The sequence below is a fragment of the Streptomyces sp. NPDC051582 genome, from assembly GCF_040681715.1.
In the GTDB taxonomy this organism is placed as follows: domain Bacteria; phylum Actinomycetota; class Actinomycetes; order Streptomycetales; family Streptomycetaceae; genus Streptomyces.
In genome coordinates this window covers 167,968-224,504 of the sequence record NZ_JBFAZJ010000008.1, presented here as the reverse complement: position 1 = coordinate 224,504, position 56,537 = coordinate 167,968, and the positions used below count along the sequence as shown (strand labels likewise).

Below are 56,537 nucleotides of genomic sequence, written 5' to 3'. Positions count from 1 at the left end.
GACCGAGGTGACCGGCCTGGTCGGGCAGCTGCGCTCGTACGCCCTGGACCAGCGCACCCGCTACCACGAGCGCTGGCTGGGCGACCTGTGGATGCGCACGGCGTCGGACGCGAGCCCGGAGTCCTTCATGGCCCGGGGCTGGGACGAGTGCCTGGCCGCCCTGGACCGCCTGACGGCGGCCCTGCGGACCCCCTCCCCGGAAACGGACCCGTGCCTGACGACGGGCGACGGCTGGATCGCGGAGGAGGCGCTCGCCACGGCCCTCCAGTGCTTCCTGCTCTTCCCGGAGGAACCCCTGACGGCCCTGCGCCGCGCGGCCTGCACCAAGGGCGACTCGGACTCGATCGCCTGCCTGGCCGGCGCCTTCGCCGGCGCCCACCTCGGCGCCGGCGTCTGGCCCCGGGACTGGGAGGGCCGCATCGAGTACCGGGACGAACTCCTGGCCTTCGGCGCCCTCTGGGATGCTTGATCCACGTTGGACGCACCCGCGTATCGACCCGACCCCCGTGGTGGCGGAGCAGCCCGACCCGCTGCGCCACGCGTGCCGGGCGCCGCTCACCGGCATCCACCTGATGCGGTCGTCCGAGGTGCGGGCGCACCTGCCGAGCGCGGGTCGGCGTACGACGCCCCCGACGCGTTCGTCGTCCGGCGCCGGACCCTACGCGGCTGACGTGCGGCGGGCGCGCAGGAGGAAGTCCTCCACGCGGGCCCGGTCCGGTTCCGCGGGCAGGGGAGTGGTGGCCAGGGCCGGCTCCGACTCCTCCTGGAGGCGGGTCATCCAGGCCTCGACCTCCGGCCAGGTCAGTTCGCCGCGCCTGACCGCCAGGAGGCGGTCGCGGTGCTCCGTGGCGTCGATCGTCAGGCGGCCCGTGCGCAGGAGGTCGCGGCAGGACAGGAGCAGCCGCAGCAGGTGCATGGCGTGCTTCCAGCGCGGGGCCCCGTGGACGCGGACGTCCGCGAGGAGTTTCGCGTGCTGGGAGACCGCGTACCGGGTGAAGGTGGTGTGCGCCCGGCGGGACAGGAAGGCCTCCCGCAGGGAGAGGAGTTCCTCGCCCTGCGGGGTCAGCCGTTCCACCAGCGGGGAGTGCAGGCACTCCAGGATGTTCGGGTTGGCGCGCAGGGCGAGTTCGCAGAAGCGCTCCAGCTCCCAGGAGAACTCCTCCTCCCGCGGACCCTCCACGTGCGTCGGCGGCTTCTCGAAGCGCCAGAAGAGCGGAGTCGGGGCGAGGTAGACGCCGCGCCGGTCGGTGTCGCTCGCCCCCGTCGCCAGACCGAACGCCCGGGATCCCATCACGCACGCGTAGATCGTGTGGTCGCGTACGAGGGTGAGGGCTTGCGGGGGCGTCGTCTGCTCGTTCATCCCGGGAGCCTAGGCCGGGACGGGCGGGCTACGCGAGCGAGATCTCGCCGTCCGGGGCCACCGTGATCTGCTTCTCCGCCAGGGGGCGGGTCGCCGGGCCGTGGGCCACCGCGCCGTCGGTGATCTGGAACTTGCTGCCGTGGCAGGGGCAGTCGATGGTGCCGGCCGCCACCTTGTTCACGAGGCAGCCCTGGTGCGTGCACACCGCCGTGAAGCAGCGGAAGGACCCGGCCGTGGGCTGGGTGACCACCAGCTTCTCCTCCTTGAGGACCGTGCCGCCGCCCACCGGCACCGCGGAGGACTTCAGGAGCGCCTTGCCCGTTGCCGGCGAGGGGGAGGACGGGGAGGACGGGGCCGCGGCCTGCGGGGTGGAGGGGCTGCCCGGTTCGCTATTCGGGCCCTTCTCCTCGCCGCCGCACGCGGTGAGCGTGCCGCCGCCCAGCGCGACGGCCGCTCCTGCCGCCAGTACCGTACGGCGGGCCGTCGGCGTGGGGTCGCTCATGGGGTGCTCCTCGATCGGGTCGCTCCGGGATGGCGAGCAGCATCCTGGCGCCTCCCGGGCCCCAGGAGAAGCCCCCGCGCCGCCCGGCTCAGGAGCCCCGCTCCCAAGGGACGAGTTGCGCCGGGGAGTCCGGCGTGCGCACGACCTCCCAGACGCGGACCACGGCCGCCCGGTCCAACGGGCCGTGGACGTGCGGGTAGCGGCCGCCCGATTCACCCTCGCGGCGGACTTCCGAGGTCAGGGCCCGCTCGTCGAGTTCGACGGCCAGCAGCGGACCCGGTGCCCCGCGGTAGTGCGCGTCCGCGATCGCGAGCACGGTCGGGCGGTCCGCCGAACAGTGCACGAAGCCCTCCGAGTCGAGGGAGGCGGGGGCGTACGGGAGCTCGGGAGAGGCGGTCCAGTCGGCGAGCGGCACGATGTGGAAGATCATGCCGATCGTTCTACCCCAGGAGGCGCCGAACGGTTGCACCAAGTGGCGGAAGGGGTCGGAGCAGGTGACATTGCCCGTGTCCCGAACAGATCGCGCGGTCGCTGCCGCAGGCCGTCGACGAGCTGAGCCCGGGCGGCTCGATCCCGGGCGGGTCGATCGAGGACGTCGTCCGGCAGCAGAACCTCTGGTCCACCGGCAAGCCGACAGCGGCGAGGGTCCGGCCTCCGTCCCACATGACGGGCCGCCGGGCCCTCGCGCCGTGTGCGCTGGCTACTCTGGGCCTGACTTGCCGTTACCCCTCACCCACCCGTCGTCACCCGCATCCCTGGAGCGTCCCCGTGAGAACCGCCGTCGTGATCGGAACCGGACTGATCGGCACCTCCGCGGCGCTCGCCCTGACCGCCCGCGGGATCACCGTCCACCTCTGCGACCACGACCCCGCCCAGGCCCGCACGGCCGCCGCCCTCGGCGCCGGCACCGACGAGGCCCCCGAGGGCCAGGTCGACCTCGCGATCGTGGCCGTACCGCCGGCCCACGTCGCCGCGACGCTGGCCGAGGCGATCGGCCGCGGCCTGGCCCGGGCGTACGTGGACGTGGCCAGCGTCAAGGGCGGGCCCCGCCGGGAGCTCACGGCCCTCGGCGTGGACGTCACGGCGTACATCGGGACCCACCCGATGGCCGGCAAGGAGCGCTCGGGCCCGCTCGCGGCGACGGCCGACCTCTTCGAGGGCCGGCCCTGGGTGCTGACCCCGACCCGGGACACCGACCACGAGGTGCTCAACCTGGCGCTCGAACTGGTGGCCCTGTGCAAGGCCGTACCGGTGGTCATGGACGCCGACGCGCACGACCGGGCGGTCGCACTCGTCTCGCACACCCCGCAGCTGGTGTCCAGCATGGTCGCCGCGCGCCTGGAGGAGGCCGACGAGACGGCGGTGCGGCTGTGCGGTCAGGGGATCCGGGACGTGACCCGCATCGCCGCCTCCGATCCGCGGATGTGGGTGGAGATCCTCTCGGCGAACCCGGGCCCGGTGGCCGACGTCCTCGCCGGGATCGCCTCCGACCTGGAGGCCACGGTGGACGCGCTGCGCGGGCTCCAGTCGGCGGACGTCGAGGAGCGGCGCGGCGGCGCGGCCGGCATCGAGGACGTCCTGAAGCGGGGCAACGCGGGCCGGGTCCGGGTACCGGGCAAGCACGGCGCGGCGCCCATGGTGTACGAGACGGTCGCCGTGCTGATCAGCGACCAGCCGGGCGAGCTCGCGCGGATCTTCGCCGACGCCGGGCGGGCCGGGGTCAACATCGAGGACGTACGGATCGAGCACGCCACGGGCCAGCAGGCCGGTCTGGTCCAGCTCATGGTCGACCCGAGGGCCGCCGCCTCCCTCACCGCGGAGCTGCGCGAACGCGGCTGGGCCCTGCGCCAGCAGTAGTCCCGGAAGCGGCCCGGCGCCCCTTCTCGGCGGTACTCCCCGGTACTGGGCGGCGCCCGCGCCCGGGGCCGGTAACCTTGGGGAGGGGCGCTTTGGCGCGCCCGGACACGTACGCGCAACCAGGAAGGTGCCCGCACCGTGGAAACCGCAGCTCCGTCCGCCGTGATCGTCGCCATCGACGGTCCCTCCGGCACGGGCAAGTCCAGCACCTCCAAGGCCGTGGCCGCCAAGCTCGGGCTGCGCTACCTGGACACCGGTGCCCAGTACCGGGCCATCACCTGGTGGATGATCACCAACGGGATCGACACCGACGACCCGCACGCGATCGCCGTGGCGGCCGGCAAGCCCGGCATCGTCTCCGGGACGGACCCGGCCGCGCCGACCATCACGGTCGACGGCCTGGACGCCTCCGGCCCGATCCGCACCCGGGAGGTCACCTCGAAGGTCAGCGCCGTCAGCGCCGTCCCCGAGGTGCGCACCCTGATCACCGAGCTCCAGCGCTCCATCGCCGCCTCGGCGGAGGGCGGGATCGTCGTCGAGGGTCGGGACATCGGCACCACCGTCCTGCCCGACGCCGACCTCAAGATCTTCCTGACCGCGTCCCCCGAGGCCCGCGCCGCGCGCCGCAGCGGGGAGCTGCGCGGCAAGGAGGCCACGGACCTCGCGGCCACCAAGGAAGCCCTGATCAAGCGCGACGCCGCCGACTCCGGCCGCAAGACCTCCCCGCTGGCCAAGGCCGGCGACGCCGTGGAGGTCGACACCACCGAGCTCACGCTCGACCAGGTGATCGAGTGCGTCGTCACGCTCGTGGAAGAGAAGCGGGCGGGGCGCCAGTGAGCGCTACGCCCTCCCTCAAGGGTGCGGCGCTCGGCCGGCGGATCGGCATCGGCCTCATGTACGGGCTGTGGAAGCCGCGCGTACTGGGCGCCTGGCGCGTCCCCGCCTCGGGGCCTGTCATCCTTGCCGTGAACCACGCGCACAACATCGACGGACCGATGGTCATGGGCACCGCCCCGCGGCCGCTGCACTTCCTCATCAAGAAGGAGGCGTACGTCGGCCCGCTCGGCCCGTTCCTGGACGGGATCGGCCAGGTCAAGGTCGACCGTACGGGCGTGGACCGGGGCGCGATCGGCAAGGCGCTCGCGGTGCTCGAAGGCGGCGGCGCCCTGGGGATCTTCCCCGAGGGCACCCGCGGCGAGGGCGACTTCGCCTCGCTGCGCGCCGGGCTCGCGTACTTCGCGGTCCGCAGCGGCGCGCCCGTCGTGCCCGTGGCCGTGCTCGGCAGCACCGAGCGCCGAGGGCGGCTGGTCCGCGGACTGCCGCCGTTCAAGAGCAGGGTCGACGTCGTCTTCGGCTCCGCCTTCGACGCGGGCGACGGCACCGGCCGCCGCACCCGTACGGCCCTGGACGAGGCCACCCTGCGCATCCAGAGCAGGCTGACCGCCCACCTGTCCGACGCCAAGCGCCTCACCGGGCGCTGAGCGAGACTTGACCCAGTAGTGGTCCCGCGCTGCGCGGGCACCACCGACCACCACGAACGACGAGGAACGGACTTCATGAACGACCAGCACGACCACGGAGCGCTCGGCGATGCCGAGTACGCGGAGTTCATGGAGCTCGCCGCGGAGGAAGGCTTCGAGGCAGAGGACGTCGAGGGCGCGATCGCGGAGGCCGGCCACGGGCCGCTGCCCGTGCTCGCCGTCGTCGGCCGCCCGAACGTCGGCAAGTCGACCCTGGTGAACCGCATCATCGGCCGCCGCGAGGCGGTCGTCGAGGACAAGCCCGGTGTCACCCGCGACCGCGTCACGTACGAGGCCGAGTGGGCCGGCCGCCGGTTCAAGGTCGTCGACACCGGCGGCTGGGAGCAGGACGTCCTCGGCATCGACGCCGCCGTCGCCGCCCAGGCCGAGTACGCCATCGAGACGGCCGACGCGGTCGTCTTCGTCGTCGACTCCAAGGTCGGCGCCACCGACAGCGACGAGGCCGTCGTCAAGCTGCTGCGCCGGGCCGGCAAGCCCGTCGTCCTGTGCGCGAACAAGGTCGACGGCCAGAGCGGCGAGTCCGACGCGGCCTCCCTGTGGTCCCTGGGCCTCGGCCAGCCGCACCCGGTCTCCTCGCTGCACGGCCGCGGTACGGGCGACATGCTCGACGCCGTCCTGGAGGCGCTGCCCGAGGCGCCCGAGCAGACCTTCGGCGGCACCCCGGTGGGCGGCCCCCGCCGCATCGCGCTCATCGGCCGTCCGAACGTCGGCAAGTCCTCGCTGCTCAACAAGGTCGCGAAGGAGGACCGCGTCGTCGTCAACGAGCTGGCCGGCACCACCCGCGACCCGGTCGACGAGCTGATCGAGCTCGGCGGCATCACCTGGAAGTTCGTGGACACCGCGGGCATCCGCAAGAAGGTGCACCTCCAGCAGGGCGCCGACTACTACGCCTCCCTGCGGACGGCCGCCGCCGTCGAGAAGGCGGAGGTCGCGGTCATCCTGATCGACACCACCGAGACGATCAGCGTCCAGGACCAGCGCATCATCACGATGGCCGTCGACTCCGGGCGCGCGATCGTGATCGCGTACAACAAGTGGGACGAGCTCGACGAGGAGCGCCGCTACTACCTTGAGCGCGAGATCGAGACCGAGATGCAGCAGGTCTCCTGGGCCCCGCGCGTCAACGTCTCCGCGCTGACCGGCCGCCACATGGAGAAGCTGGTCCCGGCGATCGAGACGGCCCTCGCGGGCTGGGAGACGCGCGTCCCGACCGGCCGGCTGAACGCCTTCCTCGGCGAGGTCGTCGCGGCCCACCCGCACCCGATCCGCGGCGGCAAGCAGCCCCGCATCCTGTTCGGCACCCAGGCGGGGAGCAAGCCGCCGCGGTTCGTCCTCTTCGCCTCGGGCTTCCTGGAGCACGGCTACCGGCGCTTCATCGAGCGCCGTCTGCGCGAGGAGTTCGGCTTCGAGGGGACGCCGATCCACATCTCCGTGCGGGTGCGCGAGAAGCGCGGCGCCCAGCACAAGAAGAAGTAGGGCGGATCAGCGGCGGGGGTTTGCCGGTCCGGGGTCAGTAGCCCCGGCGCGGAGCGGGCGGCAGGGCCGCCGGGATGTGGTGCATCCCGGTGTGGTGCTGCCGCCCGTTGGCGTACGCGGGGCCCGCGCCCGCGTGCTCGCCGCCGCCGGTCGCGGACCCGGCGTACGCGTACGAGGGCTGCGGTGCGGGGGCGTACGAGGCCGGCCACGGGTCCGTCTGCCATGCCGAACCATTCCAGCCGCTCCCGTACGAGCCGCCGCCGTACGGGGCGACGGCGCCCGCGTGCGAGCCCCCGTACGAGAACGCCGTGAACCCGAGGTCCTCCTCGCCCGTACGGTCGCCCGGCAGGGCCCGGAAGGCCCGCAGGTACTCCGAGTACAGCGCGTCGTAGATCGGCGTGTGCGAGACGGCGGGGCGCATCGGGGAGACGGCGCTCGCGTGGGCAGGGGCGCGGGGTGGGTCGTATGAATGCACGTATCAGCCAACGAACCCGTGGCCCTGCGGATGCGGGCGGGAAGCATAAAAACGCAGATCGCCGGGGGTGCGCGGGATGGACCGCGTACCCCCGGCGCAGGCCGCGCCGCCCCTGTTCGAGGCGCGGCGCGGCCGTTCCGGGCTCCCCTGCGGGACGGGGATCAGGCGCCCGTGGTGCCCGCCAGCGGCATCGAGGCCGCCACGAGCTTGCCGCCGGCGGCGGCCTTGTCCAGCGCGTCGCGGAGCAGGTCCTCGCGGGGCTGCTGGCCGATGGAGCCGACCGGGGCGGCGTAGATGAGCACGCGCTGGGTCTTGTTGACGGCGGCGCGCCAGCCGTCGGTGACCGACAGCGCCTGGTGCGCCTGCCACCAGGCGATCTGGCCGCCGCCCTCGGCGCCGGGCTGGAGCACGGCGTGCAGCTGGCCCGCCGCGAGCAGCACGGACCAGCCGCCCAGCGGGGAAGGCAGTTCGGCGGTGTCGGTGACCGGGACGAACCCCTGCTCGATGAGGAGCGGCAGGAAGTCGTCGCCGGGGCCGGTGGTGCCGGGGCGGGCGATCGGCGCGGTCGGCTCGACCACGAGGGCGGGGTGCAGCTCGCCGCCGATCAGGACCAGGCCGCTGGTGATGCCGAGGACGGCCTGGCCGCCGGGCACGTTCTGCGGGGCGTTGCCGCCGGCGGGGCTGTCACCGGTGATGCTGCGGACCGCCCCCTGGAGCTGCTCCTCGGAGACGTTGACCACCTGGGAGGGGATGCAGCCGGCGTGGGCGAAGGCGAGGACGGCGGTCTCCTCGCCGACGAACAGCACCGTGCTGGTGCGGTCGGTCTCGGGGTCCCCGGGGGTGCGGCAGGAGGTGCAGTCGTAGCTGCGCGGTGCGTCGTCGCCGGTGAGCAGCCTCTCGGCTTCTTCGTCACCGATCTCGGCACGTACCTCATCACTGACGTCGAGCATGCGGGGCACGGGCTGGCTCCTCGGATTGGGCGAGCGGGGGCGGCCGGGCGGTTCCCGGCTCGCCGGGCTCAACGGCGCAGCGGCGGCCGGGGTCACGCCGTTGGAGGGAACGGAATCGAACCTGGCCCCCGGAGGGGTGAACGTTCGGACCGGAGCTTTGTTTTCATGCCAACTCTTTTCCGCATGCGTGCAGTTGGTGGTCGGTACTGGCCGTTTGCGGCGGGAGCGGCGGCTGCGCCGACCGGGTGGGCTGCGGGACGGGCCGCGTGGCAAGCGCGGGAGGGGGCCGCGGCGCTGCGTAGCGTGACGCGATGCCCGACCTCCGGATCCGGCGGGCCGCCCCGGCGGCCGCCGCCGCAGCTGCCGCGCTGGCTCTCGTCCTCGTACTCCCGTCGGGGGCCGGCGCGGCCCCGCCGCCCCCCGCGCCCGGGCCCGCGGGTGCGGCCCACCCCGGCTCGCCCGGGATCATCGGGACCGGCCCGGGGGACTGCGGACCGGGCGGGCAGTGGCCCTGGGACTGCGTGGCCGACTGCGAGAGCAGCGGGCGCTGGGCCGTCAACACCGGCAACGGATTCTACGGGGGCCTGCAGTTCTGGCAGCCGACGTGGGAGGAGTACGGGGGGCTGGTGTTCGCGGCGCGGGCCGATCTGGCGAGCCGGGAGCAGCAGATCCGGGTGGCCGAGGAGGTGGTGGGCTTCCAGGGGTGGGACGCGTGGCCGGTGTGCTCGAAGCGGTACGGGCTGGCCGGGCGCATGCACGCGGTGCGGGCCGGGGACACGTTGGAGAAGATCGCCCGGCGGTACCGGGTGAAGGGCGGCGGGCAGGCCCTGTACGAGGCGAACCGGACGGTGATCGGCCCGAAGCCCCAGTCACTGGTGGTCGGCACGCTGCTGGCCCTGCCACCGTCGACGCCGCCGTCGGCTCCCGCGCCGGTCCCGGTGACGACGCCCGCCCCGGTCCCGACGCCCGTCCCGGCCCCGGTGCCGTCGCCGGTACCCGCCCCGAAGCCGGTTCCGTCGCGGGCCCCGGTCCCGGCTGCCCCGGCGGCCCCGAAGCCGGCGGCGAGCCCGCCGGTCCCGGCCCGTACGCCGGCCCCCGCGGCCGTACCCGCTCCCTGACGGGGCGTCGGCCCGCCCGGGCGATTCGGACGCGGGCCGGGGTACCGGCAGACTGCTCGGCATGCTGGAGACCTCCGCACGACTGCTGCGCCTGTTGTCCTTGTTGCAGGCCCACCGCGAATGGACCGGCCCCGATCTCGCGGAGCGCCTCGGTGTGACCCCGAGGACGGTGCGGCGCGATGTGGACCGGCTCCGGGAGCTCGGCTACCCGGTGAACGCCAGCCCCGGTACCGGCGGCGGCTACCAGCTGGGCGCCGGGGCCGAGCTGCCGCCGCTGCTGCTCGACGACGACGAGGCCGTCGCCGTGGCGGTGGGCCTGCGGACGGCCGCCGGCAACGGGGTCGAGGGGATCGGGGAGGCCTCCGTACGGGCGCTCGCCAAGCTCGAACAGGTGCTGCCGGGGCGGCTGCGACGGCGGGTGTCGGCGCTCAACGAGTTCACCGTGCCGATGCTGCGCGGTCCGGGACGGGCCACCGTCGACCCCTCCGTGCTGACCGAGCTCGCCGCCGCGTGCCGGGACGCCGAGCGGCTGCGCTTCGACTACCGGGACCATGCGGGCAGCGTCAGCCGCCGCGCGGTGGAGCCGCACCGGCTGGTGTGCACCGAGCGGCGCTGGTACCTGGTCGCCTGGGATCTGGACCGGGAGGACTGGCGCACCTTCCGCGCCGACCGGATCGAGCCCAGACCGCCGCACGGGCCGCGCTTCACCCCGCGTCCGGGGCCCGCCGAGGACCTCGCCGCGTACGTGTCGCACGGCGTGTCGCAGGGCGTGTACGCGGCCCGGGCGGTGCTGCGGCTGAAGGTGTCGGCGGAGGCGGCGGCCGCGACCGTGGGGCCGAGCCAGGGGGTCCTGGAGCCGCTCGACGCCGAGAGCTGTCTGCTGCGGACGGGCGCCGTGAGCCTCGACGTCCTCGTCATTCACGTGATGCTGCTCGGCTGTGAGTTCGAGGTGGTGGAGCCGCCGGAGCTGGCGGACCGGATCAGAGCCGCCCGGGACCTTCTCGGGCGGGCCGTGGAGAAGATGTAAGGAAACCGAGGGGGGTTGACCCGCCGTGCCGGGAGGGTCACCGCAATCCCCGGATGAATTCCGGGGGTCCCGGAAGGAATGCGAAACGGGATGTGCGCGGGGCTCGTCTCGCACCGGAAAAAGAATGGCGCACGGCTGTTTTCACGGCGGTGCGGATGAAGCCGGGCCCGTCAAAGAACTGTCGACATTCCGTGACCCAAGCGTGACCCGGTACGGACGAACCTCCGGGCGCTGCGCTGACGTTCCGGTCAGGTGCGCGAGGGAGATCACCGAAATGGCCGAGGCGGGCCGGGTGGTGACCCGGCCCGCCTCGGTGGTGCGGGGTGAGGTGGTGCGTACCGCCCCGCGGTGTTCTCGTACGGCCTGCGGCGTCCCCGTCCGGGGAGTCAGCCGCCGGTGGCCGGCCGGGCCGCGGCCCGGCCCGCCGCGGGCCGCTCGGTGTGGGCCGGGCGGCGGCTGCCGGCCGGCGTGACCGGGGTCCGCTCGGACCGGATCAGGTGCGGCCGGCCGGAGACGTGCGCGGCGGGCCGGGGCGCCGGGGCGTGCCCGGCGCTCGCGGCGGAGGCCTGCACGCCCGCCGGTACGGCCACGGCGGCGGGTTCCTGCGCCCCGGCGGCGCTGCCGGCGGCGCCGGTCGGGGAGGCCCCGTCGGTCAGGCGGAGCTGCCACTTGCCGCCCGCGGAGAGCAGCGGGGTGAGCGCGGTGGCGACGGGGACGGGCACGGTTCCGGTCTCCAGGCGACGGCGCAGCCGCTCCCGGAGCGCGAAGACCCGGGCCTCGGCGCCGGCGATCAACGGCTCGAACCAGGGCAGCGCCAGCATGATCAGCAGACCCGCGGACCAGCCGAGCAGCACGTCGCTCACCCAGTGGGTGCCGAGGTACACGGTGGTGGCGCCGACGCTCAGCGAGACGACGGCGGACACCACGGACAGCACCCGCCGGGTGACCGTGGTGGAAGCCAGGTAGGCCAGGATTCCCCAGGTCACGACGGCATTGGCGGTGTGGCCGGAAGGAAATATATCGCCGCCGGCGAAGAGTTCGGCGGAGCCGATCTGCGTGGCGTAGTGCGGGCCGAGCCGGCCGAGGCCGAGCTTGACGGCGCCGACGGTGATGTTGAGCAGGAGCAGCGCCACGCCGAGGGTGATCAGCGGGCGGAGGGTGTGCTGGCGCCAGGAGCGCCAGCCGAGCCATGCGGCGACCATGACCGCGGTGGGCCCGCGCTGTCCCAGGACCACGAGGTAGTCGAGGAAGGCGTGCAGCTGCGGCCACTGCTCGTAGGGGCGGAAGAACATGACCTGCCAGTCCAGGCGGACGAGCCAGGACGTGGTCAGGACGGCCACCACGATCGCGAGGTAGAACGCGAGGGTCGATCCGAGGAGCACGACGCGGTGCCGGCTCATCTGCGGTGTTTGCAGATGAGCCGGTCGCTCTGGTTCCCGGTCCAGCCGGGCGAACACCCGCTCCGGACGGGTCAGGATTTGGTCGGTACGCACTCAATCGACGTTACCGCGCGCCGATGGGCGGCCCGGTCGAATCACGGGCTTTGTGATGACCATGTGATGTGGAGTTGGTCTCACGTGGAGCTTAATTCCTGGCATTCGGGCATTAGTTGGAGGTGGCTTGATCCATTGCCCTGGCCATTGTTTCGCATGCTTAGCAGCGCTTTATCGCCGCAGCTCAATTACTTTGCTGAAAGATGGATCGGAATGATCCATTCCGTTGCGCGGCCCCGGCGAGGCGGCGCAACGGCCCCGGCGAGGTGCCCGGCGCGAGCCCGGCCTGATCGGCAAGGCACCCCCTACGGCGGTCCCGAGCCGTTCAGCCAGAAGGCCCCGTACACCGCCGATGCCAGCGCCAGCGCGCCCAGCGCCGCGGCCGCCCGCCCGGTCCGCCACCGGGCCAGCGCCACCGCTGGCGCCAGCAGCAGCGGGAACGCCGGGAGCAGCAGCCGGGGCTTGGAGCCGAAGTACCCCGACGCGCACAGCGCCAGCGCCACGACGATCCCGCAGTAGACGAGGAGCGCGGCCGGCTGGCGCTGCCGTACGCACAGCGCGTACAGCCACAGCACCAGCGCGACCCCCGCGATCAGAGCGACCCCGGCCAGGGCGCCGGTGGGGGAGGAGGCCAGCCTCGCCCCGATGAAGCGGGCGAACGCCCAGCCGCCGTCGAAGCCGTTGCCCCAGCCGGCCTGCACGTCGAGGTAGCCGAGCAGCCCGCCGCCGGTGCGCGTCCCGACCCACAGCACGTACGCGGCCGCGCCCAGCGGGGCCAGCGCCACCCCCGCCGCCATCCGCCAGGACCGCTCCCCGCGCCGCCACGCCAGGACGGCCGCCACCCAGACCGCCGCCACCACCGCTGCGCCGACCGGACGGGTCAGCCCGGCCCCGGCCGCGAGCAGGCCGGCCGCCGGCCACCGGCCGCGCAGCGCCCCGTACAGGGCCCAGGCGGCCAGCGCCGTGAACAGCGACTCGCTGTACGCCATCGACTGCACGATCCCGACGGGCAGCGCGGCCCAGACCCCGGCGGCGAAGATCCCGGCCCGGCGGCCGTACAGGAGGTCCGCGACGGCGAAGATCCCCCAGGCGGCCGCGAGGCCGGCCACGGCCGAGACCACCAGTCCCGCGGAGCCGTACGAGAGCCCCGTCGGAGCCGCCACCAGCCGCTCCAGCCAGGGCAGCAGCGGGAAGAAGGCCAGGTTCGAGTGCACGTCCCCGTTGGGGAGGAGCACCTCGTAGCCGTACCCCTCGGCGGCGATGCGGGCGTACCAGAGCGAGTCCCAGCGCGCCGACAGCAGCGTGTGCGGGCTGCTGCCGACGGCCGCGCACCAGAGTGCGAGCACGGTCAGTCCGAGCAGCCGGACCGCCGCGAAGACGGCCAGGGCGGGCGCGGCCCGGCGGAATCCAAGATCTTTCACGGGCATGATTATCGGTGGCGTCCGGGTGTGCCGTCGGCGCAGAACCACGGGTCGTGACCGTGCGTGTACAAGGAGGAGGGGAGAAGCGGAGACCGGGGTGAGGCGAGTGGCGCACACCACACGGCGGTCGCCGCCGGGGTGAGAGCTTGGCCACGTGTCGGACACACGAACTCGCGTACGCTGACGCTTCACTCGCGTGTCGATGCCGGACCCCGTAGGACGCCGCACAGTGCACCACCCCCGTGGCTCCGCAAACGCTGGTCCGCCGAGTGCGAGCGATCATCTGGGAGGTACATGCATGTCGGGGACGAACGCGGCATCCTTCCGGCTGCGGCTGCGCGCCGCCTCCGGCGGGGCCAACCGCTGGCTCGTCCTCGCGGTCCTCTGCGTGAGCCTGGTCCTCGTCGCGCTCGACGCGACGATCCTGCACGTCGCCGTCCCCTCCGTCACCGAGGACCTGCGCCCCGGCTCCGTCGAACTCCTGTGGATCGTCGACGCCTACCCGCTGGTCTGCGCCGCGCTGCTGATCCTCTTCGGGACCCTCGGTGACCGCGTCGGCCGCCGCCGCATACTCCTCCTCGGCTACGGGCTCTTCGGCGCGGCCTCGGCCCTGGCCGCCCTGGCCGACAGCGCCCAGGTCCTGATCGCCGCCCGCGCGCTGCTCGGCGTCGGCGGCGCGATGATCATGCCCGCCACCCTCTCGATCCTGCGGCAGGTCTTCCCCGACCGGCGCGAGAGGGCCCTCGCCATCGGCATCTGGACGGCCGTCGCCGCCATCGGCGCGGCGAGCGGACCGGTGCTCGGAGGCTTCCTCGTCCAGCACTTCTGGTGGGGATCGGTCTTCCTCATCAACATCCCGCTGATGGCACTGATCCTTCCGCTCGGGCGCCGGCTGCTGCCGGAGTCGCGCGGCGCCGCCGATGGGCCGTGGGACGTGTTCGGCGCGCTCATGGCCGCCGCCGGCGTGCTGGGCTTCGTCCTCGGGGTCAAGCGGATCGGCGCGGAGCGGCGGCTCTTCGACGCCGAGGCGCTGGTGCCGCTGCTGGTGGGCGTGGCGCTGCTGATCTTCTTCGTACGTCGTCAGAAGCGGCGTACGCACCCGCTGATCGACATGCGGATGTTCTCGCGGGCCGCGTTCTCCACGTCCGTCGGCTGCATCGTGCTCGCCATGCTGGCGCTGGTCGGCCTGGAGCTGATCGCGGTCCAGTACTTGCAGCTGGTGCTGCACCTCAGCCCGCTGGAGACGGGGCTGCGGCTGCTGCCGCTGACCTTCGCGGCCATGGCGGCCGGAGCCACGGGGTCGTACACGCTGGCCCGGGTCGGGCCGCGGACGATGGTGTCGCTGGGCTTCGTGCTCACCGCGTTCGCCGTGCTGCTGCTGACCTTCATGGGGCAGCAGGACCGGCCGGTGCTGCTCACGGTCGGGTTCATCCTGCTGGGCTTCGGGCTCCAGACCACGCTGTTCGCGGCGTACGAGTCCATGCTGAGCGAGGCTCCGGCGGCGACGGCCGGCGGGGCGGCCTCCATAGGCGAGACCTCGTACCAGCTGGGCGCGGGGATGGGCATCGCACTGCTCGGCAGTGTCATGAACGCGGCCTACGCGCCGGGGCTGACGCACGTGCCGGGGGTGTCGGCTTCGGACGCGGCGGGGGCCGCGAACTCCCTGGGCGAGGCCTACCAGATCGCGGGGGCGCTCGGAGGTGCGGCGGGGCAGTCGCTGTACGCGGCGGCGCGGCACTCGTTCGTACACGGGCTGCACGTGACGCTGGTGGTCAGCGCAGGGCTGCTGCTGGCGGGGGCCGTGATGGCACTGAAGCTGCCCCGGGTGATGGAGTGTGCGGACCCCGCCGAGCGCGATGCCGCCGGGCGTGACGCCACGGAGCGCGATGCCGGTGGCGAGCCGGTCCGCCTCCCCGCCCAGACGGGTCCCGACGCCGAGCGCATCCCGGCGGCGAAGCAGACGCCCGACCGGGACCCGGCCGCAGCCCGTCCGGCCTGAGGCCGCCTTCCCGCCGCGCGGGCAGGCGGGGGGTGGACCGCGGGCCGTCGCGCCGACAAACTTGCAGCGCTAGGTTTCGTATCGCCGGTCCGCACCAGGAGGCGCCGTGCCCTTCGTACCCACCGATCCGCTCGGGATCGACGAGCTCCTCGCGCCCGAGGACCTCGCCATCCGCGACACCGTGCGCGGCTGGGCCGCCGACCGCGTGCTGCCGCACATCGCCGGGTGGTACGAGAGCGGCGAGCTGCCCGGGATCCGGGAGCTGGCCAGGGAGCTCGGCGCGCTCGGGGCGCTCGGCATGTCGCTGGAGGGGTACGGCTGCGCCGGGGCCTCGGCGGTGCAGTACGGGCTCGCCTGCCTGGAGCTGGAGGCCGCCGACTCCGGGATCCGGTCCCTCGTGTCGGTGCAGGGCTCGCTCGCCATGTACGCCATCTGGAAGTACGGCTCCGAGGAGCAGAAGCAGCGCTGGCTCCCCGGCATGGCCGCCGGCGAGCTGATCGGCTGCTTCGGGCTGACCGAGCCCGACGTCGGCTCCGACCCGGCCGCCATGCGCACGTACGCGAAGCGCGACGGCGGCGACTGGGTCCTCAACGGGCGCAAGATGTGGATCACCAACGGCAGCGTCGCGGCCGTGGCCGTGGTGTGGGCGCAGACCGACGAGGGGATCCGCGGCTTCGCCGTCCCCACCGACTCGGCCGGGTTCTCCGCGCCGGAGATCAAGCACAAGTGGTCGCTGCGGGCCTCCGTGACCAGCGAGCTGGTCATGGACGACGTACGGCTGCCCGCGGACGCGGTGCTTCCCGGGGTCACCGGGCTCAAGGGGCCGCTGGGCTGCCTCAGCCACGCGCGGTACGGGATCATCTGGGGGGCCATGGGCGCGGCGCGCGCCAGCTTCGAGGCCGCGCTCGACTACGCGAAGACGCGCGAGCAGTTCGGCAAGCCCATCGGCGGCTTCCAGCTCACCCAGGCGAAGCTGGCGGACATGGCGCTGGAACTCCACAAGGGCATCCTGCTCGCCCACCACCTGGGCCGGCGGATGGACGCGGGCACCCTGCGGCCGGAGCAGATCAGTTTCGGCAAGCTCAACAACGTCCGCGAGGCCATCGACATCTGCCGCACCGCGCGGACCATCCTCGGTGCCAACGGGATCTCGCTCGAATACCCCGTCATGCGGCACGCCACGAACCTCGAATCGGTGCTCACCTACGAGGGCACCGTCGAGATGCACCAGTTGGTGCTGGGCAAGGCGCTCACCGGGCTCGACGCCTTCCGGTGACGATTCCCCGGCTGCCGCCGGGACGTGGACGTACCCCCAGGCTCAGCTCTGGTTGAAGAAGTCGCGCGAGCGGCCGCCGGGCTCACCGCTCACGATCTGGGTGTCGGCCGGGGTCAGCAGGAAGACCCTGGTCGCCACCCGCTCGATCGAGCCGCGCAGGCCGAAGGTCAGGCCGGCCGCGAAGTCGACCACGCGCTTGGCGTCGGCCGGATCCATGGACGACAGGTTCACGATCACCGGGACGCCCTCGCGGAACAGCTCACCGATGCCGCGCGCGTCACGGAAGCCGTCCGGGGTGACGGTCGCGATCCGCCGGCCCTGCTCGACCGCCGAATCCGAGGCGACCTTGACCCGGGGGTCGGTGACCCACTGGTCGCCGGGGCCCGAGACGGAGCCCTGGGCGGCCTCCGCGTAGTCGTCGTCGTAGTAACGCTCGTCGTCGCTGTCCTCCACGAGACCCAACCAGGCACTCGCCTTGCGTACCGAACCCATGGACGCCTCCTTTCACCGCGGTCAGTTGTCTTCTCTCCGCTGCCCCTATGGTCGTCCATGATGCTGACAACGCGCCAAGTGGATAGCCGCCGCGCAGGGGTTTCGTGACGGTACTGGTGCAGAACATCCGTTGCACCGTCAAGCCTCCTGGCGGCTACCGCTGCTGACTGAGTGAAAATACGACCGCTGCTGCCGTGTGGGTGACCCACGCGGACGTACGGGTGAACGATCCCGCTCGATACGATGCGCATCACGCACGCGTATGACACACGGGGGACCGTTTTGTTCGGCATCGTCAGACCCTGCACGCACCGGCTGGGGGAGCGCTTCAAGACCGAGTGGATGGCCCATCTCTGTGGGCTCTGCCTGGCACTTCGCAAGGACCACGGACAGTTCGCGCGAATCGTCACCAACTATGACGGGCTGCTCGTATCCGTTCTGACGGAGGCTCAGTCCGGACCCGCTCCCGGCTCGCGTCGCACGGCGGGTCCCTGCCCGCTGCGCGGGATGCGGACCGCGGCGGTGGCCAAGGGGGAGGGCGCGCGGCTCGCGGCCGCCGTCTCGCTCGTCCTCGCCTCGGCCAAGGTGCGGGACCACGTGGCGGACCGGGACGGGCTGTTGGCCCGCGCGCCGATCGCCGCCGCCGCGCGCAAGGTGGCCCGCGGCTGGGACCGGGCCGGCGCCCGCACCGGCGCCTCGCTCGGCTTCGACACGGCCGTCCTCGTCGACGCCGTGGACCGGCAGGAGGGCATCGAGACGCTCGCCGGCCCCGGCACGCCGGTGCTCGTCGTGACCGAGCCCACGGAGACCGCCACCGCCGCCGCCTTCGCCCATACCGCGCACCTGGCCGGACGGCCGGGCAACGCCCCCGCGCTCGCCGAGGCCGGCCGCTATTTCGGGCGTCTCGCACACCTGCTGGACGCCGTCGAGGACCAGGCCGCTGACGCCGCCGCGGGCGCCTGGAACCCGCTGACGGCCACCGGGACCCCGCTCGCCGAGGCGCGGCGGCTGGCCGACGACGCCCTGCGCGGCATCAGGCTGGCGCTGCGCGAGGTGGAGTTCGCGGACGCCGGGCTGGCCCACCGGCTGCTCGTGCACGAGCTGAAGACCTCGGTGGACCGGGCCTTCGGGGTCAGCGGCTGCGGCCACGCGGGCGGGCTCGCGGGCGGGCTCGCGGACATGAACGCCGCGGGGCAGGGCGGCCACGGGGTGCCGCCTCAGGGTTACGGACCGGGCCAGGCGGGCCCGTACGGCAGCGGCCCGTACGGGGGCGCCCCGTACGGCGGCCAGAGCGGTCACGGCGCTCACGGGGGGAACCCGTACGGCGGTGGCGGCGCGGGTGGGCCCGGCGGGCCCTGGGTGCCCGGGCCGCCCGGGGGCCCCGGCGGCGGGCTGCCCCCGCAGAAGCCGCGCCGCGGACTGCTCGCGGGCTGCGCGGTCTCCATCGGGCTGTTCTGCACCTGCCAGCTGTGTTGCGCCGACCACGAGGGCCCGTGGTCCCGCAAGAAGCGGGACGCGTGGTGCGAGGCCTGCGACTGCGGCAACGGCTGCCCGGACTGCAGCGGCTGCTGCGACTGCTGCAACTGCGACGGGTGCTGCTGCGACGGCTGCGGCTGCGACTGCTGAGAGCCGCGCGGGCTTGAGGGCCCGTCAGTTCCCGCGGGGCCGGACGGCGTACAGGGAGATTCCCGTCCGGGCCCGTGTGGAAGGGGTGAGCGGCATGAGCGATGACGCAGATGACGCAGATGACGCAGATGAAGCGGACGATCCGAAGACCGCCTGGCGGACATGGCACGAGCGCCGGGTGGCTTCCGTGTCCGCCCCCTACGGCCCCCTGTCCCTCATGGGCACCCACTGGCTCTCGGACTACCCGGAAGGTCGAATTCCGGCCGTTCCGGGGCGTTGGCGCGCAATCGAGGGCGGCGTGGCTCTGCGGGCCGAGGCCGAGGACGGTCTCAGCCTCGACGGCGAACCCCTCACGGGTGACGCGGTGCTCGCCGCCGACGAGGCCCCGCCCGCCCGTTCTCGGGTCGCCGCCGCCCACGACCTCCGGATCACCGTGATCCGGCGCGAGGGTGAGTGGGCGGTCCGGGTCTTCGACCCCGGATCCGCCGCCCGCCGGGCCTTCGCCGGCATCGAGGCCACCCCGTACGACCCGGACTTCGTGCTGCCGGGGCGCTTCCGCCCGTACGGCGAGGACCGGACCGTCCAGGTGGCGAACGCCGACGGGCGGGCGCGCGGGCTCGGTCTCGGCGGCGAGCTGAGCTTCGCGTACCGGGGCTCGGAACACACCCTCCAGGTGGCCGTCGACGAGGACGACGGCAGCCTCTGGGCCGTGATCGGCGATGCCACCGGAGGAAGCTCCAGCTACCGCTTCCGCTTCCTCAAGCCGGGGGTGCCGGACCCCGTGGACGGTTCGGTCACCGTGGACTTCAACCGGACCGTGCTGCCGCCCTGCGCCTTCGCGGACCATTTCATCTGCCCGTTCCCACCACCGGGGAACACCCTGCCCTTCGAGGTCGCGGCGGGCGAGCGGAGGCTGAAAGATGCCCTTGCCGCCCGAATCTGACGCCGAGACACTCCCGACAGCGCCTTCCGGGGGCTTGTCAGGGGCACGACGAAATCCAGTGCGCCCGCCGTACCCCCGGCTGCGCCTCACGGGCTCCGGCGCCCCCCACTGTCCGCCGGGCCCCCGATCCCTCCCGGGAGGACGAGAAGTGAGGATCAAGAGCATCACCCGTACCCGGCTGCTCGCCGTGGCCGCCGGCCTGGCGGCCGTCGCCGGGCTCGCCGCCCCCACCGCGGCGAGCGCGGACAGCGGCTTCAGCGCGGCGCGGCTCGCCGCGGCCGGAGCCTCCGTCCAGCGCGCCGACGTCGCCGGCACCGCCTGGTACACCGACCCCGCCAGCGGAACCCTCGTCGTCACCGCCGACTCCACCGTCACCGCCACGGACCTCGCCAGGATCCGCAGCGAGGCCGGAGCCGACGCCGCGGCCCTGCGCATCGAGCGCACCCCCGGCAAACTGCGCAAGCTGATCTCCGGCGGCGACGCCATCTACACCTCGGGCTGGCGCTGCTCGCTCGGCTTCAACGTGCGCAGCGGGAACACGTACTACGTGCTGACCGCCGGGCACTGCACCGACGGCGCCGGCACCTGGTGGACGAACTCCTCGCACACCAGCACCGTCGGCTCCACCGTCGGATCCAGCTTCCCGACCAACGACTACGGCCTGATCAAGTACGCCAGCAGCTCGCCGGTGCCGCCCGGCACCGTCGGCAGCCAGGACATCACCAGCGCCGCCAACGCCACCGTCGGCATGTCGGTGACCCGGCGCGGCTCCACCACCGGCACCCACGGCGGCTCGGTGACCGGCCTCAACGCCACGGTCAACTACGGCGGCGGCGACATCGTCTACGGCATGATCCGCACCAACGTCTGCGCCGAACCCGGCGACAGCGGCGGCCCGCTCTACTCCGGCACCCGCGCCATCGGCCTGACCTCGGGGGGCAGCGGCGACTGCACCTCGGGCGGCACCACGTTCTTCCAGCCCGCGGTCGAGGCCCTGAACGCCTACGGCGTGAGCGTGTACTGACCCGTCCGCCCTGGGGCACAATGAGCCCCCGCCCAACCAACGGGCGGGGGCTCGCCTTTCGGGGGAAAAGGGGTAGCGCGCATGGTCAGTACGCCTTCCGGGCGGGGCGGCACCGCACCCGATGCGCAGCGGCGGATCCGGCGCAACCGCTGGCTGTTCACCGCACCCCTCGTACTGCTCTGCCTCCTCGGCGCCCTGCTCGTATGGGAGATCGTGCGCGGGAACGTGTCGGAGGCCTCCCGAGGCCATTGGCCCTGGCGCCTCCAGCTGATGAGCCCCGAACCCCTCGCCAGCCTGCTGGCCGTCGCGGCCGGCGCCGTGCTGGCCCGCGCCCAGTACGCCCGTACGGTACGGCCCGCACTGGGCTGGCGGGCCGAGTTCGTGACGGGCCAGCTGCCCGGGCCCGGCAAGGACTGGAGCGTCGGCGTCCTCAACGGCGGCCAGCACAACGTCGTGGTGGACCGCGTGGACTACCGGCTGATCCTGGCCCGCGACCCGGCCGGGCAGCCCGGCGAGGACGACGGGTGGACGAGCCTGACCGGCGTCGGCGAGCGGCTGACGGCCGCCGGACTGCGCGCCACGGTGGACTTCCGCCTCGTCGGGATGGGAGCCGGCTACCCGCTCGTCGCCACGGGGACGTACGAGACCGTCGGCGTGGGGGTGTTCTCCAAGCGGTTCATCGAGGAGGTCCGGGCCTTCTACATGCGCATCCAGGTCGTCGACAGCGTCGGCGACACCCACGAGCGGATCGTCCAATGCCTCGAAGGCGCCCGCGAAGCGGTCGTCGCGCCCGTCGAGGAGGCGCAGCCCGTCACAGAAGCCACTCCAGGGCTTCCGGCTGCGCGTACTGAGCCGCGAAGTGACCGGCCCCCGGTTTGAGCACGGCGGTGCTCCGGTCGATGTGCCCGGCCAGCCACCGGAAGTGCCCCAGCGGGGAGAAGGCGTCCTCGGCGCCTCGCCACAACAGGACCCGGCCCGGGATGGAACCGGGATCGAAGCCCCACGGCCGGCAGAAGGCCAGGCTGTCGTCGAGCCATCCGTACACGGAGGTGCGCAGCGCCTCGCGGTAGTTGTCCATCAGGGCCCGGTGCACCGCACGGTCCGAGAGCACCGGCAGATCGGCTTCCGACAGCTCCGCCCGCAGGTCCTCCAGCAGTTTGCCCGGATCGCTGCTGATCGCCGCCGCCCGAGGGGTGAGCCGGCGTTCCAGGGCCGTCGGGTCGTGGGCGGCGAGGGCGTAGTGCTCCGCGTTGTGGGCGTTCATGCCGGCGAACCAGTCGAGCCCGGCCCCGCCCCAGGGCGCCAGACTGACCAGGGCCGCCGTGCCCGTAACGCGCTCGGGGAGCAGCGCCGCGCAGGCGAGGGCGTGCGGACCGCCCCCCGAGCGGCCCACGACGGCGAAGGTGTCCACGCCCAGGGCGTCCGCCACGGCGGCGGAGTCGGCGGCCGCGTCGGCCACCGTACGGTCCCGGGCGCGGTCGGAGTCCCCGTACCCGGGCCGGTCGTAGGCGAAGAAGCGGATGCCCGGACAGCGCTCGGTGATGTCGGCGAGGGCGGCGCCGAGGCGGCAGCCCGGCGTGCCGTGGTGCAGCAGGACGGGCAGCCCGCCCGGGTCCCCCCAGTCCTCGGCGACGAGCCTGCGGCCGTCCCCCGCCCTCACCTCGACGCGCACCACGCCTCCGCGCTCTACCGGCTGCCTGCAGATGTCCTTAGTCTCGTCCCGACAGCTCTCGATGTCCCGATGGAAGCACGGCCACGACCCGGAGGGGGACCCGTGACGCCCATTCAGAAGCAGCAGCCCGCAGCCGTACCGGTGCTACCGGTGGCACTGGTGCACGAGGAGCACGGCGGCCGGCCGTCGCTTGCCTCGCTCACCGCGCGCGGCGCGGACGCCGACCGGCGCATCGCCCGGGTGCTGCCGGTGCCGGCCGCCCCACCCGCCGTGCGGACGGTCACCTTCAACTCCTCCCTCTGAGGGGGGGGGCGCCCCCGCCGCGATGGAGTCCACCGGGGCCGGTGCCGCCGCCGGAGCCCTCATCCCGTTCCGCGAGTTCGTGGTCAAGGTGCACAGCAGATGCGATCTCGCCTGCGACCACTGCTACATCTACGAGCATGCGGACCAGAGCTGGCGGCGGCGGCCCGCGGTGATCCCGGAAGCGGTCGTGGAACGCTTCGCCGAGCGGCTCGCCGAGCACGCGCGCAGCCACGCACTGCCGTCGGTGACCGTCATCCTCCTCGGTGGCGAGCCGCTGCTGGCCGGCCCCGCCCGGCTGAGAAAACTGTGCGAGGCGCTCACCCGAGCCCTTCGAGGGGTGGCCGGCCTCGACCTGCGCGTCCACACCAACGGGCTGAGGCTGAACGAGCCCGTCCTCGCGCTGTTCGCCGAGTACGGGGTCGGCGTCGGGGTGTCCCTCGACGGGGACCGTGCGGCCAACGACCGGCACCGCCGCTACGCGAACGGCCGCGGCAGCCACTCCCGCGTGCTCGACGCGATCCGCCTCCTGCGCGAGGACCGCCACCGCCCCCTCTACCAGGGGCTGCTCTGCACGATCGACGTGCGCAACGACCCGGCCGCCGTGCTCGACGCCCTCCTCGCGCTCGCACCACCGCGCATCGACTTCCTGCTGCCGCACGCCACCTGGGAGGCGTCTCCGCTCCGGCCGGACGGGAGCCCGGAGGCCTACGCGCACTGGCTGCTGCGGATCTTCGACCACTGGGACGGCCTGGGCAGGCCGGTGCCCGTACGGCTCTTCGACTCGGTGCTGAGCACCCTGCGGGGCGGGCCGAGCCTGACGGAGTCCCTGGGACTGACCCCCACCGACCTGGTCGTCGTCGAGACCGACGGCGCCCTGGAGCAGGCCGACTCGCTCAAGACCGCCCACGAGGGGGCCGCCGCCACCGGTTTCGACGTCTTCCGGCACTCCTTCGACGAGGTGGCCGCCCACCCCGGCATCCGGGCCCGGCAGCTGGGCCTCGCGGGCGTCAGCGCCGAGTGCCGGGCCTGCCCGGTGGTGCGCTCGTGCGGCGGCGGCCTCTACGCGCACCGGTACCGCGCCCGGAACGGCTTCGACAATCCGTCCGTCTACTGCACCGACCTGAAGGCGCTGGTGGAGGGGGTCGAGCAGCGCACCGCGGGAGCCTCCGTCGCCGCCGAGGCCGCCGGACCGGAGGCGCTCGCCGCCTCCCAGCAGGAGTTGACCCGGGTGCTCCTGGTCCGGCTGCACGCCGAGCTGGAGGGCCGTGGCGACGCGGATTGGCGGCGCTCCTGGGAGCTGGTCACGGCCGTCGAGTCCGGGGCGCCCGCCGCGCTCGACGCCGTACTGGACCACCCGTACACCCGTACCTGGCTGCTCGCCGCCCTGGACGCCCTGCGGCAGGGCCGGCCGCCCCTGGTGGCACCCGGGCACAGGCTGGCCGCGCTGGCCGCGGCCGCCGTGGTGCGGGGGAGGCTGGAGCTCCCCGTGCCCGTGGTCCTCGGGGGTGGCGGGCTGTACCTGCCCACCCTCGGGCTGCTGCGCGGGGACCGGGGCCGGGCCGAGGTCCGGGCCACCGGGGAAGGGTTCTCCGTACGGGGGGAGGACGGCGGGCCGCGGATCTTCAGGCCGGGAGTTCAGGCTCCGGACTGGCAGCCCGTCCGGGTCCTGGCCGGCGGAGCGGGGGCGGAAGGGCGCCCCGTGGCTCTGGAGGACCTGGATCCCGACCGCGACTGCTTCGCCCGGCCACCCGCACCGGGGCTGGACGCGGCCGGGGCCGGGCGCTGGGGGCGCCGCCTGACCGGGGCCTGGGAGCTGCTGCACCGTACGGTGCCCGCGCGGGCACGGGAGACGGCGGCCGGGCTGACCACGCTGACCCCGCTCGCGGGCGCGGACACGGGCGCCGCGGGGGAGGACGCGCGGCGCGGGCCGGGCGCGCTGGGCCTGCCGACCGGGGCGGGCGTACGGGAGACCGCGCTCGCGCTGCTCACCGGCCGCCGGCGGGCCCGGCTGCGGGAGCTGACGGAGGTGGCCGATCTCTACGCCGCCGATGGGCAGTGGCTGCACCCGTCCCCGTGGCGGGAGGAGCCGGTGCCGGTGTCGCGGCTGCTGGCGGACGCCCACGCGGAGGTGGCGGCGGAGGCGTTCCGCCGGGCCGAAGGAGGGCCGCGCGGTGACGGCCGGGTCGAGCGCGCCCTGGACCGGCTCGAAGGGGCGGCGGAACTGACGGTGAGCGGCAAGGCGGTCGTGGCGGCGCTGCGTCGGGAGTGCGGATCGCAATCATGAGGGGCGCGGGCGAGGAATCCGAGACCGAGGCCGGGACCCCGGGTCACCGGTAACGCCACCGGGAGCGGCAGAGGTCCGTACCTGCGCCCTACACGTGCGGGACGAGCAGGGCCGCCGCCGTACGGGCCCGCTCCAGGGACGCGGCCCGGTCGGCCCCGCGCTGCCCGAGCACGACCCGGGTGCTCAGCCCGTCCAGCAGCGCGAGCAGCTCCGAGGCGCGGGCGGGCACGTCCAGGGCGGCGGCGAAGCGGCCCTGGTCCACGCCCTTCGCGAGCAGGGCCTCCAGGTCGCGCTGCCAGCCGTCGTCGATCTCCTGCTGGGCGGCGCGCAGGTCCTCGTTGGCGGGCGTGCGGGCCCACAGCTCGATCCACAGGGTCCAGCGCGGATCGCGCGGTCCGCGCGGCAGGTACAGCTCCAGGAAGAGCGCCAGCTTGCGGTGCGCGGTGACCCTGCGGGCCAGCAGCAGCGCCCGTTCCGCGGCGAGTCGGTCCTCGCTCCAGCGCAGCGCGGCCAGCAGCAGCCGGTCCTTGCTGCCGAAGTAGTAGAGGATGTGGCCGCCGCTGGTGCCGAGCCGCTCGGCGAGCGCGGACATCGTCAGCTGCGCCAGCCCGCCCTCGGCGATCGCCGCCATGGCCTCTTCCAGCATCCGCTCCTGGGCGATCCGCCCGTCGCGCCGCCGCGCCGACCCCGCTGCCGCGCCCGCCGGCCCCGCCGCTCCCGCCACCCCTGCCGCCTTCCCGATCTTCGTGGGCCGACCTTATCCCGGACAGGGTCTTGACGAGGTCCCGATCGGCGGCGCATCTTGAATGCCATTCAAGAACTTAGAACGTCATTCAAGGTTCAGCGGGTCCACAGTCAGGGGTACGGCGCATGACGCAGCAGGACGCGACGCACGACACGACGGCCGACGTCGACGAGGTGTTCCGGGTCGAGACCCACGGCATCGACCCCATCCCCGACGCCGAGCGCCACGGCGGCGCCCAGGACCTCTTCTGGCTCTGGTTCGGCTCCAACCTCACCTTCACCTACGTGATCAACGGCGCCCTCGCCGTGGCCTTCGGCCTCTCCTTCTGGCAGGCCACCGCCGTCGTCGTGATCAGCGGACTGTCCTTCTTCGCCGTCAGCGCCGCCGGGCTCAGCGGCATCCGCACCGGCACCGCCACCCTCGTCATCTCCCGGGCCGCCTTCGGCGTCCGCGGGAACTTCCCGGCCGGCGTACTGAACTGGGTGGTGAGCATCGGCTACACCATCGTCAACACCGTGGTCGGCACCCTGGCCCTGGAGGTGTTCTTCGCCGAGGCCGGCCTCGGCGAAGGCACGGCGGTACGGGCCCTCGCGCTCGGGATCACCCTCGCGCTCACCTTCGCCGTCGCGATGTGGGGGCACGCCACGGTGCAGTTCGCCGAGCGCTGGATGGCCTACGTCCTCGCCCTCGGCTTCGGCGCGCTGCTGGTCTTCCTCCTGCCCGGTGCCGAGACCGGCGCACAGGCCGGCGCCGGCGCCCCCGGCCTGTCCGGCTGGAGCCTGGCGTTCGTCGTGATGCTGGCCGGGCCCTTCTCGTACCTGCCGATGCCCGCCGACTACACGCGCTACCTGCCCCGGACCACCTCGCTGAAGTCGATCACCTGGATGGGGGCGCTCGGCGGGTTCGTCTCCTCCGTCGCCCTCGGCGTCGCCGGGGTGGCCGCCGCCACCCAGACCGACATGACCGACGCCGTCGCCGGAGCCGAGAGCCTGCTCCCGGGCTGGTTCAAGCCGGTCTTCCTGGCCCTGGTCCTCGGCGGCTCCGTCACCAACTCGATCATCACCCTCTACTCCTCCAGCCTGAACCTCCAGGTCCTCGGCATCCCGTGGAGCCGGGCCCGCGCCATCGTGATCAGCGCCGCGGTCACCGCCGCCGGATCGCTCGCCGCGCTCTTCCTGGCCGACTTCACCACCTCGCTGCTCTCCTTCCTCTCCCTGCTGATCATCGTCTTCGCGCCCTGGGGCGGGGTCTTCCTCGCCGACATGCTGCTGCGCCGCTGCCGCTACGACTGCGACGCGCTGCACGCCGGGAGCGCGGGCGCGTACTGGTACCGGGCCGGCTACCACCCCGCCGGCATGGCCGCCCTGCTCGCCGGCATGACCTTCGCCGCGCTGACCTGCGACTGCGAACTGTGGACCGGCCCGCTGGTGGCCCCGCTCGGAGGCGCCGACCTGACCTTGCTCGGCTCGGCCGTCTCGGCGCTCACCTACTGGGCCCTGGCCCGCCGGGTGCCCGCGTACGCCCCCGCCGCCTGACCCCTCGTACCGCCACCTCCGCCACATCTGCCCCCCCTCTGCCCCCTCTGCACAGGAGCACCACCCATGCCGCACCCGCACCCCTTCCCCGCCGACCTGCTGCTCACCGGAGCCCGGATCCACACCGTCGACCCGGAGCTCCCCGAGGCCGAGGCCCTGGCCGTCTCCGACGGCCGGATCGTCTGGATCGGCCCGGACGCGGAGGCCGCCGCCTGGTCGGGCCCGGACACCGAGCGGATCGACGCGGGCGGCCGGCTGGTGCTGCCCGGGTTCGTCGACGCCCACAACCACGTCCGGCTCGGCTCCGACGACGCCTGCGTACAGCTCGCCGGGGTGCGCACCCTGGAGGCGATCCTCGACCGGATCGGGGCCTGGCGGGAGGCGCACCCGGAGGCCGCGTGGATCGAGGCCGAGGCCTTCGACTACTCCGCCATCCCCGGCGGGCGGATGCCCACCGCCGCCGACCTGGACCCGGTCACCGGGGAGGTCCCGGCGATCGTGCTCTCGTACGACGTGCACACGGCCTGGCTGAACACGGCCGCGATGCGCCGGCTCGGGGTCGCGAAGGACCGTACCGACCTGCCCTTCGGCACCGCGGCCACCGACCCGGAGACCGGCGAGCCCACCGGTTTCGTCAAGGACTTCGCGATCAAGGGGCTCTCCCGGGACGGCCACCGGGCGCTGCGCGAGCTCGGCGTGCCGTGGGCCTCGCCGGAGCGGCAGTACGGGCGGCTCGCCAAGAGCCTGGACGACGCGATCGGCTTCGGCATCACCACGGTCGTGGAACCGCAGAACTCCCTGGACGACCTGGAGCTGTACGAGCGGGCCCGCGCCGAGGGCCGGCTGCGCTCGCGGATCGTGGCGGCGCTGTTCCACCCGCGCGGCACGACCGAGGAGGAGCTCGACGCGTTCGCGGCGGCGGCCCGCATGTACCCGGGGGACCGGCTGCGGGTCGGCCCGCTCAAGCTGTACATCGACGACGTGGTCGAGCCGCGCACGGCCGCGCTGCTGGAGCCGTACACCGGGTGCGGTGCGCACCGGGGCGAGACCTTCTACCCGGCGGAGGAGTTCGCGGAGCTGCTGGCGCGCCTGGACGCGCGCGGGTTCCAGTGCTTCGTGCACGCCACGGGCGACCGGGGGATCCGTACGGTCCTGGACGCCGTCGAGCACGCCCGTACGGTCAACGGACCGCGGGACGCCCGCCACCAGGTGGTGCACGTGGAGTGCCTGGACCCGGCGGACGTGCCGCGCTTCGCCGGGCTCGGCGTGGTGGCCTGCATGCAGCCGAGGCACTGCGCGCCGGAGATCGCCGGGCCGGGCCAGGACTGGGCGGAGAACGTGGGCGAGGACCGCTGGCACAAGGCGTGGCCGATGCGGAGCCTGGCCGAGGCGGGGGCGGTGCTGGCGTTCTCCAGCGACTGGAACGTGGCCGAGATGGACCCGATGATCGGGATCTACACGGCGGTCACCCGCCGCCCGCTGGACGGCGGCGACCCGTGGCAGCCGGCCGAGACGGTGGACGTGGCGACGGCGGTGTACGGCTACACGATGGGCTCGGCGTACGCCAACTTCCTGGAGGCGGACCGGGGTTCGCTGACGGTGGGCAAGGCGGCGGACTTCGTGGTGCTGTCCCGGGACATCCTGGCCGTGGCCCCGGAACGGATCCCGGGCACGGTGGCCGAGACGGTGGTGGTGGCGGGCGAGGTGGTCCACAAGGCGTAGGCCGCGCGCCCCGGTCGGGTCTCCGGGCGCTCCTCCGGGGCGCTCATCGAGCCGCCGCTCCCTCACCGGCCGGCGGGCCTTCCGGGAGCCCGGTGCCCACGGCGGCCCCCGGGCGGCCCCTGCGGAAGACCGCGCAGGCCACGGTGACGGCCGAGCCGACCACCGCCCAGGCGGCCAGCACCAGCATCGGCCCGGCCGCGCCGTTGCCCTTGAAGTACGTGATCGAGCGCGCGGCGTACGTGCCCGCGCCCGGCGGCAGGGCGGGTCCGATGGCCCGCCAGAACGGCGGCAGCAGCGGGTACGGGTAGGCGCCGCCCGCGCTCGGGTTGCCGAACACCACCACCACCAGGATCGCCAGGCCGATGCCGACGACGCCCGCCACCCCCTGGAAGGCCAGGGTGATCGCCCCGACCGCGAAGACGACCAGGGTGCCCAGCCCCCACAGGGCCATGATGGCGCCGGGCAGCGCGCCCAGGATCGGGCCCGCGATGACCGTGCCGAGCAGCCCGGCGGCGATCGAGTACAGCAGCAGCGCGCCGAGCCGGATGAAGGCGCGGTGGGAGTTGGCGGGCCGGGCGCCGGCGCTGATCGCGAGGATCGCGGCGCACAGGTAGCCGCCGACGCACCAGCCGATGACGAGGTAGAAGGCGCTCAGGCCGCGCGCGTCGCCCGCGGCGGCCGGGGCCACGTCGACGACGCGTACGGCCCGGCCCCGGGCCTGCTCGACGCGGCCGACGACCTGTTCGAGGGCCTGTGAGAGCGAGGCCCCTGCGCCGCTCGCGACCAGCAGCCGGTCGGTGGTGCCGGCCGGGTCGATGACCAGCGCCCCGTCCGCCTTCCGGTCTTCCACCTCCGCCTTCGCGGCCGCCTCGTCCTTGACCGCGTGCGGGTCGAGCGGCTTCCCGGGCAGGTCGGCGAGCTGCTGCGCGGACTGCTCGGCGACCGGCCGGGCGGGGGCGGCCACGGCGATCGGGATCTCGCTGGGCTCCGGCTGGTGGAAGGCCCCGATGTACGAGGTCACGAAGGCGAGCTGGAGCGCCAGCACCCCCACGAGCAGCAGGGCGGCCCGGAGGGTCACGGCGTCCTTGACCTCGGCGAGGAACCCGGCGGGCGGAGGCGGGGAGGTGGGCTGGGTCATGTCTCACACGCTCGGCGTACGGGGGGCGGGGCGCAGCAGGGGCGGGCCGAATGGATGACGGGTGGGAGGTGGCCGGACCGGACGGGGGTATCGAACGAATGTTTCGCACGGATATTCGAATTGCTCTATGGTGGAGGCGGGGGTGGTGTTCACGTTCGAGCGAAGCAGGAGGCCGCGGGTGCCTGGTTTTACGCATCTGCACACCGTTTCGGGGTTCTCCATGCGCTACGGAGGCTCCCATCCCGAGCGGCTGGCGGAACGCGCCGCCGACCGGGGCATGGACGCCCTCGCCCTGACCGACCGCGACACCCTCGCGGGCGCCGTCCGGTTCGCGAAAGCCTGCGAGAAGGCCGGGATCCGGCCGCTGTTCGGGGTCGACCTGGGCGTGTCGCCCGTGCCGGGTCCGGTGGTGCCGGGGGGCTCCGCCGGACCGGGCGGCTCCGGCGGCTCCGGCGGCTCCGGCCACTTTGGCGAGGCGTCCTACCGGCGGCGGACCCCCGTCGTCGGCGGCGCCTTCGTCGACGAGTCGGCGCCCCGGGCCACCTTCCTCGCCCGGGACGGAGCCACCGGCTGGGCCGAGCTGTGCCGCATGGTCACCGCCGCCCACGCCGCCGCGGGCCAGGGACCGCCGGTGCTGCCCCGGACGGAACTGCGCGGCGAAGGGGTGTGCGTACTGCTCGGACCCGGTTCCGAAGTGGGGCGGGCGCTGGCCGCCGGCCGTCCGGACCGGGCCGCCCGGCTGCTCGCGCCCTGGCGGGAGGTGTACGGGGACGACCTCCGCCTGGAGGCCGTCGACCACGGCCGCACCGGGACCGGCCCCGGCTCGCTGCGCCTGGCCGCCCGTACGGTCGGCTTCGCCGCCGAGCAGGGCGTCCCGGCCGTGCTGACCAATGCCGTCCGGTACGCCGACCCCGGCCAGGGCCCGGTCGCCGACGTCCTCGACGCGGCCCGCCGCCTCGTCCCCGTCGACCCCCGCGCCCTCGACGGCGGCGAGCGCTGGCTCAAGGGCCCCGGCGCCATGGCCGAGGCCGCCGACCGGATCTGCCGGGCCGCGGGCCTTCGCCCCGCCGACGCGCGCGGACTGCTCGCGCAGACCCGGCGTACCGCCGAGGCCTGCGCGGTGGACCCCGAGGACGACCTCGGCATCGGCTCCGTGCACTTCCCCGAGGCCCACCTCGTCGGCGCGGCCCACCGCACCGCCCAGCGGGTCCTCGCCTCCCGGGCCTCCGCGGCCATGGTGCTGCGCGGGTACGCGGACGACCGCGCGTACTGGGAGCGGATGCATCACGAGCTGGACGTCATCGCCTACCACGGGTACGCCTCGTACTTCCTGACGGTCGCCCAAGTCGTGGACGACGTACGGGAGATGGGCATCCGGGTGGCCGCCCGCGGCTCCGGCGCCGGCTCCCTCGTCAACCACCTCCTCGGCATCGCCCACGCCGACCCCGTCGAACAGGGCCTGCTGATGGAGCGGTTCCTGTCCAAGCGCCGCCACGTCCTGCCCGACATCGACATCGACGTGGAGTCCGCCCGCCGGCTGGAGGTCTACCGGCGGATCATGGACCGCTTCGGCACCGAACGCGTCGCCACCGTCTCCATGCCCGAGACCTACCGGGTCCGGCACGCGATCCGCGACGTCGGCGCCGCCCTGTCCATGGACCCGGCCACCGTCGACCGCCTGGCCAAGGCCTTCCCGCACATCCGGGCCCGCGACGCCCGCGCGGCCCTGGCCGAACTGCCAGAACTGCGGGAGGTGCGCGGGGAGGAGCACGGGCGGCTGTGGGAGCTCGTCGAGGCGCTGGACGCGCTGCCGCGCGGGATCGCCATGCACCCGTGCGGGGTACTGCTCTCCGACGCCTCGCTGCTCGCGCGCACCCCCGTGGTGCCCACCAGCGGCGAGGGCTTCCCCATGTCCCAGTTCGACAAGGACGACGTGGAGGAGCTCGGGCTGCTCAAGCTCGACGTGCTGGGCGTACGGATGCAGTCCGCGATGGCACACGCCGTCGCGGAGATCCGGCGCGGCACGGGGGAGGAGCTCGACCTGGACGACCCGGCGCAGGTGCCGCCGGGCGACCCGGCGACGTACGAGCTGATCCGCTCGGCCGAGACGCTGGGCTGCTTCCAGATCGAGTCCCCGGGCCAGCGCGACCTGGTGGGGCGGCTCCAGCCGGACACCTTCCACGACCTGGTCGTCGACATCTCGCTGTTCCGGCCCGGGCCGGTCGCCGCCGACATGGTGCGGCCGTTCATCGAGGCCCGGCACGGGCGGGCCCCGGTCCGCTTCCCGCACGCGGACCTGGCGGACGCGCTGCGCGAGACGTACGGGGTGGTGGTCTTCCACGAGCAGATCATCGAGATCGTGCACGTCATGACCGGCTGCGGACGCGACGAGGCGGACCGGGTGCGGCGCGGACTCTCGGACCCGCAGTCGCAGGCGCGGATCAAGGTGTGGTTCGCGGCGAAGGCGGGCGAACGGGGCTACTCGCCCGAGGTGATCGGCCGGACCTGGGAGATCGTCGAGGCGTTCGGCAGCTACGGCTTCTGCAAGGCGCACGCGGTGGCCTTCGCCGTGCCCACGTACCAGTCGGCGTGGCTGAAGGCCCATCACCCGGCGGCCTTCTACGCCGGGTTGCTGACCCACGACCCGGGGATGTACCCGAAGCGGCTGCTGCTGGCGGACGCGCGGCGCCGCGGCGTGCCGGTGCTGCCGCTGGACGTGAACCGCTCGGCGGTGGCCCATCGCATCGAACTGGTGTCCGAGACCGGGGCTCCGCCGGTATGGGGGCTCCGGCTGGCCCTGGCCGACGTCCACGGCATCGGCGAGGCGGAGGCCCGGCGGATCGAGGACGGGCAGCCGTACGGATCGCTGCGCGACTTCTGGGACCGCGCGCACCCGGGCCGGCCGGTCGCGGGGCGGCTCGCGCAGGTCGGAGCGCTGGACGCGTTCGGCGCCAACCGGCGCGACCTGCTGCTGCACGTGGCCGAACTGCACGGCGGGCAGCGCTCGGCGGGGTCCCGGCCGGGCGGCGTCCAGCTCCCGCTGGACGGCGGGCGTGCCACGGCCCCCGTCGGCCTGCCCGACCTGAACGAGGCGGAGCGGCTCAGCGCGGAGCTGGGCGTGCTCGGCATGGACGCCTCGCGCCACCTGATGGGGGACCACCACGCCTTCCTCGCGGAGCTGGGGGCGGTCCCCGCCCGCAGGCTGCGCGAGGTCGAGCACGGCCGTACGGTGCTGGTCGCGGGGGCCAAGGCGGCCACGCAGACCCCGCCGATCCGGTCCGGGAAGCGGGTCATCTTCACCACGCTGGACGACGGGACCGGCCTGGTCGACCTGGCCTTCTTCGACGACAGCCACGAGGCGTGCGCGCACACCGTCTTCCACTCGTTCCTGCTGCTCGTGCGCGGCGTCGTCCAGCGGCGCGGGCCGCAGAGCCTGAGCGTGGTCGGCGAGGCGGCCTGGAACCTGGCCGAGCTGGTGGAACTGCGGGCGTCGGGCGGCCTGGACGCGGTCGCGGCCCGGCTGGCGGAGCCGCTGCCGGATGACGGGGGCACCTCCGGCCCGGGGCGCAGCATCCACCTGTCCACCGGGTACGAGATGAACGCGTGGGCCGACCTCCAGCCGGCCGGCGACCGCGCCGCCACTGGCCGCAAGCTCTGGCACTCCAGCCCGGGGAGCGCGGGATGACCCCGGCGGGCGGCGTCCTGCACGTACGGTGCGCCGCGGCGCTGGCCGAGGAGGGGTACCGCGAAGTCCTGGAGCTGCTGCGGGAGTTCTCCCCGACCGTGCAGGCCCTGCCGCCCCGGGCGGCGCTGGTGCAGGTGCGCGGCGCCCGGCGGTACTTCGGCGCGGACGCGGGCCGCATCGCCGAGCTGGTGCGGCTGCGCGCGCTCGCCCGGCTCGGCACCGACGTACGGATCGGGGTCGCCGGCACCTGGGCGGTGGCGGCGACGGCCTCCGCCCGGGTGCCCGGGCCCGGCGGGGTCCTGGCCGTGCCCGAGGGCGGGGTGGACGGATTCCTGGGGCCGTTGCCAGTGGAGGCCCTGCACGGCATCGGACCCAAGCAGGCGGAGGTGCTGCGCGGGTACGGACTGCACACGGTCGGCGCGGTCGCGGCCGTCTCCCCGGGCACCGTCGAACGGATCCTGGGGCAGCGGGCGGGCCGGCTGGCGGCGGAGCGCGCCCGCGGGATCGACCCGCGCCCCGTCACCCCGAAGGACCTGCCCCCGTCGGCCGCCGTCCGCAGCGGTTTCACCCGGCACGAGCTCGACGGCCCGCACGCCCGGGCCGTGCTGCTCGCCCTGGTGGTCCGCCTCGGCGCGGTGCTGCGCGGCCGCCGCCAGGCGGCCCGGGCCCTGTCGCTGACGCTGCAGTTCGCCGGCGGCACCCGCTGGGAGCGGACCCGGCGGCTCCCGGCGGCCTCCGGGCACGACGAGGACCTGCGGGCGGTGGCGTACCGGCTGCTGGACGCGGCCGGACTGCAACGGGCCCGGCTGACCGGCATGGTGCTGCGCGCGGAGGACCTCACGGACGCCGGGCGGGCGCCCCTGCAGATCTCGCTGGATCCGGTCCGCGAGGCCCGTCTGACGGTGGAGGCGGCCGTCGACCGCGCGAACGCCCGGTTCGGCCCGGGCACGGTCCGCCCGGCGGCCACGTTCCGCCGCGCGGCCTAGGCGTATTGATCCGGGCGGGCGGCCGACCCGCGCCTACTACCTGATGTACGGCGCGCTTCTCTGCGCGGACACGGATTTTTTACTGACGCGTAACTTCCAAGTTTTGCTACTCGCCCGTAATTTGGCGTGAAGCAGCCCCCTTGTGATCCGGATCACGGGACGAACCCCCACGTATTTCCCTGACCCGCAAGGAGATCACTCGATGCTGCACTGGCGACGCCTGCTCCGCCCGCTGGCCGTCCTCACCCTCGCCGCCGCCCTCGTCGCCCCCGCCGGCGCCGCGCAGGCCGCGTCCGCACCCAGCAGCGGCTGGAACGACTGGTCCTGCAAGCCCTCCGCGGCCCACCCGCGCCCCGTCGTCCTCGTCCACGGCACGTTCGGCAACTCCGTGGACAACTGGCTGGGATTCGCGCCGTACCTCGTACACCGCGGGTACTGCGTCTACTCGCTCGACTACGGGCAACTGCCCGGCGTGCCCCTCTTCAACGGGCTCGGCCCCATCGACAAGTCCGCCGGGCAGCTCCAGGTGTTCGTCGACAAGGTGCTGGCCTCCACCGGGGCCAAGAAGACCGACATGGTCGGCCACTCGCAGGGCGGCATGATGCCGAACTACTACCTCAAGTTCCTCGGCGGAGCCTCCAAGGTCAACGCGCTGATCGGGCTCGCCCCCGACAACCACGGGACCACCCTGGACGGGCTCACCCAACTGCTCCCGTACTTCCCCGGCGCCGAGGACCTGATCAGCGCGGCGACCCCGGGGCTGGCCGACCAGATCGCCGGATCCGCCTTCGTCACCAAGCTGAACGCGGGCGGGGACACCGTCCCCGGGGTCCAGTACACCGTCATCGCGACCAAGTACGACGAGGTCGTCACGCCCTACCGGAGCGCCTTCCTCCAGGGGACCGGCTCCAACGTACGCAACGTCGTGCTCCAGGACCTGTGCCCGCTGGACCTCTCCGAGCACGTGGCCATCGGGCTCACCGACCGGATCGCCTGGCACGAGGCGGTCAACTCCCTCGACCCCGCGCACGCGTCCCGAACCACCTGCGCGTCGGTCTTCGAGTGACGCGCAGGTGAGGGGCCGAGGCCGGTGAACCGGTCCGGCTAGCGGCCGTGGCGGCCCGGCGCCGTCGCACGGCGTCGGGCCACGCCGAACAGCACGGCCGCTCCGACGGCCAGCACGCCCGCCCCGGCGATCGCGATCGCCGGGGTCGCGGCGCTGCCGCCCGTCTCGGCGAGGTTGGTGCCGGCCGGGGACTGCGATTCGGCGGGGACCGGCGCGAGGGCGGTGCTGCCGTTCGTCTTCGGGTCGTTGTCGCCGTGGCCGTTGTGCTCCACGGTGGACTTGCCCTCGCCGTCGGCGATCTGCCGGTCCGTCGGGGCCTTGGGCGCGTCCGAGGGACGATCGCCGTCGGCGGAGGGCTTGGCGCCGGGCTTCGTACTCGGCTTCGTGGTCGGGGTGGTGCCGGCGCCGCCGTTCGCGCCGCCGTTGCCCCCTGCGCCGTTGCCGCCGGCGCCGCCGTTGTCCTTGCCGAACACCACGTCCGAGCAGGTGTAGAAGGCCTCAGGGCTGTCCGAGCGCTGCCAGATGCTGTAGATCAGGTGCCGCCCGGACTTGGCGGGCACGCTGCCCGAGAACACGTAGTCCCCGTTCTGCATGCCCGGGTCGGTGACCTTGGCGAACGGAGCCGGCTCCAGGTCCGACCACTTCAGCGGCTTCGACGGGTCGTAGCCGTCCTTCGTGACGTACAGCTCGAAGGAACCCTTGTGCGGGGCGGTCCCCTTGTACCGGAAGGTGTGCGCGCCCGAGGTCATCGGGCTGGCCGGCCAGTCCGCGCGGGCCAGGTCCAGGCCCCGGTACTTGTCGTTCCCGGCGGAGCAGAGCTGCCCGTTCGGGATCAACGACCGGTGGTTGCCGGCCGCGTTGGCGATGTTCACCGCGTTCCAGTCGTAGAACGCCTGGGCGCCGCTCGCCGCCACCGCCGCCTTGCAGGCCGCGGACTTCGGCGACTCGGGCCCCTCCGCGTAGCAGGCCGCCACCCGGCTGACCGGGTCCGTCATCGAGCCGTGCGCGGCCGCGGGCCCGGCGGCGTACGCGGCCACGGCGAGCGGGGCCAGGCCGGCTGCGGCGATACGGGTCACGGTGCGGCGGCGGCGTGCGGGCATGGGTGGATCTCCTTCGGGGCGGCGATGCGGGCACCACGGTCGTGGGTGTGCCGGGAGCCGGGCCGGGCGGCGCCGCCCCCCGTGGGTTCCGACGCCGCCCCGTGCCCTCCTCGGCCCCGCCAAGCTAGCCCGCATCACCCCCGCCGCGACCCCGTTCGGCCCCCTCCCCAAGATCCTTACGCTCCCCTTAAGGCACCGGTAAGCAGCACCCAAGGAAACGGCCCCGCGAGGACCCCCTATCCCACTTCAGCGCATCTGCGAACCCATTCCGTCGCCGAGAAACAGGAGGCGAGCCACAAGGCCTCGGGCATGTCGAGGATGATTGCGCCGATCAACGCAACGGGTGCGATGTACGCGGCCGGCGATCCTTGTGGCCCCCGACCCGAAGTTGCTCGGTGGCGTTCGCCCAGTACCTCGACCACGTGGTCGTGCCTCTGCAGGAGGGCGCGCAGTGCGTTCACCGCCGCCTGCTCGATCCGCCGTCCACTGGGAACCGTCGTCATGCCCCGCCCCTTGACCACGCGTTGGTCCGACCAGCGTGGCATCCGCCACTGACACCGGGGTCGTGGCTGCCGGGTTCAGGTCAGGAGGCCGGACAGGCCGCCCGGTGCGTGGGCCTGCGCGGCCAGGGCGTCGAGGGCGCGGACGGCCTCGGCCGCCGCCCGCGGGTCGCTCTGCGCGAGGCCGCTCGCCGCGAACTCGTCCTCGTCCAGCCGCAGGACGCTCGCCCCGTCCGCCGAAACCCACAGGTCCAGGTCCAGGTCCTCCACGAGGACCTCGCCGCCGCGCACCAGCGCCGGCCGCGTGACGTCGCAGTACCAGCCCTTGAGGACGCCCTCGCCCGTCCGGACCTCCTTGACCGCGTACCAGCGGGTCCGCCAGAAGTGTTCGGTGAACACGTCGCCCGGCTCGAAGCGCACGAAGCCGAAGTCCCTTACGCCGTCGGCCGCCCAGGGCGCCCGTACGGAGATCCGGTCGCCCGTGTCGGCGACCAGGGCGGCGGGGTAGCGGATCTTGGTGCGGCCCGCCTTGGTGAGGGTGACGGTCAGGGTGGCGGTCGTCATGGCGTGGGCTCCAGTCGTTTCGCGAAGCGCGTCTCGGTCGCGCAGATCTCGTATCCGAACCGCCGGTTGATCGCGAGCATCGGCCCGTTCCCGGCGTCGTTGCCCGTGAAGGCTTCCGTGCAGCCGGCCGCGCGGGCCCGGTGGAGGGAGTCCGTCTTGGCGAGCGTGGCCAGGCCGCGGCCCCGGTGGGCGCGCAGGGTGCCCGTCATCGCGGAGCCGTAGCGGCCCCCGCCGTCGGTGCGGGCGGCGCTGAAGGCGGCGACGGCCCCGTCGACGAGGACGACGGTGGTCAGCTCCTTGTCCAGCGACGGGTCGTGCCAGACGGTGCGCAGCCAGTCCTCGTAGTCGTCCAGCTGCGCGGGTACGTCGCCCGGTTCGTCGGCGGTGGTCTCCGCGTCGGCCGCGTGGAGCGGGCGCGGATCGGCGGCGAAGTCGCAGGCGCTGCGCAGTTCGACCCCGGCGGGGAGCGCGGCCGGGTACGGGGGCAGCGGGCGCGCGGCCAGGTCCAGGCGCAGGAAGTGCGCGGAGCGGGAGGGGTGGTAGCCGTGCCGCTCGGCGAAGGCGCGGTGGCCGGGCTCGTCCAGCACCCAGGAGTACGCGTGCGTCGCGCCCTCGGCGGCCAGGTGCTCCTCGGCCGCGCGCAGCAGGGCCGTCCCGGCGCCGAGCCCGCGGTGCGCCGGGTCGACGTAGGCGTTGACGTACGCGAGGCCCGGCTCGGGGCTGTCGTACGCGAGGCCGACCTCGGCGGTGCCGACGGCGAGGCCGGCCGCGTTCTCGGCGATGAGGAGCCGGTGGCGCGCGGCGGCATGGGCGGAGTCGGCCTCGAAGGCCACCCGGGCGGGGGTCGTGATCAGGAACGGGAGCGCGGCGCGTCGTACGCGGACGACGGCCTCGGCGTCCCCGGGGTCGCCGGGGCGCATATCGCGGATCGTGGCGGTCATGGGGCCGACCGTAGATCGGCGAGGAGGGCGGATGCCTCCGAATTTCCCGGCGGATGGGGGAGAATCGCCGGGTGACCTCGACGAACCTGAAGATCCGGATCGACGGCGCGGCCGGCGCCGCGGCCCCGTACGAGCAACTGCGCGCCCAGATCGCGGGGGCGGCGCGGTCGGGGGAGCTGCCGGCCGGGTACAAGCTGCCGACGGTGCGCGGGCTCGCCGAGGAGCTGGGGCTGGCGGCGAACACGGTCGCGAAGGCCTACCGGGCCCTGGAGGGCGACGGGGTGATCGAGACCCGCGGCCGCAACGGGACCTTCATCGCGGCGGCCGGCGACGGGGCCGCCCGCGAGGCGGCCTCCGCCGCGCAGGCCTATGCGGAGCGCGCGAAGCGGCTGGGCCTGAGCTTCGACGAGGCGACGGCGGCCGCCCTGGACGCCCTGCGCGCCCGCTACGGCAACTAGCAGCGGCGACCGGCGACCGGCGACCGCCGACCTGCAATCGCCAACCGGCGACCGGCGACTAGCCCTTGCGCAGGAGCATCTGCGCCCGGAGGTGGTGGTGCAGGGGCTGGCCCATCGCCGCCATGTCCTGCTCGATCGTCAGCTCCCCGCCGCCGAAGGAGTACCGGCGCCGCATGGCGGTGACCTCCTTGGCCTTGGGGGTGCCCGCCACGGTCTCGGTGGCGATCTCGATCTCCGTCCCGGACACCCGGCCGACGTACGTCTCCACGATGCCGGTCGGGTGCGCGAGGACGACCTCCAGCGAGGCGTCGGGCAGGACCCGCCACCACCCGGACTCCCGCCCCGACGGGCGCAGCGCCGTACCGGACCCGTCGATCAGCCAGGCCCGCGACTCGTAGCGCAGGAACGGCCGGCCGTCGTGGCTGAAGGTGATCTCCTGCTCGTACGCGAACCCCTGCTCCAGGGTGGGGTACTCACCGAGGCCGCGGCCGTGCCAGCGCCCGAGGAGGGACAGCACCGGCGCCAGCTGCGGGTGCGGCTCGGGGCCCTCGCCGAGGACGTGGCTGTCGGGGTACGGATTCTCCTGCGCCGGCTCGGGCACGTGCACTCTCCTGATCGGTGGGTGTCCCCGGCCGCTTCGGCCGGGTCCGCCGCCCATTGTCTTCGGCGCGCGGGCCCGGCCCGCGCGCGCCCCGCCCGCCGGGGCGGTTACAGGTACAGGCCCGGCTCGGCGCCGTGCTGGCCCTGCGGCGGCAGCAGCGACGCGGGGCCGGCCCCCCGCCGCAGCGCGAACAGTTCGGCCAGGGTGGCGCCCTCGCGCGACACGCCCTCGTCCGTGCCCAGCCAGTCCACGGCCTCGCCGTGCGTCAGCCGGCCGACCTCGATGCGAGCCAGGCAGCGGCCCGGCCGGACCACCGCCGGGTGGAGCCGCTCCAGGTCCTCGTTCGTGGTGACACCGACCAGGACGTTGCGGCCCTGGCCCAGCAGACCGTCCGTCAGGTTCAGCAGCCGCGACAGCGCCTGGCCGGCCGTGTGCCGGGCCTCGCCGCGGATGAGCTCGTCGCAGTCCTCCAGGAGGAGCAGCCGCCAGCGGCCCTTCGCCGTGCCCTCGTCCTCCCCGATCGCGATGTCCATCAGGTAGCCCACGTCGTTGAACAGCCGCTCCGGGTCCAGGACGCAGTCCACCTGGCACCAGTCCCGCCACGAGCGGGCCAGCGTCCGCAGCGCCGAGGTCTTGCCCGTGCCCGGTGGCCCGTGCAGCAGGAGCAGCCGGCCCGCGATGTCGTCCGGGGTCACCTTCATCAGCCGGTCCATCGCCCCGGCCACCGGCGCCGTGTAGTTGGGCCGCACGTCCGCCCAGGTCCCGGCCGCGATCTGGCGGGTCGTCCGGTACGGGCCGCGGCGCGGGGAGACGTACCAGAAGCCCATGGTCACGTTCTCCGGCTGCGGTTCGGGCTCGTCCTGGACCCCTTCCGTGGCCTCGCCGAGCACGCTGGAGGCCAGTTCGTCGCTGACCGCCGTCACCGTCACGTCCGCCCCGCGGCTCCAGCGGGAGACGAGCATCGTCCAGCCCTCGCCCTCGGCGAGCGTGGCGCTGCGGTCGGAGTCGCGCGCGGAGCGCAGCACCGTGGCCTCGGGCGGCAGCAGGGTCGCTTCCGCCTTCACCCGCTCGATCGTGACGCTGTGCGAGTACGGCTGTTCGCCGGACGCGAACCGGCCGAGGAACAGCGCGTCCACGACGTCAGACGGTGAATCGCTGTCGTCGACATTGAGCCGGATCGGCAGCGCGTCATGCGGGTTGGCTGGCATGGCGCCCATGATCCGGCACGAAGTGGCCTCGTGCACCCGTGTTTCGCCGGATCGGGTGGCCGGGTTCCCTCCTCAAACGCACCGGTGGTGAAGGTTCGGGGCACAACTCCGCGCTGAAAATTCTTGGCATGAACACTTCCGGCCACGCCTGGCTCCCAGTACCACGGACACAGGAGTAACTCCCGAGTAACCCCCGCGTACCTCCCCCCACAAGGAGCCGCACACATGAGCATGAAGATGTCGCGCTTCGCCGCCCTGACCTCCTCCCTGTTACTCGCCGCGGGCGCCGCCCTGTTCGGCGCGGGACAGGCGGCCGCCGCCACGGCCGACTTCGGCTACGTCGCCCTCGGCGACTCGTACTCCTCCGGCGTCGGCGCCGGCAACTACGACGGCGCGAGCGGCAACTGCAAGCGCACCACCCGCGCCTACCCGGCCCTGTGGGCCGCCGCCCACGCCCCGCAGACCTTCTCCTTCGCCGCCTGCTCGGGCGCCCGTACGGGTGACGTCCTCTCCGGCCAGCTCTCCCCGCTGAACTCCGGAACCGACCTGGTCAGCATCACCATCGGCGGCAACGACGCCGGATTCTCCGACGTCATGACGACCTGTGTGCTCCAGTCCGAGTCCACCTGCGTCAACCGCGTCAATCAGGCCAAGGCGTACGTCGACTCCACCCTCCCCGGCCAACTGGACCAGGTCTACGACGCGATCCACGGCCGGGCGCCCGGCGCCCACGTCGTCGTCCTCGGCTATCCCCGCTTCTACAAGCTGAACGGCACCTGCGCCACCGGGCTCACGGAAGGCGAGCGCTCGGCCATCAACGGCGCGGCCGACTACCTGAACGCGGCCATCGCCAAACGCGCCGCCAACCACGGGTTCACCTTCGCCTCGATCGCCGGCGCCTTCACCGGCCACGAGATCTGCTCCGGCGACGCGTGGCTGCACAGCGTCAACTGGCTCAACATCGGCGAGTCGTACCACCCCACCGCCGCCGGACAGTCCGGTGGCTACCTGCCCGTGTTCACCAACGCCGCCTGACCGGTCACGAGGCGGCGGTCTCCGGGCCGGCCGCCTCCGGCGCCGGATCCGGGGCCTCCGCCTCCGGTGACTCCGGGCCCGCGGACACCGGCCCCGCCGTCACCGGGGCCGGCGTGGCGCTCGGACCGGGGGAGGGGGAGGCACCGGCCGGCGGGGTCTCCCCCTCCCCTCCCTCGTCCTCGCAGGTCACGGAGAACTCCACCCACTCCGAGGCCGTCGGCTCGGCCCCCCGCAGCTCCAGCCGGACCGCGTCCGTGAAGGCCGTGCCCGGGTAGTACGTGAGCTCGGTGTGGTCCAGCTGCCGGCTCCGGGAGCCGCCCTCCTCGTAGGTGACGGACTGCCAGCCGGGTTCGGAGGTGACCCCGCTGCGCGTGGCCCAGCGGTACTCCAGCACGGCGGGCGTACGGTCCGCCTCGACCGTCGCCGTGAAGGCCGGTGCCCGGTCCTCGGGCGGCGGGCAGGTCCCGCGGTAGTCCTTCCGTACGGCGCGCACCGCCACGGCGAACCGCGGCGCGGGCGTGGCCGACGGCGAAGGGGACGGCGAGGCCGAAGGGGAGGGGGACGCGGACGGCTGCTCCGACGCCGAGGCGCTCTCGGACGCTTGCGAGGAGGCGGTGGCCGGCGCGGTGGTGCCGGTGGTGCCGGTCCCGCCCGGCTCCTCGCGGTCCTTGAGCAGCAGCCACCCCAGGAAGGCGATGGCGAGCAGCAGCACCACGATCCCGGCGGTCAGCACCGCACCGGCCCGCCCCTCGCGCGCCGGTGCCCCGCCGCCGGGCCCACCGGGCCCGGCCGGAGCGGGCGCCGGATGGGGCGCCGGCATCGGCACGGGCATCGGCGGGGTCGCGCCGTCCTCGCGGCCGCCGTGCCCGTGGTAGGCCGTGGCCGTCGGGGAGTCCGGGCCCGAGACCGCGCCGCCGGAGCCCCGCAGGATCCCGCCCGCCCCGACGATCCGCAGCATCCGGGCCGCCTCCGCCGCGGGCAGCCGCTCCGCCGGATCCTTGCGCAGCAGCCCCTCCAGTACGGGCGTCAGCGGGCCCGCCCGGTGCGGCGGCGGCAGCTCGTCGTCCACCACCGCCCGCAGCGTGGACAGCGGGGTGTCGTGCCGGAAGGGCGTGACCCCCTCGACGGCGGCGTACAGCATCACCCCGAGCGACCACAGGTCCGACTCGGGGCCCGGTTCGCGCCCGAGCGCCCGCTCCGGCGCGAGGAACTCGGGGGAGCCCACCACCTCGCCCGTCATCGTGATCGCGGAGGAGCCCTCCAGACTGGCGATCCCGAAGTCGCTCAGCACCACCCGGCCGTCGTTGCCGATGAGCACGTTGGCGGGCTTGACGTCCCGGTGCAGCACCCCGGCCTCGTGCGCGGAACGCAGCGCGGCCAGCACCTGCTCCCCGAAGTGCGCGGCCCGCTGCGGGGTGAGCGGCCCGTCGGCCTCCAGCACGTCGGCCAGCGACAGCCCGCGGACGAGCTCCATCACGATCCAGGGCCGGCCGTCCTCGGTGGCGACGTCGTAGACCGTGACCACCCCGCGGTGCGAGACGCGGGCCGCAGCCCAGGCCTCCCGTTCGAGCCGCCGGTACATCCGTCCGATCGCGGCGCCGTCCAATCCGGCCGGGGCCCGCACCTCCTTGACGGCCACCTCGCGGCCCAGCACTTCGTCGCGGGCCCGCCACACGGTGCCCATGCCGCCGCGGCCCAGCTGGTCGAGCAGGACGTAGCGGCCCGCGATGACACGGCCCGGGGCGGATTCCCCGCCCGGTTCACCCATGTTGTCACTCACGTGAGCCCCCAGGCGTGTCCGTGTGTCGGCGGGCGGTCACTCCAAGTTAGCGCAGGACGCGCGCCGCGGCCCCGGTCCGCGCGGCGACTCGCGCGCGGGTCCGTCGCGGGGGTGGCGCGGGGCCGGGGCGGGGGTGAGGTCGGGCCGGGGCGGGGCCGGGGTCGGGGCGTGGGCGGTCGGGGGCCCGCGGCTTCACCGTCAACTCTCGGCGAGGTCCCCTTCGAGGCCCCCGAAGTCCCCGACCCCTTGCGGAGAGTGACGGATGACTCCGCTGAGTAACCGTCAACTCCCCAGCCCCATAGGGGTAATTCACACCACCGGGATACCCGAGCACGACGCGGGGGCGATAGGGTTAACCTGCCCGGGCCGGGTGCCCTCGTACGGGTGGGGAGAGATCATGGAACAGATAGCAATGCGCAGCAGGCCGCCTCGCGTGCCTGCCATCACCTGCGGCAGCGGTGCGACCAGTTCGCGCCTCGACCGCCACCTCGCCGTGCTGGGCGGTCCCGCCGTCCCCCATCGCGATGTGGCCGAGGCGACGCTGCTCATGCGCGAACTGACGTCCCGCGACCACACGCACCGCCTGCGGAGCCGGAGCGCGCGCGTCTCGCTCTTCGCGCCGCTGCGCCGTCTGCGTCGCACGCTCTTCGGCAGCCGCCGTTCGTAACAACGTCCCGGACCGTCATTGGTTTCGCCCCGGCCCTACGCAACCACACCATCCCGGCGCAGTGTCGTGATCTGCGCGTCCGTCATCCCCAGGGCGCGCAGCAGGGTTTCGGTGTGTTCGCCGAGCGCGGGCACCGCACCCATGTGCGGTGCCGCGCCCCCCGGCAGTCCGATCGGGGGCAGCAGCGCCCGCAGCGGACCCGCCGGTGACCCCACCTCCCGCCAGCGGTCCCGTGCCGCCAGCTGCGGGTGCTCCGCCAGCCGGGCCACCGAGTTCAGCCGTGCGCAGGCGATGCCCGCCGCCTCCAGCCGCGCGATCGCCTCGTCCGCGCCCAGCCCGGCCAGCGCCTCGGCGACCACCGCGTCGGTCTTCTCCCGGCCCCGGGTGCGCGCCGCGTTCGTCGCGTACGCCGGATCCTCGGCCAACTCGGGCCGTTCCAGCACCTGTTCGGCCAGCCGTCGCCACTCGCGGTCGTTCTGCACCGACAGCAGCACCCGGTCCCCGTCCGCCGTCGGGTAGGCGTCGTACGGGGCGATCACGGCGTGCGCCAGGCCCGTGCGCACGGGTTGCTCCCCGCCGTGCATCGTGTGGTGCAGCGGATGGCCCATCCACTCGGCCAGCGCGTCGAGCATCGAGATCTCGACCGGGCCCCCGCGCCCGGTGGCCCCGCGGCGCAGCAGGGCCGCGAGGACCCCCGAGAAGGCGTACATGGCCGCCGCGATGTCCGCGGCCGGGATGCCGGCCTTGACGGGCTGCTCCGGGGTGCCGGTCACCGAGACCAGCCCCGCCTCGCACTGGACGAGCATGTCGTAGGCGCGCTTGTGGGCGTACGGGCCCTTCGCCCCGTACCCGGAGATGTCGACGGCGACCAGGCGCGGGTATCGCGCGCACAGCGCGGCGGCGTCGAGCCCGAGCCGGGCGGCGGCGCCCTGGGCGAGGTTCTGGACGAACACGTCTGCCCCGTCGAGCAGCCCGTGCAGGACTTCCAGGCCGCGCGGGTCCTTCAGGTCGAGCGCGATGGACTCCTTGCCGCGGTTGGCCCAGACGAAATGCGAAGCGAGACCGTGCGCGGCGGTGTCGTAGGCGCGCGCGAAATCGCCGCCGTCGGGCCGCTCGACCTTGATCACCCGGGCGCCGAGGTCGGCGAGCTGGCGGGTGGCGAAGGGGGCCGAGACGGCCTGTTCGACGGCGACGACGGTCACGCCGTCGAGGGGCGGCGGTTCCACGGGGTGCGCGGGGCGCGCGGGTACGGGCGCGGGCGAGTCGGCAGTCATGGAGCCTGCCTACCTGCTCGCACCCCGGTCTGTCACCACGCCCTCGGGACACCTTCGCGCCGGGAGCCGTCAGAGCAGGGCGAACTGGCCGCCCGGGCCCTCCTCGTGGTGGTCCAGTACGGAGGCCGGGCGGCGGGACCAGCGCGGCGGCGGCAGCACGCCCGCCGCCGCCAGCTCGGCGGACCCCAGCGCCGGTCCGGGGGAGAACGCGGCCCGCTCCGGGGCCAGATCGGCCAGGAGCGCCAGGGTGGTCACCACTGCCAACAGCTCCGAGGTCCAGGCCTGGGGCCACTGGGCCGGCCCGAGCGCCTCCAGCCCGTCGGCCCCGGGGTCCCGGTGGGCGGTGCGGGCCGCGAACCAGGCCTCCAGCACCCGGATGCCGCCCTGCACCTCGTACTCCCAGGCGCCCGGCGGCACGGGGGAGACCGTCCCGGTCCCGAGGCTCAGGGTCTCGGTCTCCGGGTCGTACGCGAGCCCCTCCGGCCAGGCCTGGACCGCCGAGCGGACGTACGGGCGCCGCCCGCCGGGCAGCCGGGGCGGCTCGGCGCCGGGGCCGCCGCGCAGCTGGACGGTGAGCAGCCGGTGCCCCAGCTCCACCCCGGCCCGCCAGCGGCCGGGGTCCCCGGTGAGCGGGACCTCGTACCCCCGGGGGCCGGGGCGGCCCGCCGCGAGGATCCAGCACAGCACGTCCTGCGGGGTCACCCAGCCGCCGTAGCGCTCGCCCAGCAGCGGCAGCAGGCCCGGCGCGAGATTGGGCTCGGCGCCGCCGGGGCGCCGGTGGAGGGGGCGGACGCGGCCCAGGCGGCCGGCCGGGAGACGGGCGGTGACCAGCAGCTCCGGGGTCTCGACGGCGAAGAGCTGGTGCTCGTCCAGGACCCGCCACAGCTCCGGGCGGGCCAGATCGATGAGCCGCTGGTCGGGCAGCAGCCACTGTTCGTCGAAGGGGTCGCGCAGTACCCGTACGGGCTCCGGGCAGGGGCCCGGCGCGTCGGCGAAACGGGCGGTCGACGGCGAGCGCCGGCCCGGCAGGGCGGCCGCGCCGGTGGTGGGCGTACGGCTCCTCGTCGGGCGGAACAGCCGGTCCCGCTCCCTGCCTTCGGCGCCGGTCAGGGCCGCCCAGCGGGCGCGCAGGGCCGCGGGGTCGGGGGCCGCCACCCAGGCCCGGCCCAGGCGCAGGCCGCCCACGGCCCAGGGCATCAGATCGTCCAGCAGCGGTACGTCTTGGCTCACCCGGCAGATGGTAGCGACGGGAGGCGGCGGCCGGGCTGGGGCGGGACCTAAGAGCTACGCTCCCTATGTGTGGGTATGTGCCGATGTCGAGGAGTGGACATGAGTCATTACGACGAATACACGACTCCGTCGCAGGCCGAGGGTGAGCGGCTCGACGAGGACATGGACGAGAAGGAGAAGATGCAGCACCACCACCCCGAGACGATGCGGACCACGCCGTCGCAGGCGGAGGGCGAGCGCAGCACGGACGAGGAGTAGGCCCGCTGCTCCGCTCGGTTCCGCTTCGCTCAGCTGTGCTCCGCTGCGCCCGGCCCGCAGGTGCGGCGCTGCGCCGCGCTCGGGTGGCCTCGGCCGTCCCTCCGGTGGCGTCGGCCGTCCGTCGGGTGGCGTCGGCCGTCCCTCCGGTGGCGTGGACCGTCCCTCAGGTGGCGTCGACCGTCACCGTGAACGAGAACCGGTCACCGCGGTACCGGATGCGCGCCACGTCCACGACCCGCCCGTCCTCGTCGTACGTCACGCCCGTGTAGTGCAGGATCGGACTGAGCAGCGGGACCTGGAGCAGCTCGGCCGTCTCCGGGTCGGCGAGCCGCGCCTCGACCGTGTCCGTGATCCGGCTGATCTTCACCCCCACCACGTCACGCAGCACCTTGGTCATCGGCCAGCGCGCAAGATCGGCCAGGTCCACGGACTCGGCGAGCTCCGGGCGGACGGCGTTCTCCGCCCAGTTCGTCGGCTCGCCGCTCTCGCCGTCGTGGCGCAGCCGGCGGTACGTGACCACCTCGGCCGTGTCCGGGAAGTGCTCCAGCAGCTCCCCGGACACGGCCGTCCGCGCATGGCCGAGAATCGTCGTGCGATCACCTGACTGCTGCGCCACGATCGCGTCGACCGAGCCCAGCAGCCGGACCGGCGCCCCGCGCCGCGCACCCGGCTCGATGAACGTGCCGCGCCGCCGGTGGCGGCTGATCAGCCCCTCGCCCTCCAGCTCCTTGAGCGCCTGGCGCATGGTCAGCACGCTCACCCCGTAGTGCTCGGCGAGCTGCTCCTCGGTGGGCAGGCGCAGCGAGGCGTCCGGGGTGCGCCCCAGTATCGAGGCGCGCAGCGACTGCGACACCTGGTACCAGAGCGGCAGCTTCCGGTTGAGCACGAGCGAGTCGGGGGCGAAGGCGGTCACGGGTGGTTCTCCGTACGGACGGGGCGTGGGACGCGTGGCGCGTGTTCCGGAGTGGGCGCCTAGCGATATTAGGCGCGGAAGTGGCGCTGGAGTCCCTGCCAGACGTCGTCGTATCCACGCTGGAGGTGGTCGGCGCCGGCCGCCTGGGGGGTGGCGGTGATCGGCCAGCGCGTCTCGAACATGAAGGCCAGGCCGTCGTCGATCTTCTGGGGCTTCAGCTCGGCGGCGCTCGCCCTGTCGAAGGTCTCCCGGTCCGGCCCGTGCGCGGACATCATGTTGTGCAGCGAGCCGCCGCCGGGGACGAAGCCCTCGGCCTTGGCGTCGTACGCGCCCTCGATCAGGCCCATGTACTCGCTCATGACGTTCCGGTGGAAGTACGGCGGGCGGAAGGTGTCCTCGCCGACCAGCCAGCGCGGGGCGAAGACCACGAAGTCCACGCCCGCCAGTCCAGGGGTGTCGGAGGGAGAGGTCAGCACGGTGAAGATCGACGGATCGGGGTGGTCGTAGCTGATGGAGCCGAGGACGTTGAAGCGGCGCAGGTCGTACACGTACGGGGTGTGCGTGCCGTACCAGGCGACGACGTCCAGCGGGGAGTGGTCGTAGGTGGCGGACCAGAGGTTGCCGCAGAACTTGTTGACCACCTCGGTGGGGCGCTCGACGTCCTCGTACGCGGCCACCGGGGCCCGGAAGTCGCGTGCGGCGGCAAGGCCGTTGGCGCCGATCGGGCCGAGGTCGGGCAGCTCGAAGGGGCGGCCGTAGTTCTCGCAGACGTACCCGCGGGCGTCCGCGTCCAGGAGCTCCACGCGGAAGCGCACGCCGCGCGGGATCAGGGCCATCTCGCCGGGGCCGGCGCTGAGCAGGCCGAGCTCGGTGCGCAGCAGCAGGCCGCCGCGCTCGGGGACGATGAGCAGCTCGCCGTCGGAGTCGCTGAACACCCGGTCGGTCATGGAGGCGTTGGCGGAGTAGAGGTGGATGGCCATGCCGGTGCGCTGGGTGGCGTCGCCGTTGCCGCCCAGGGTCCACAGGCCCGCCAGGAAGTCGGTGCCGGGGGCGGCGTCGGGCAGCGGGTTCCAGCGGAGCCGGTTGGGGTCCGCGGGGGCCTCGGTGAAGGGCGCGGAACGCAGGGCGCCGTTGTCCGTCCGGGTGAAGGGCGGGTGGGCCGCGGAGGGGCGGATCCGGTAGAGCCAGGAGCGGCGGTTGTGCCCCCGGGGCTCGGTGAAGGCGCTGCCGCTGAGCTGCTCCGCGTAGAGGCCGAGGGGGGCGCGCTGGGGCGAGTTGCGGCCGGGCGGCAGGGCGCCGGGGACGGCCTCCGAGCTGTGCTCGTTGCCGAAGCCGGTGAGGTACTCCAATGCCTCCGCCGTCTTCCTCGCCTGCTCGGCCTGCTCGCTCATGGGTGCTCCCGCTCTGTGACGGTCGAAGGAATCCTATGGTTGACAGTAGGATTCCGTGGCCCGCCCGTCAATGGCGGTCTCGACCCGACCTCGACTTCGTGCTCCCGATTTCGCGCGGTCGGAGGGGCTCCAAAAAGATGAACATTGCTCTACTCTCACGCGCATGTCGTGGACCCGCAGGTTCCCTGCCGTGCCGGCGGCGCTCCTCGCCGCCCTTCTCGCGCTCCTGTCCCTCTTCGCCGCCGCGCCCGCCGCCCGCGCGCACGAGGAGCGCCCCGTGACCCTGCCGGACGGGTCCGGATCCGTACCGCAGTACCGGAAGGCCGAGCCCGACCTCCTGGTCTGCAAGACCGACCGGCCCGCGTTCGAGCGCCGCATATCCGCCTTCCCGGAGGAGCTCCGGCAGCGCAACCTCGCCCTGTACGAGCGGTGCGAGAAGAGCGGCCACCGCCACCTCCAGGAAGCCGTCGACGCCGTGGACCGGCCCGGAATGAACATCGCGATCCTCCCCGGCCTGTACGAGGAGGAGCCCTCACTGCCGAAGCCGGCGGGGGAGTGCGCCGCGCTGAAGGCCCCCGACTCCGCGCTGGGCTACCAGATCCTGTCGTACGAGCAGCAGGTGCAGTGCCGGCACAACCAGAACCTCGTCGCGATCCTCGGCAAGACGGACCTGCAGATCGAGGGCACGGGTGCGAGCCGCCAGGACGTGGTCATCGACGCCAAGTACCAGAAGCTGAACGCCATCCGCGCCGACAAGTCGAACGGCATCTACTTCCGCAACTTCACCGCGCAGCGGACCACCTTCAACTCGCTGTACGTGCTCGCGGGCGACGGGTTCGTCATCGACGACGTCCTGACCCGCTGGAACGACGAGTACGGCTTCCTGACCTTCGCCAGCGACCACGGGCTGTACAAGAACTGCGAGTCGTACGGGAACGGCGACTCCGGCATCTACCCGGGCAGCGCCTCGAACATCAACGACGGCCGGGGCTACGAGGTCCCGCGCTACTCGATCGAGATCACCGGCTGCCACAGCCACCACAACATGGTCGGCTACTCCGGGACGGCGGGGGACTCCGTCTGGGTCCACGACAACGAATTCGACGCGAACATGGGCGGCGCCTCGATGGACAGCGCCTTCCCCGGACACCCCGGACTCCCGCAGAACCACGCCAAGTTCGAACGGAACCTGATCCACGACAACAACGCCGACTACTACGGCTACGTCGCCGACGGCACCTGCGCCAAGCCGCCGATCGAGCGCGGCTACGAGCAGGGGGTGGTCTGCCCGCAGATCTCCATGCCGCCGGGCACGGGGATCATCACGGCGGGCGGCAACTGGAACGTGTACGAGAACAACTGGGTGTACGGGCACCGGCGCGCGGGCTTCTTCCTCTCGGCGGTCCCGGCGTTCATCCGGGGCGAGGAGCAATGGTCGAAGCAGACGGACACCTCCCACCACAACCGCTACGCCGCCAACGTCCTCGGCAAGGACAAGTCCGGGGCGTCGCGCCCCAACGGGATGGACGTGTGGTGGGACGGGCAGGGCCGCGGGAACTGCTGGCAGCCCGGACCGGACGGCTCCACCCCGGGCACGCTCCCGCACTGCGGCGACCGCCGCGGCGAGGTGTCCGGTGCCTCGTCGAGGCTGGTCGGCGAGCCGGTGAAGCTGGCCCAGCTCCTCGTCTGCGCCGACTACAGCGTCCAGGCGCGCAAGCTGCCGGCGGGCTGCGACTGGTACGGCGCGCGCGGTCCGGAGCGGGTCGAGACCCAGATCGCGCTGGCGGTGGCGGCGGTGCTGCTCCTGGTCGGCGGGGTGCTGTGGTGGCGCCGGCTGCGCGGCTCCCGCCTGGGCACGGCGGCCTCGCTGCTGGGCCTGGCCGGGCTGGCCCTGGACGTGGCGGGCTCGACGATGCCGCTCGTGGACACCGCCGTGCCGGCCCTGGCGCTGCTCCTGCTGGGCCTGTGGTGGACGGGCGCGGGCCTCGCCCTGCGGCCCACCCGCCCCTGGCTGGCACGGCTGACCCTGCTCCTTGCGGCCCTCACCCTCCTCGACGCCTTCGACAAGGCGATCTGGATGATCCCCTGGACCCCCCTGAGCCCCGCCTGGGCCCGCGCCGTGGTGGCCGTGGTCTGGACCCTGTGGGCGGTCGTCGCCTCGGCCCGACCCGCCGCCCCGCCCGACCGCACCCCGGCCCCGCACCCGGCCCCCGCCCCGACCCCGGCATGACCCACAGGAGGCCGATCGTGACCGTGCCCGACGACCGCTCCGAGAGCGGGCCCCGGCGCCGTGGCCGCGGCGCGCCGCCCCGCGCGGCCCGCGGGCGGGGCCGAGCCGTGCGCACCGCGGCGCTGCTCGGCGTCGCCCTCCTGCTCGTCGGCGGCGCCGCCGCGGGCTGCGGCGGGCGGGCCACCACCCACCACAAGCCCGGCACCAGCCACGAGCAGGCCACCGGCAGCGTCGGCACCCTGCTCGACGCCCAGGACCCCACCGGCCACCGGCTCCGCGAGGTCCCGGCCCGGGGCGCGCCGGAGGTCCGGCTGAGCGCCCGCCCCGACTCCGAGGACGGCTGGAACCTCCAGCTGACGGTGCAGAACTTCCGCTTCACCCCCGACAGCACCGGCGGCGCCGCCCTCCCGGGCGCCGGCCACGCGCACCTGGAGCTCGACGGCCGCAAACTGGCCCGGCTGTACAGCCCCTGGTTCCACCTCCCGGCGGCCCAAGTGCCCGAAGGCGCGCACACCCTGACCGTCCGCCTCTACGCCGACGACCACACGGCCTGGGCCGTCGGCGGCAAGGCGATCGAAGGCACCCTCCGGCTCACCGCCTCCGCCGCCACCCCGGGCCAAGCGGGACACAGCCACCCCCCGGCGTCGGCGCCCTCGGCACCGTCGCCGTCCCAGGCCGCCGCCGACCGCACGGTCACCCTCACCGTCCGGGACGGCAAGGTCAGCCCCGCCCCGGGCCGCACCGAGCTTCGGCGCGGGGAGCGCATCGCCCTGCGCGTCACCAGCGACCGCGCCGACACCCTGCACGTCCACGGCTACGACGAGGAACTCGCCCTGCCGGCGGGCCAGGAAGCCACCCTGGTCCTGACGGCCGACCGCACGGGCCTCTTCGAGGTCGAGACCCACGAGTCCCGCCTCGTCCTGACCCAGCTCCTCGTCCGATGACCCCGCCCGGAACCCACCACGCCCCGGTCCCCCTCGGCCCGACCGCGATGACCCCGGTCGGGCCAGGGCGCGACCCCGCCGCGGGCGGAGGCGGTGGCGGAGGCGGAGGCGGTGGCGCGGGCGGAGGCGGTGGCGGTGGCGGAGGCGCGGGCGGTGGCGGTGGCGCGGGCGGTGGCGGAGGCGGTGGCGCGGGCGGTGGCGGAGGCGGTGGCCGGGGCGTGGTCTTCTGCCCGGCCGGTCCGCCCACCACGCCCGCGACCGAGTCCACCCCCACCCCGACCCGGCCGGCCACGCCCCCCTTCCGCGGAGGGGGACCACGCCGTGGGGGCGGGCCGTCGTGACCCCGGGCGCACTCGGGCTCGGGCCCGTCGCGGGCGGTGATGGCGGGGGCCGGGGCGTGATCCCTGGTCCGGCCGGTCCGCTCACCACGCTCGCGCACGGGATCGGGTCCCAGCACGATCTGCCGATCTCTCCCTTCTACGCCTTCGCCGGTGCCTTCGCCGCACTGTTCGTCTCCTTCCTCGCGCTCGGCCTCCTCTGGTCCTCCTCCCGCTTCCGCGGCGAGCGGTCAGGCCTCGCCCTGCCCGCCGGCCTGGAGCGGGTGGCCGACGCGCCGGCCACCCGTACCACCCTGCGCGGACTCGGCCTCGCCGCCGCCCTCGCCGTCCTGCTCTGCCTCCTCCTCGGTCCCGACGACCCCGCGCGCAACCCCGCCCCCGGCGCCGTCTACGTCCTCCTCTGGGCCGGCCTCGTCCCCGCCTCCCTCCTCCTCGGCCCCGTCTGGAGCCTGCTCAACCCGCTCCGCACCCTCCACCGCCTCTGCCGCCGGCTGCCCCGCGCCCGCCGCCGGCACCACGCACCCGCCCCCCTTCCCGCCCGGCTCGGGCAATGGCCCGCCGCCGCCGGGCTGTTCGGCTTCACCTGGCTCGAACTCGCCGCCCCGGATCCCGCATCCACCACCACCCTCCTGTCCGCCCTCGCCCTGTACGCCGCGGTCCACCTCGCGTTCGCCGCCCGCTACGGCGAGCGCTGGTTCGCCGACGCCGACGCCTTCGAGGCGTACTCCTCCCTTCTGGCCCGGCTCTCCCCCCTCGGCCGCCGCAGCGACGGCCACCTGGTCCTGCGCAACCCCTTCCACGGACTCGACGCGACGCCCGAGCGGCCCGGACTCGTCGCCACCGTCTGCGTCCTGCTCGGCTCCACCGCCTACGACGGCTACTCCGACACCCCTTCGTGGATCAACACCCTCCAGACCTCCCCCCTCGGCCGCACCCCCACGGCCACGCTCGGACTGCTGACCGCCATCGCCCTCGTCGCCACCCTGTACTGCCTCTGCGCGGCGGCCACCCGCCTCGTCTGCGGCCCGCACCCGCGCCCGCTGACCGCCTTCGCGCACTCACTCGTGCCGATCGCACTCGGCTATCTCGTCGCCCACTACTTCTCCCTCCTCGTCACCGAAGGACCACGCACGGTAACCATCGCACTCGGCACTGACAATGCCCCAGAACCCTTGCCGCCACTGGGTCCCGGCGGCCTCGCCGCCCTTCAGGTCATCGCCGTCGTCACCGGCCACGTACTCGGTGTGATCGCCGCCCACGACCGCTCCGTACGCCTCTTCCCGCCCGCCCGGGCCGTCGCCGGCCAACTGCCGCTGCTCGCGCTCATGATCATTTACACGATCGGGGGCATCGGCCTCCTGCTGAACTGAGACCGCTGCTGAACCGAGGGGCCGGGAGCGGCATGATGGACCCCGTGCCCCCCGCCCACCCCCTGCGCCGGACGCCGATCCAGCAGCGCAGCGCCGACCGGCTCGCCCGGATCCTCGACGCCTGCGCCGAACTCCTGGACGAGACCGGGTACGAGAACCTCAGCACCCGGGCCGTCGCCCTGCGCGCCGGCGTGCCCATCGGCTCGGTCTACCGCTTCTTCGGCAACAAGCGGGCCATGTCCATCGCCCTCGCCCACCGCAACCTGGACCGGTACACCGACGCCATCGCGGAGCGCCTCCACGCGCTCCCGGCCGGCGACTGGCGGTCGGTCGTGGACGCGGTGCTCGACGAGTACCTGGTCATGAAGCGGACCGTCCCCGGGTTCGCGCTCGTCGACTTCGGGGTGCCCGCGCCTCCGGCCGAAGGTCCGGCCGCCGACCCCAACGGGCTGGTCGCCGTACGCCTCACCGAACTGCTCGCCGCCCAGCTCGGCCTGACCCCGGACCCCGTCCTGGAACGAGCGGTCCTGGTCGCGGTCGAGGCCACGGACGCGCTCACGAAGCTGGCCTTCCGCGCCGACCCGGACGGCGACCCCGCCATCGTGGCCGAAATCCGGGCCATGATGCACGCGTACCTGGCCCGCGTACTGGACTGACCCGGCCGCGGGGCCGTGACGGCGCCCCGGGGCGCCCCGGGGGCGCGGGCCCGCGGGGCACCTCCGCGGACCCCTCCCGTCCGTGCCAACCGGTCGGTATGCTCGGCTCGTCGCCCGCGTGTCCGTGTCGCGTCCTGCCGCCCCAGGAGGGCCCATGCCCCGCACCGCCCTGCGCATCTGCCCCCTCTGCGAAGCCACCTGCGGCCTCACCCTCACCATCGAGGGCGCCACCGTCACCGGCGCCCGCGGGGACCGCGAAGACGTCTTCAGCCGCGGTTTCGTCTGCCCCAAGGGTGCGGCCTTCGGCGCGCTCGACGCCGACCCCGACCGCCTGCGCACCCCCCTCGTCCGCCGCGACGGCCGGCTCCGGGAGGCCACGTGGGAGGAGGCGTACGAGGCCATCGCCGCCGCGATCCCGGCCCTCGTGCGGGAGCACGGGGCCCAGTCCGTCGGCGTCGTCCTCGGCAACCCGAACGTGCACACCATGGCGGGCAACCTGTACCCGTCGCTCCTGCTCAAAGCTCTCGGCACCCGCAACTTCTTCACGGCCAGCACCCTCGACCAGATGCCCAAGCACGTCTCCAGCGGGCTCCTCTTCGGCGATCCGTTCGCGATCCCCGTCCCCGACCTCGACCGGACCGACTTCCTCCTGCTCCTCGGCGCCAACCCGGTCGAGTCCAACGGCTCCTTGTGCACCGCCCCCGACTTCCCCGGCCGGCTCAAGGCGCTGCGCGCCCGCGGCGGCACCCTGGTCGTCGTCGACCCGCGCCGCACCCGCACCGCCAAGCTGGCCGACCTGCACCTCGCGCCGCGCCCCGGCAGCGACGCCCTGCTGCTGGCCGCCCTCGCGCACACCCTCCTCGCGGAGCGGCTCGCCGCCCCCGGCGCCCTGGCGGAACAGGCCCAAGGGCTCGGGGAACTCGCCGAAGCCCTCGCCCGTTTCACTCCCGAGGCCGTCGCCCCCGCCTGTGACCTCACGGCCGCCGAGATCCGCGACCTCGCCCGCGCCCTCGCGGCCGCGCCCACGGCCGCCGTCTACGGGCGGATCGGCAGCTGCACCGTCGAGTACGGCACGCTGGCCAGCTGGCTGGTCGACGTACTGAACATCCTCACCGGCAACCTCGACCGGCCCGGGGGAGTCCTCTTCCCGCTCCCGGCCGCCGGTCCTCGGCAGCGACCGGCCGGGCCGGGCAAGGGCTTCACCCTGGGCCGCTGGCTCAGCCGGGTCAGCGGCCACCCCGAGGCCAAGAGCGAACTGCCCATGGCCGCCCTGGCCGAGGAGATCGAGACGCCGGGGGAGGGGCGGATCCGGGCCCTGGTCGCCATCGCCGCCAACCCGGTGCTGTCCGCCCCCGACGGGCGG

General features: G+C 74.1%; 50 protein-coding genes and 1 pseudogene (2 of these 51 only partly in view). 29 read left to right on the top strand and 22 right to left on the bottom strand.

Features of this window, described 5'->3' with window-relative positions; translation table 11 throughout:
- A protein-coding gene (locus tag AB0M92_RS13930; protein ID WP_366102386.1) for an ADP-ribosylglycohydrolase family protein crosses the window boundary here: on the top strand, positions 1-469 show its 3' portion. The gene continues 554 nt to the left of window position 1, outside the view; only the last 469 of its 1,023 coding nucleotides appear in the window; its start codon lies off the left edge, out of view; its stop codon occupies positions 467-469.
- 189 nt (positions 470-658) lie between these two features.
- Here AB0M92_RS13930 and AB0M92_RS13925 read toward each other — a convergent pair whose 3' ends face one another.
- The 3 genes from AB0M92_RS13925 to AB0M92_RS13915 form a co-directional block, all read right to left on the bottom strand.
- Positions 659-1,360, bottom strand: a complete 702-nt coding sequence (locus AB0M92_RS13925) for a nucleotidyltransferase domain-containing protein (protein ID WP_366102349.1) — start codon at positions 1,358-1,360, stop codon at positions 659-661.
- 28 nt (positions 1,361-1,388) lie between these two features.
- Entirely contained in the window at positions 1,389-1,862 is a 474-nt protein-coding gene (locus AB0M92_RS13920; RefSeq protein ID WP_366102348.1) for a Rieske (2Fe-2S) protein, read from the bottom strand.
- 88 nt (positions 1,863-1,950) lie between these two features.
- Positions 1,951-2,292 (bottom strand): DUF952 domain-containing protein, encoded by a 342-nt coding sequence (locus AB0M92_RS13915; RefSeq protein ID WP_366102347.1) that lies wholly within the window; start codon positions 2,290-2,292, stop codon positions 1,951-1,953.
- A gap of 338 nt (positions 2,293-2,630) precedes the next feature.
- Here AB0M92_RS13915 and AB0M92_RS13910 point away from each other — a divergent pair, with 338 nt between their 5' ends.
- The 4 genes from AB0M92_RS13910 (at position 2,631) to der (ending at position 6,736) form a co-directional block, all read left to right on the top strand.
- Complete coding sequence (locus AB0M92_RS13910) at positions 2,631-3,719, top strand: prephenate dehydrogenase (protein ID WP_366102346.1); 1,089 nt, start codon at positions 2,631-2,633, stop codon at positions 3,717-3,719.
- Positions 3,720-3,857: 138 nt separating this feature from the next.
- A complete protein-coding gene (gene cmk, locus AB0M92_RS13905) occupies positions 3,858-4,556 on the top strand; it encodes a (d)CMP kinase (RefSeq protein WP_366102345.1) in 699 nt (232 codons plus the stop codon).
- 56 nt (positions 4,557-4,612) lie between these two features.
- A complete protein-coding gene (locus tag AB0M92_RS13900) occupies positions 4,613-5,200 on the top strand; it encodes a lysophospholipid acyltransferase family protein (protein ID WP_366102385.1) in 588 nt (195 codons plus the stop codon).
- Positions 5,201-5,275: 75 nt separating this feature from the next.
- Positions 5,276-6,736 carry a ribosome biogenesis GTPase Der gene (gene der, locus AB0M92_RS13895; protein WP_366102344.1) on the top strand — a complete coding sequence of 487 codons (1,461 nt, stop codon included), beginning with the start codon at positions 5,276-5,278 and terminating at the stop codon, positions 6,734-6,736.
- Positions 6,737-6,770: 34 nt separating this feature from the next.
- Here the strand turns inward: der and AB0M92_RS13890 are convergent, their stop codons facing one another.
- Together AB0M92_RS13890 and AB0M92_RS13885 are read right to left on the bottom strand one after the other, a co-directional pair.
- Positions 6,771-7,157 (bottom strand): hypothetical protein, encoded by a 387-nt coding sequence (locus AB0M92_RS13890; protein ID WP_366102343.1) that lies wholly within the window; start codon positions 7,155-7,157, stop codon positions 6,771-6,773.
- Positions 7,158-7,372: 215 nt separating this feature from the next.
- Positions 7,373-8,170 (bottom strand): hypothetical protein, encoded by a 798-nt coding sequence (locus AB0M92_RS13885; RefSeq protein WP_366102342.1) that lies wholly within the window; start codon positions 8,168-8,170, stop codon positions 7,373-7,375.
- Positions 8,171-8,472: 302 nt separating this feature from the next.
- On the opposite strand from AB0M92_RS13885, the pseudogene AB0M92_RS13880 reads away from it, so the two are divergent.
- A pseudogene (locus AB0M92_RS13880) lies at positions 8,473-9,063 on the top strand (transglycosylase family protein); the annotation flags it as partial.
- A 277-nt stretch (positions 9,064-9,340) separates the two neighbouring features.
- Positions 9,341-10,306, top strand: a complete 966-nt coding sequence (locus AB0M92_RS13875) for a YafY family protein (RefSeq protein ID WP_366102341.1) — start codon at positions 9,341-9,343, stop codon at positions 10,304-10,306.
- 386 nt (positions 10,307-10,692) lie between these two features.
- Here the strand turns inward: AB0M92_RS13875 and AB0M92_RS13870 are convergent, their stop codons facing one another.
- Together AB0M92_RS13870 and AB0M92_RS13865 are read right to left on the bottom strand one after the other, a co-directional pair.
- Positions 10,693-11,799, bottom strand: a complete 1,107-nt coding sequence (locus AB0M92_RS13870) for a phosphatase PAP2 family protein (RefSeq protein ID WP_366102340.1) — start codon at positions 11,797-11,799, stop codon at positions 10,693-10,695.
- Between the two features lie 305 nt (positions 11,800-12,104).
- A complete protein-coding gene (locus tag AB0M92_RS13865) occupies positions 12,105-13,220 on the bottom strand; it encodes a hypothetical protein (RefSeq protein WP_366102339.1) in 1,116 nt (371 codons plus the stop codon).
- Positions 13,221-13,518: 298 nt separating this feature from the next.
- On the opposite strand from AB0M92_RS13865, the gene AB0M92_RS13860 reads away from it, so the two are divergent.
- Positions 13,519-15,219 carry an MFS transporter gene (locus AB0M92_RS13860; protein WP_366102338.1) on the top strand — a complete coding sequence of 567 codons (1,701 nt, stop codon included), beginning with the start codon at positions 13,519-13,521 and terminating at the stop codon, positions 15,217-15,219.
- A gap of 106 nt (positions 15,220-15,325) precedes the next feature.
- Positions 15,326-16,495: an acyl-CoA dehydrogenase family protein gene (locus AB0M92_RS13855; RefSeq protein WP_366102337.1), complete on the top strand. Its 1,170-nt coding sequence runs from the start codon at positions 15,326-15,328 to the stop codon at positions 16,493-16,495.
- Positions 16,496-16,537: 42 nt separating this feature from the next.
- Here AB0M92_RS13855 and sepF read toward each other — a convergent pair whose 3' ends face one another.
- Positions 16,538-16,987 carry a cell division protein SepF gene (gene sepF, locus AB0M92_RS13850; RefSeq protein ID WP_366102336.1) on the bottom strand — a complete coding sequence of 150 codons (450 nt, stop codon included), beginning with the start codon at positions 16,985-16,987 and terminating at the stop codon, positions 16,538-16,540.
- A 282-nt stretch (positions 16,988-17,269) separates the two neighbouring features.
- Here sepF and AB0M92_RS13845 point away from each other — a divergent pair, with 282 nt between their 5' ends.
- From AB0M92_RS13845 to AB0M92_RS13830, 4 genes are all read left to right on the top strand, one after another.
- Positions 17,270-18,613 carry a DUF5685 family protein gene (locus AB0M92_RS13845; protein WP_366102335.1) on the top strand — a complete coding sequence of 448 codons (1,344 nt, stop codon included), beginning with the start codon at positions 17,270-17,272 and terminating at the stop codon, positions 18,611-18,613.
- 94 nt (positions 18,614-18,707) lie between these two features.
- Complete coding sequence (locus AB0M92_RS13840) at positions 18,708-19,556, top strand: DUF1684 domain-containing protein (RefSeq protein WP_366102334.1); 849 nt, start codon at positions 18,708-18,710, stop codon at positions 19,554-19,556.
- A 148-nt stretch (positions 19,557-19,704) separates the two neighbouring features.
- Complete coding sequence (locus tag AB0M92_RS13835) at positions 19,705-20,580, top strand: S1 family peptidase (RefSeq protein WP_366102333.1); 876 nt, start codon at positions 19,705-19,707, stop codon at positions 20,578-20,580.
- 81 nt (positions 20,581-20,661) lie between these two features.
- Positions 20,662-21,459: a hypothetical protein gene (locus tag AB0M92_RS13830; RefSeq protein WP_366102332.1), complete on the top strand. Its 798-nt coding sequence runs from the start codon at positions 20,662-20,664 to the stop codon at positions 21,457-21,459.
- Here AB0M92_RS13830 and AB0M92_RS13825 read toward each other — a convergent pair.
- Positions 21,392-22,252, bottom strand: a complete 861-nt coding sequence (locus AB0M92_RS13825) for an alpha/beta hydrolase (protein WP_366102331.1) — start codon at positions 22,250-22,252, stop codon at positions 21,392-21,394. The genes AB0M92_RS13830 and AB0M92_RS13825 overlap by 68 nt on opposite strands.
- 102 nt (positions 22,253-22,354) lie before the next feature.
- Between AB0M92_RS13825 and AB0M92_RS13820 the strand changes: the two genes are divergently transcribed.
- Together AB0M92_RS13820 and fxsB are read left to right on the top strand one after the other, a co-directional pair.
- Positions 22,355-22,555 (top strand): hypothetical protein, encoded by a 201-nt coding sequence (locus tag AB0M92_RS13820; RefSeq protein ID WP_366102330.1) that lies wholly within the window; start codon positions 22,355-22,357, stop codon positions 22,553-22,555.
- Between the two features lie 22 nt (positions 22,556-22,577).
- Positions 22,578-24,839, top strand: a complete 2,262-nt coding sequence (gene fxsB / locus AB0M92_RS13815) for a radical SAM/SPASM protein FxsB, inactivated metallohydrolase extension form (RefSeq protein WP_366102329.1) — start codon at positions 22,578-22,580, stop codon at positions 24,837-24,839.
- 88 nt (positions 24,840-24,927) lie between these two features.
- On the opposite strand, the gene AB0M92_RS13810 is transcribed toward fxsB, so the two are convergent.
- Positions 24,928-25,485 (bottom strand): TetR/AcrR family transcriptional regulator, encoded by a 558-nt coding sequence (locus AB0M92_RS13810; RefSeq protein ID WP_366102384.1) that lies wholly within the window; start codon positions 25,483-25,485, stop codon positions 24,928-24,930.
- A 224-nt stretch (positions 25,486-25,709) separates the two neighbouring features.
- Between AB0M92_RS13810 and AB0M92_RS13805 the strand changes: the two genes are divergently transcribed.
- Positions 25,710-27,119, top strand: a complete 1,410-nt coding sequence (locus AB0M92_RS13805) for a cytosine permease (protein WP_366102328.1) — start codon at positions 25,710-25,712, stop codon at positions 27,117-27,119.
- Between the two features lie 66 nt (positions 27,120-27,185).
- Positions 27,186-28,841, top strand: a complete 1,656-nt coding sequence (locus tag AB0M92_RS13800) for an amidohydrolase (RefSeq protein WP_366102327.1) — start codon at positions 27,186-27,188, stop codon at positions 28,839-28,841.
- Between the two features lie 43 nt (positions 28,842-28,884).
- On the opposite strand, the gene AB0M92_RS13795 is transcribed toward AB0M92_RS13800, so the two are convergent.
- Entirely contained in the window at positions 28,885-29,979 is a 1,095-nt protein-coding gene (locus AB0M92_RS13795) for a DUF3533 domain-containing protein (protein WP_366102326.1), read from the bottom strand.
- A 178-nt stretch (positions 29,980-30,157) separates the two neighbouring features.
- On the opposite strand from AB0M92_RS13795, the gene AB0M92_RS13790 reads away from it, so the two are divergent.
- From AB0M92_RS13790 to AB0M92_RS13780, 3 genes are all read left to right on the top strand, one after another.
- On the top strand, positions 30,158-33,664 hold the full coding sequence (locus AB0M92_RS13790; protein ID WP_366102325.1) for a DNA polymerase III subunit alpha: 3,507 nt from the start codon (positions 30,158-30,160) through the stop codon (positions 33,662-33,664).
- Positions 33,661-34,650, top strand: coding sequence for a hypothetical protein (locus tag AB0M92_RS13785; RefSeq protein ID WP_366102324.1), 990 nt, complete (start codon positions 33,661-33,663; stop codon positions 34,648-34,650). Before AB0M92_RS13790 ends, AB0M92_RS13785 begins: the two co-directional genes overlap by 4 nt.
- A gap of 202 nt (positions 34,651-34,852) precedes the next feature.
- Entirely contained in the window at positions 34,853-35,716 is an 864-nt protein-coding gene (locus AB0M92_RS13780; protein WP_366102323.1) for an alpha/beta fold hydrolase, read from the top strand.
- A 38-nt stretch (positions 35,717-35,754) separates the two neighbouring features.
- On the opposite strand, the gene AB0M92_RS13775 is transcribed toward AB0M92_RS13780, so the two are convergent.
- From AB0M92_RS13775 to AB0M92_RS13760, 4 genes are all read right to left on the bottom strand, one after another.
- On the bottom strand, positions 35,755-36,816 hold the full coding sequence (locus tag AB0M92_RS13775; RefSeq protein ID WP_366102322.1) for a lytic polysaccharide monooxygenase: 1,062 nt from the start codon (positions 36,814-36,816) through the stop codon (positions 35,755-35,757).
- A 236-nt stretch (positions 36,817-37,052) separates the two neighbouring features.
- On the bottom strand, positions 37,053-37,319 hold the full coding sequence (locus AB0M92_RS13770) for a hypothetical protein (RefSeq protein ID WP_366102321.1): 267 nt from the start codon (positions 37,317-37,319) through the stop codon (positions 37,053-37,055).
- A gap of 75 nt (positions 37,320-37,394) precedes the next feature.
- Positions 37,395-37,880: a DUF402 domain-containing protein gene (locus AB0M92_RS13765; RefSeq protein ID WP_366102320.1), complete on the bottom strand. Its 486-nt coding sequence runs from the start codon at positions 37,878-37,880 to the stop codon at positions 37,395-37,397.
- Positions 37,877-38,821, bottom strand: a complete 945-nt coding sequence (locus AB0M92_RS13760) for a GNAT family N-acetyltransferase (protein WP_366102319.1) — start codon at positions 38,819-38,821, stop codon at positions 37,877-37,879. Before AB0M92_RS13760 ends, AB0M92_RS13765 begins: the two co-directional genes overlap by 4 nt.
- Before the next feature lie 53 nt (positions 38,822-38,874).
- Between AB0M92_RS13760 and AB0M92_RS13755 the strand changes: the two genes are divergently transcribed.
- Positions 38,875-39,279: a GntR family transcriptional regulator gene (locus AB0M92_RS13755; RefSeq protein WP_366102318.1), complete on the top strand. Its 405-nt coding sequence runs from the start codon at positions 38,875-38,877 to the stop codon at positions 39,277-39,279.
- Between the two features lie 58 nt (positions 39,280-39,337).
- On the opposite strand, the gene AB0M92_RS13750 is transcribed toward AB0M92_RS13755, so the two are convergent.
- On the bottom strand, positions 39,338-39,880 hold the full coding sequence (locus tag AB0M92_RS13750; protein WP_366102317.1) for an FABP family protein: 543 nt from the start codon (positions 39,878-39,880) through the stop codon (positions 39,338-39,340).
- Between the two features lie 107 nt (positions 39,881-39,987).
- The gene (locus AB0M92_RS13745) at positions 39,988-41,097 is read right to left on the bottom strand and encodes a DUF5925 domain-containing protein (protein WP_366102316.1); all 1,110 of its coding nucleotides are present in this window, start codon (positions 41,095-41,097) and stop codon (positions 39,988-39,990) included.
- 222 nt (positions 41,098-41,319) lie between these two features.
- Between AB0M92_RS13745 and AB0M92_RS13740 the strand changes: the two genes are divergently transcribed.
- Entirely contained in the window at positions 41,320-42,123 is an 804-nt protein-coding gene (locus AB0M92_RS13740) for an SGNH/GDSL hydrolase family protein (protein ID WP_366102383.1), read from the top strand.
- 4 nt (positions 42,124-42,127) lie between these two features.
- Here the strand turns inward: AB0M92_RS13740 and AB0M92_RS13735 are convergent, their stop codons facing one another.
- Positions 42,128-43,891: a protein kinase gene (locus tag AB0M92_RS13735; RefSeq protein WP_366102382.1), complete on the bottom strand. Its 1,764-nt coding sequence runs from the start codon at positions 43,889-43,891 to the stop codon at positions 42,128-42,130.
- Positions 43,892-44,300: 409 nt separating this feature from the next.
- On the opposite strand from AB0M92_RS13735, the gene AB0M92_RS13730 reads away from it, so the two are divergent.
- Positions 44,301-44,570, top strand: a complete 270-nt coding sequence (locus AB0M92_RS13730; RefSeq protein ID WP_048475640.1) for a hypothetical protein — start codon at positions 44,301-44,303, stop codon at positions 44,568-44,570.
- A 35-nt stretch (positions 44,571-44,605) separates the two neighbouring features.
- Here AB0M92_RS13730 and AB0M92_RS13725 read toward each other — a convergent pair whose 3' ends face one another.
- Positions 44,606-45,844 (bottom strand): CaiB/BaiF CoA-transferase family protein, encoded by a 1,239-nt coding sequence (locus tag AB0M92_RS13725; RefSeq protein WP_366102315.1) that lies wholly within the window; start codon positions 45,842-45,844, stop codon positions 44,606-44,608.
- 69 nt (positions 45,845-45,913) lie between these two features.
- Positions 45,914-47,041 (bottom strand): type ISP restriction/modification enzyme, encoded by a 1,128-nt coding sequence (locus tag AB0M92_RS13720; protein WP_366102381.1) that lies wholly within the window; start codon positions 47,039-47,041, stop codon positions 45,914-45,916.
- Between the two features lie 132 nt (positions 47,042-47,173).
- Here AB0M92_RS13720 and AB0M92_RS13715 point away from each other — a divergent pair, with 132 nt between their 5' ends.
- Positions 47,174-47,332, top strand: a complete 159-nt coding sequence (locus AB0M92_RS13715; RefSeq protein ID WP_366102314.1) for a hypothetical protein — start codon at positions 47,174-47,176, stop codon at positions 47,330-47,332.
- Between the two features lie 163 nt (positions 47,333-47,495).
- On the opposite strand, the gene AB0M92_RS13710 is transcribed toward AB0M92_RS13715, so the two are convergent.
- Positions 47,496-48,245, bottom strand: coding sequence for a GntR family transcriptional regulator (locus AB0M92_RS13710; RefSeq protein ID WP_366102313.1), 750 nt, complete (start codon positions 48,243-48,245; stop codon positions 47,496-47,498).
- 68 nt (positions 48,246-48,313) lie between these two features.
- Complete coding sequence (gene hmgA, locus AB0M92_RS13705) at positions 48,314-49,636, bottom strand: homogentisate 1,2-dioxygenase (RefSeq protein WP_366102312.1); 1,323 nt, start codon at positions 49,634-49,636, stop codon at positions 48,314-48,316.
- Between the two features lie 163 nt (positions 49,637-49,799).
- Between hmgA and AB0M92_RS13700 the strand changes: the two genes are divergently transcribed.
- From AB0M92_RS13700 to AB0M92_RS13680, 5 genes are all read left to right on the top strand, one after another.
- Positions 49,800-51,866, top strand: coding sequence for a right-handed parallel beta-helix repeat-containing protein (locus tag AB0M92_RS13700; protein WP_366102311.1), 2,067 nt, complete (start codon positions 49,800-49,802; stop codon positions 51,864-51,866).
- Between the two features lie 122 nt (positions 51,867-51,988).
- A complete protein-coding gene (locus tag AB0M92_RS13695) occupies positions 51,989-52,810 on the top strand; it encodes a hypothetical protein (RefSeq protein WP_366102380.1) in 822 nt (273 codons plus the stop codon).
- 397 nt (positions 52,811-53,207) lie between these two features.
- A complete protein-coding gene (locus AB0M92_RS13690) occupies positions 53,208-54,518 on the top strand; it encodes a hypothetical protein (protein ID WP_366102310.1) in 1,311 nt (436 codons plus the stop codon).
- A 35-nt stretch (positions 54,519-54,553) separates the two neighbouring features.
- The gene (locus AB0M92_RS13685; protein ID WP_366102309.1) at positions 54,554-55,174 is read left to right on the top strand and encodes a TetR/AcrR family transcriptional regulator; all 621 of its coding nucleotides are present in this window, start codon (positions 54,554-54,556) and stop codon (positions 55,172-55,174) included.
- Between the two features lie 154 nt (positions 55,175-55,328).
- On the top strand, positions 55,329-56,537 hold the 5' portion of the coding sequence (locus tag AB0M92_RS13680; protein ID WP_366102308.1) for a molybdopterin-dependent oxidoreductase. The gene runs 1,077 nt beyond the window's last position; the window shows 1,209 of its 2,286 coding nt (coding positions 1-1,209); the start codon lies at positions 55,329-55,331; its stop codon lies off the right edge, out of view.

What these genes read in the sequence shown, in the direction of transcription:
- AB0M92_RS13925 (WP_366102349.1), bottom strand. Translation starts at nt 1,360, where the DNA reads ATGAACGAGCAGACGACGCCCCCGCAAGCCCTCACCCTCGTACGCGAC.
- AB0M92_RS13920 (WP_366102348.1), bottom strand. Translation starts at nt 1,862, where the DNA reads ATGAGCGACCCCACGCCGACGGCCCGCCGTACGGTACTGGCGGCAGGA.
- AB0M92_RS13915 (WP_366102347.1), bottom strand. Translation starts at nt 2,292, where the DNA reads ATGATCTTCCACATCGTGCCGCTCGCCGACTGGACCGCCTCTCCCGAG.
- AB0M92_RS13900 (WP_366102385.1), top strand. Translation starts at nt 4,613, where the DNA reads ATGTACGGGCTGTGGAAGCCGCGCGTACTGGGCGCCTGGCGCGTCCCC.
- der (WP_366102344.1), top strand. Translation starts at nt 5,276, where the DNA reads ATGAACGACCAGCACGACCACGGAGCGCTCGGCGATGCCGAGTACGCG.
- AB0M92_RS13890 (WP_366102343.1), bottom strand. Translation starts at nt 7,157, where the DNA reads ATGCGCCCCGCCGTCTCGCACACGCCGATCTACGACGCGCTGTACTCG.
- AB0M92_RS13875 (WP_366102341.1), top strand. Translation starts at nt 9,341, where the DNA reads ATGCTGGAGACCTCCGCACGACTGCTGCGCCTGTTGTCCTTGTTGCAG.
- AB0M92_RS13860 (WP_366102338.1), top strand. Translation starts at nt 13,519, where the DNA reads ATGTCGGGGACGAACGCGGCATCCTTCCGGCTGCGGCTGCGCGCCGCC.
- sepF (WP_366102336.1), bottom strand. Translation starts at nt 16,987, where the DNA reads ATGGGTTCGGTACGCAAGGCGAGTGCCTGGTTGGGTCTCGTGGAGGAC.
- AB0M92_RS13840 (WP_366102334.1), top strand. Translation starts at nt 18,708, where the DNA reads ATGAGCGATGACGCAGATGACGCAGATGACGCAGATGAAGCGGACGAT.
- AB0M92_RS13830 (WP_366102332.1), top strand. Translation starts at nt 20,662, where the DNA reads ATGGTCAGTACGCCTTCCGGGCGGGGCGGCACCGCACCCGATGCGCAG.
- fxsB (WP_366102329.1), top strand. Translation starts at nt 22,578, where the DNA reads ATGGAGTCCACCGGGGCCGGTGCCGCCGCCGGAGCCCTCATCCCGTTC.
- AB0M92_RS13810 (WP_366102384.1), bottom strand. Translation starts at nt 25,485, where the DNA reads ATGCTGGAAGAGGCCATGGCGGCGATCGCCGAGGGCGGGCTGGCGCAG.
- AB0M92_RS13805 (WP_366102328.1), top strand. Translation starts at nt 25,710, where the DNA reads ATGACGCAGCAGGACGCGACGCACGACACGACGGCCGACGTCGACGAG.
- AB0M92_RS13800 (WP_366102327.1), top strand. Translation starts at nt 27,186, where the DNA reads ATGCCGCACCCGCACCCCTTCCCCGCCGACCTGCTGCTCACCGGAGCC.
- AB0M92_RS13795 (WP_366102326.1), bottom strand. Translation starts at nt 29,979, where the DNA reads ATGACCCAGCCCACCTCCCCGCCTCCGCCCGCCGGGTTCCTCGCCGAG.
- AB0M92_RS13785 (WP_366102324.1), top strand. Translation starts at nt 33,661, where the DNA reads ATGACCCCGGCGGGCGGCGTCCTGCACGTACGGTGCGCCGCGGCGCTG.
- AB0M92_RS13780 (WP_366102323.1), top strand. Translation starts at nt 34,853, where the DNA reads ATGCTGCACTGGCGACGCCTGCTCCGCCCGCTGGCCGTCCTCACCCTC.
- AB0M92_RS13775 (WP_366102322.1), bottom strand. Translation starts at nt 36,816, where the DNA reads ATGCCCGCACGCCGCCGCCGCACCGTGACCCGTATCGCCGCAGCCGGC.
- AB0M92_RS13770 (WP_366102321.1), bottom strand. Translation starts at nt 37,319, where the DNA reads ATGACGACGGTTCCCAGTGGACGGCGGATCGAGCAGGCGGCGGTGAAC.
- AB0M92_RS13765 (WP_366102320.1), bottom strand. Translation starts at nt 37,880, where the DNA reads ATGACGACCGCCACCCTGACCGTCACCCTCACCAAGGCGGGCCGCACC.
- AB0M92_RS13760 (WP_366102319.1), bottom strand. Translation starts at nt 38,821, where the DNA reads ATGACCGCCACGATCCGCGATATGCGCCCCGGCGACCCCGGGGACGCC.
- AB0M92_RS13755 (WP_366102318.1), top strand. Translation starts at nt 38,875, where the DNA reads ATGGGGGAGAATCGCCGGGTGACCTCGACGAACCTGAAGATCCGGATC.
- AB0M92_RS13745 (WP_366102316.1), bottom strand. Translation starts at nt 41,097, where the DNA reads ATGGGCGCCATGCCAGCCAACCCGCATGACGCGCTGCCGATCCGGCTC.
- AB0M92_RS13740 (WP_366102383.1), top strand. Translation starts at nt 41,320, where the DNA reads ATGAAGATGTCGCGCTTCGCCGCCCTGACCTCCTCCCTGTTACTCGCC.
- AB0M92_RS13735 (WP_366102382.1), bottom strand. Translation starts at nt 43,891, where the DNA reads ATGGGTGAACCGGGCGGGGAATCCGCCCCGGGCCGTGTCATCGCGGGC.
- AB0M92_RS13730 (WP_048475640.1), top strand. Translation starts at nt 44,301, where the DNA reads ATGGAACAGATAGCAATGCGCAGCAGGCCGCCTCGCGTGCCTGCCATC.
- AB0M92_RS13725 (WP_366102315.1), bottom strand. Translation starts at nt 45,844, where the DNA reads ATGACTGCCGACTCGCCCGCGCCCGTACCCGCGCGCCCCGCGCACCCC.
- AB0M92_RS13720 (WP_366102381.1), bottom strand. Translation starts at nt 47,041, where the DNA reads ATGCCCTGGGCCGTGGGCGGCCTGCGCCTGGGCCGGGCCTGGGTGGCG.
- AB0M92_RS13715 (WP_366102314.1), top strand. Translation starts at nt 47,174, where the DNA reads ATGAGTCATTACGACGAATACACGACTCCGTCGCAGGCCGAGGGTGAG.
- hmgA (WP_366102312.1), bottom strand. Translation starts at nt 49,636, where the DNA reads ATGAGCGAGCAGGCCGAGCAGGCGAGGAAGACGGCGGAGGCATTGGAG.
- AB0M92_RS13700 (WP_366102311.1), top strand. Translation starts at nt 49,800, where the DNA reads ATGTCGTGGACCCGCAGGTTCCCTGCCGTGCCGGCGGCGCTCCTCGCC.
- AB0M92_RS13685 (WP_366102309.1), top strand. Translation starts at nt 54,554, where the DNA reads ATGGACCCCGTGCCCCCCGCCCACCCCCTGCGCCGGACGCCGATCCAG.